Source organism: Catellatospora bangladeshensis (assembly GCF_016862575.1).
Taxonomy (GTDB): Bacteria; Actinomycetota; Actinomycetes; order Mycobacteriales; family Micromonosporaceae; genus Catellatospora; species Catellatospora bangladeshensis.
The window spans coordinates 1-57,671 of record NZ_BONF01000032.1 but is presented as its reverse complement, the minus strand read 5'-3'; the positions used below and the strand labels follow the sequence as shown (position 1 = coordinate 57,671).

At 72.4% G+C, this 57,671-nt stretch carries 52 protein-coding genes (1 of these 52 running past the window's edge); 41 read left to right on the top strand and 11 right to left on the bottom strand.

Annotation, left to right across the window (positions count from 1 at the left end):
* On the top strand, positions 1-1,307 hold the 3' portion of the coding sequence (locus tag Cba03nite_RS26195; protein ID WP_239126018.1) for a RelA/SpoT family protein. It extends 967 nt beyond the left edge of the window; the window shows 1,307 of its 2,274 coding nt (coding positions 968-2,274); its start codon lies beyond the left edge, outside the window; the stop codon is at positions 1,305-1,307.
* Positions 1,308-1,364: 57 nt separating this feature from the next.
* Here Cba03nite_RS26195 and Cba03nite_RS26190 read toward each other — a convergent pair whose 3' ends face one another.
* The 3 genes from Cba03nite_RS26190 to Cba03nite_RS26180 form a co-directional block, all read right to left on the bottom strand.
* Entirely contained in the window at positions 1,365-2,186 is an 822-nt protein-coding gene (locus Cba03nite_RS26190; protein WP_203751389.1) for a peptidylprolyl isomerase, read from the bottom strand.
* Positions 2,187-2,292: 106 nt separating this feature from the next.
* A complete protein-coding gene (locus Cba03nite_RS26185; protein WP_203751386.1) occupies positions 2,293-3,096 on the bottom strand; it encodes a peptidylprolyl isomerase in 804 nt (267 codons plus the stop codon).
* A gap of 26 nt (positions 3,097-3,122) precedes the next feature.
* The gene (locus Cba03nite_RS26180; protein WP_203751383.1) at positions 3,123-4,130 is read right to left on the bottom strand and encodes a peptidylprolyl isomerase; all 1,008 of its coding nucleotides are present in this window, start codon (positions 4,128-4,130) and stop codon (positions 3,123-3,125) included.
* A gap of 287 nt (positions 4,131-4,417) precedes the next feature.
* Between Cba03nite_RS26180 and Cba03nite_RS26175 the strand changes: the two genes are divergently transcribed.
* Genes Cba03nite_RS26175 through Cba03nite_RS26165 form a run of 3 tightly spaced genes read left to right on the top strand, consistent with a single transcriptional unit; the run spans position 4,418 to position 8,101 of the window.
* The gene (locus Cba03nite_RS26175; protein ID WP_203751381.1) at positions 4,418-5,113 is read left to right on the top strand and encodes an MBL fold metallo-hydrolase; all 696 of its coding nucleotides are present in this window, start codon (positions 4,418-4,420) and stop codon (positions 5,111-5,113) included.
* Between the two features lie 42 nt (positions 5,114-5,155).
* On the top strand, positions 5,156-6,490 hold the full coding sequence (gene hisS, locus Cba03nite_RS26170) for a histidine--tRNA ligase (protein WP_203751379.1): 1,335 nt from the start codon (positions 5,156-5,158) through the stop codon (positions 6,488-6,490).
* Positions 6,491-6,544: 54 nt separating this feature from the next.
* On the top strand, positions 6,545-8,101 hold the full coding sequence (locus Cba03nite_RS26165) for a glycoside hydrolase family 3 N-terminal domain-containing protein (RefSeq protein WP_203751377.1): 1,557 nt from the start codon (positions 6,545-6,547) through the stop codon (positions 8,099-8,101).
* Between the two features lie 128 nt (positions 8,102-8,229).
* On the opposite strand, the gene Cba03nite_RS26160 is transcribed toward Cba03nite_RS26165, so the two are convergent.
* Together Cba03nite_RS26160 and Cba03nite_RS26155 are read right to left on the bottom strand one after the other, a co-directional pair.
* Positions 8,230-9,567 carry a sensor histidine kinase gene (locus tag Cba03nite_RS26160; RefSeq protein WP_203751376.1) on the bottom strand — a complete coding sequence of 446 codons (1,338 nt, stop codon included), beginning with the start codon at positions 9,565-9,567 and terminating at the stop codon, positions 8,230-8,232.
* Entirely contained in the window at positions 9,564-10,259 is a 696-nt protein-coding gene (locus tag Cba03nite_RS26155) for a response regulator transcription factor (protein WP_203751375.1), read from the bottom strand. The genes Cba03nite_RS26160 and Cba03nite_RS26155 overlap by 4 nt, the downstream gene beginning before the upstream one ends.
* Positions 10,260-10,318: 59 nt before the next feature.
* Between Cba03nite_RS26155 and Cba03nite_RS26150 the strand changes: the two genes are divergently transcribed.
* From Cba03nite_RS26150 to Cba03nite_RS26135, 4 genes are all read left to right on the top strand, one after another.
* Entirely contained in the window at positions 10,319-10,888 is a 570-nt protein-coding gene (locus Cba03nite_RS26150) for a hypothetical protein (RefSeq protein ID WP_203751373.1), read from the top strand.
* A gap of 201 nt (positions 10,889-11,089) precedes the next feature.
* Entirely contained in the window at positions 11,090-12,883 is a 1,794-nt protein-coding gene (gene aspS, locus Cba03nite_RS26145) for an aspartate--tRNA ligase (RefSeq protein ID WP_203751371.1), read from the top strand.
* The gene (locus Cba03nite_RS26140) at positions 12,883-13,692 is read left to right on the top strand and encodes an SDR family oxidoreductase (RefSeq protein WP_203751369.1); all 810 of its coding nucleotides are present in this window, start codon (positions 12,883-12,885) and stop codon (positions 13,690-13,692) included. The genes aspS and Cba03nite_RS26140 overlap by 1 nt, the downstream gene beginning before the upstream one ends.
* A gap of 285 nt (positions 13,693-13,977) precedes the next feature.
* On the top strand, positions 13,978-14,700 hold the full coding sequence (locus Cba03nite_RS26135; RefSeq protein WP_203751367.1) for a M50 family metallopeptidase: 723 nt from the start codon (positions 13,978-13,980) through the stop codon (positions 14,698-14,700).
* Here Cba03nite_RS26135 and Cba03nite_RS26130 read toward each other — a convergent pair.
* On the bottom strand, positions 14,695-15,426 hold the full coding sequence (locus Cba03nite_RS26130) for a GNAT family N-acetyltransferase (RefSeq protein WP_203751364.1): 732 nt from the start codon (positions 15,424-15,426) through the stop codon (positions 14,695-14,697). The genes Cba03nite_RS26135 and Cba03nite_RS26130 overlap by 6 nt on opposite strands.
* A gap of 75 nt (positions 15,427-15,501) precedes the next feature.
* Here Cba03nite_RS26130 and Cba03nite_RS26125 point away from each other — a divergent pair, with 75 nt between their 5' ends.
* The 16 genes from Cba03nite_RS26125 (at position 15,502) to aroQ (ending at position 33,855) form a co-directional block, all read left to right on the top strand.
* The gene (locus Cba03nite_RS26125; protein ID WP_203751361.1) at positions 15,502-16,887 is read left to right on the top strand and encodes a replication-associated recombination protein A; all 1,386 of its coding nucleotides are present in this window, start codon (positions 15,502-15,504) and stop codon (positions 16,885-16,887) included.
* Positions 16,884-18,908 (top strand): hypothetical protein, encoded by a 2,025-nt coding sequence (locus Cba03nite_RS26120; RefSeq protein ID WP_203751359.1) that lies wholly within the window; start codon positions 16,884-16,886, stop codon positions 18,906-18,908. The genes Cba03nite_RS26125 and Cba03nite_RS26120 overlap by 4 nt, the downstream gene beginning before the upstream one ends.
* An 81-nt stretch (positions 18,909-18,989) precedes the next feature.
* A complete protein-coding gene (locus tag Cba03nite_RS26115) occupies positions 18,990-19,442 on the top strand; it encodes a DUF948 domain-containing protein (RefSeq protein ID WP_203751356.1) in 453 nt (150 codons plus the stop codon).
* A gap of 4 nt (positions 19,443-19,446) precedes the next feature.
* Positions 19,447-19,764, top strand: coding sequence for a hypothetical protein (locus Cba03nite_RS26110; protein ID WP_203751353.1), 318 nt, complete (start codon positions 19,447-19,449; stop codon positions 19,762-19,764).
* Complete coding sequence (gene alaS / locus Cba03nite_RS26105) at positions 19,761-22,439, top strand: alanine--tRNA ligase (RefSeq protein WP_203751350.1); 2,679 nt, start codon at positions 19,761-19,763, stop codon at positions 22,437-22,439. Before Cba03nite_RS26110 ends, alaS begins: the two co-directional genes overlap by 4 nt.
* A gap of 78 nt (positions 22,440-22,517) precedes the next feature.
* Positions 22,518-22,976: a Holliday junction resolvase RuvX gene (ruvX, locus tag Cba03nite_RS26100; protein ID WP_203751347.1), complete on the top strand. Its 459-nt coding sequence runs from the start codon at positions 22,518-22,520 to the stop codon at positions 22,974-22,976.
* Entirely contained in the window at positions 22,973-24,193 is a 1,221-nt protein-coding gene (gene mltG, locus Cba03nite_RS26095; protein WP_203751344.1) for an endolytic transglycosylase MltG, read from the top strand. Before ruvX ends, mltG (Cba03nite_RS26095) begins: the two co-directional genes overlap by 4 nt.
* 134 nt (positions 24,194-24,327) lie before the next feature.
* On the top strand, positions 24,328-25,572 hold the full coding sequence (gene mltG, locus Cba03nite_RS26090) for an endolytic transglycosylase MltG (protein ID WP_203751340.1): 1,245 nt from the start codon (positions 24,328-24,330) through the stop codon (positions 25,570-25,572).
* A complete protein-coding gene (locus Cba03nite_RS26085; protein WP_203751336.1) occupies positions 25,572-26,378 on the top strand; it encodes a shikimate dehydrogenase in 807 nt (268 codons plus the stop codon). Before mltG (Cba03nite_RS26090) ends, Cba03nite_RS26085 begins: the two co-directional genes overlap by 1 nt.
* 158 nt (positions 26,379-26,536) lie before the next feature.
* Positions 26,537-26,929: a hypothetical protein gene (locus Cba03nite_RS26080; protein ID WP_203751333.1), complete on the top strand. Its 393-nt coding sequence runs from the start codon at positions 26,537-26,539 to the stop codon at positions 26,927-26,929.
* Positions 26,930-27,130: 201 nt separating this feature from the next.
* Positions 27,131-28,237, top strand: a complete 1,107-nt coding sequence (locus Cba03nite_RS26075) for a glycerophosphodiester phosphodiesterase (protein WP_203751330.1) — start codon at positions 27,131-27,133, stop codon at positions 28,235-28,237.
* A 240-nt stretch (positions 28,238-28,477) separates the two neighbouring features.
* A complete protein-coding gene (locus Cba03nite_RS26070) occupies positions 28,478-30,559 on the top strand; it encodes a PQQ-dependent sugar dehydrogenase (RefSeq protein ID WP_203751327.1) in 2,082 nt (693 codons plus the stop codon).
* Between the two features lie 66 nt (positions 30,560-30,625).
* Positions 30,626-31,804 carry a chorismate synthase gene (aroC, locus tag Cba03nite_RS26065; protein ID WP_203751324.1) on the top strand — a complete coding sequence of 393 codons (1,179 nt, stop codon included), beginning with the start codon at positions 30,626-30,628 and terminating at the stop codon, positions 31,802-31,804.
* A 13-nt stretch (positions 31,805-31,817) separates the two neighbouring features.
* Entirely contained in the window at positions 31,818-32,324 is a 507-nt protein-coding gene (locus tag Cba03nite_RS26060) for a shikimate kinase (protein WP_239126011.1), read from the top strand.
* A 2-nt stretch (positions 32,325-32,326) separates the two neighbouring features.
* Positions 32,327-33,403 carry a 3-dehydroquinate synthase gene (aroB, locus tag Cba03nite_RS26055; RefSeq protein WP_203751309.1) on the top strand — a complete coding sequence of 359 codons (1,077 nt, stop codon included), beginning with the start codon at positions 32,327-32,329 and terminating at the stop codon, positions 33,401-33,403.
* A gap of 17 nt (positions 33,404-33,420) precedes the next feature.
* Positions 33,421-33,855: a type II 3-dehydroquinate dehydratase gene (gene aroQ / locus Cba03nite_RS26050; protein ID WP_203751306.1), complete on the top strand. Its 435-nt coding sequence runs from the start codon at positions 33,421-33,423 to the stop codon at positions 33,853-33,855.
* 187 nt (positions 33,856-34,042) lie between these two features.
* Here aroQ and Cba03nite_RS26045 read toward each other — a convergent pair whose 3' ends face one another.
* Both Cba03nite_RS26045 and Cba03nite_RS26040 read right to left on the bottom strand, forming a co-directional pair.
* Positions 34,043-34,657 carry a hypothetical protein gene (locus Cba03nite_RS26045; protein ID WP_203751303.1) on the bottom strand — a complete coding sequence of 205 codons (615 nt, stop codon included), beginning with the start codon at positions 34,655-34,657 and terminating at the stop codon, positions 34,043-34,045.
* A 27-nt stretch (positions 34,658-34,684) separates the two neighbouring features.
* A complete protein-coding gene (locus Cba03nite_RS26040; protein ID WP_239126017.1) occupies positions 34,685-35,824 on the bottom strand; it encodes a branched-chain amino acid ABC transporter substrate-binding protein in 1,140 nt (379 codons plus the stop codon).
* 63 nt (positions 35,825-35,887) lie between these two features.
* On the opposite strand from Cba03nite_RS26040, the gene Cba03nite_RS26035 reads away from it, so the two are divergent.
* Positions 35,888-36,406 carry a hypothetical protein gene (locus Cba03nite_RS26035; protein ID WP_203751297.1) on the top strand — a complete coding sequence of 173 codons (519 nt, stop codon included), beginning with the start codon at positions 35,888-35,890 and terminating at the stop codon, positions 36,404-36,406.
* Between the two features lie 149 nt (positions 36,407-36,555).
* Here the strand turns inward: Cba03nite_RS26035 and Cba03nite_RS26030 are convergent, their stop codons facing one another.
* Together Cba03nite_RS26030 and Cba03nite_RS26025 are read right to left on the bottom strand one after the other, a co-directional pair.
* Complete coding sequence (locus tag Cba03nite_RS26030; protein WP_203751294.1) at positions 36,556-37,818, bottom strand: sensor histidine kinase; 1,263 nt, start codon at positions 37,816-37,818, stop codon at positions 36,556-36,558.
* Between the two features lie 19 nt (positions 37,819-37,837).
* Positions 37,838-38,506, bottom strand: coding sequence for a response regulator transcription factor (locus tag Cba03nite_RS26025; protein ID WP_203751291.1), 669 nt, complete (start codon positions 38,504-38,506; stop codon positions 37,838-37,840).
* Between the two features lie 125 nt (positions 38,507-38,631).
* Between Cba03nite_RS26025 and efp the strand changes: the two genes are divergently transcribed.
* Positions 38,632-39,189, top strand: coding sequence for an elongation factor P (efp, locus tag Cba03nite_RS26020; RefSeq protein ID WP_203751288.1), 558 nt, complete (start codon positions 38,632-38,634; stop codon positions 39,187-39,189).
* A gap of 54 nt (positions 39,190-39,243) precedes the next feature.
* On the top strand, positions 39,244-39,657 hold the full coding sequence (gene nusB, locus Cba03nite_RS26015; RefSeq protein ID WP_203751591.1) for a transcription antitermination factor NusB: 414 nt from the start codon (positions 39,244-39,246) through the stop codon (positions 39,655-39,657).
* 72 nt (positions 39,658-39,729) lie between these two features.
* On the opposite strand, the gene bldD is transcribed toward nusB, so the two are convergent.
* Complete coding sequence (bldD, locus tag Cba03nite_RS26010) at positions 39,730-40,218, bottom strand: transcriptional regulator BldD (RefSeq protein ID WP_203689965.1); 489 nt, start codon at positions 40,216-40,218, stop codon at positions 39,730-39,732.
* 280 nt (positions 40,219-40,498) lie between these two features.
* On the opposite strand from bldD, the gene pyrR reads away from it, so the two are divergent.
* The 14 genes from pyrR (at position 40,499) to Cba03nite_RS25940 (ending at position 57,623) form a co-directional block, all read left to right on the top strand.
* Positions 40,499-41,107, top strand: coding sequence for a bifunctional pyr operon transcriptional regulator/uracil phosphoribosyltransferase PyrR (pyrR, locus tag Cba03nite_RS26005; protein WP_203751285.1), 609 nt, complete (start codon positions 40,499-40,501; stop codon positions 41,105-41,107).
* The gene (locus tag Cba03nite_RS26000) at positions 41,104-42,012 is read left to right on the top strand and encodes an aspartate carbamoyltransferase catalytic subunit (protein WP_203751282.1); all 909 of its coding nucleotides are present in this window, start codon (positions 41,104-41,106) and stop codon (positions 42,010-42,012) included. Before pyrR ends, Cba03nite_RS26000 begins: the two co-directional genes overlap by 4 nt.
* A gap of 26 nt (positions 42,013-42,038) precedes the next feature.
* Positions 42,039-43,316: a dihydroorotase gene (locus Cba03nite_RS25995; RefSeq protein WP_275411621.1), complete on the top strand. Its 1,278-nt coding sequence runs from the start codon at positions 42,039-42,041 to the stop codon at positions 43,314-43,316.
* Positions 43,313-44,416: a glutamine-hydrolyzing carbamoyl-phosphate synthase small subunit gene (carA, locus tag Cba03nite_RS25990; protein WP_203751276.1), complete on the top strand. Its 1,104-nt coding sequence runs from the start codon at positions 43,313-43,315 to the stop codon at positions 44,414-44,416. The genes Cba03nite_RS25995 and carA overlap by 4 nt, the downstream gene beginning before the upstream one ends.
* Position 44,417: 1 nt before the next feature.
* The gene (carB, locus tag Cba03nite_RS25985) at positions 44,418-47,756 is read left to right on the top strand and encodes a carbamoyl-phosphate synthase large subunit (RefSeq protein ID WP_203751274.1); all 3,339 of its coding nucleotides are present in this window, start codon (positions 44,418-44,420) and stop codon (positions 47,754-47,756) included.
* A 157-nt stretch (positions 47,757-47,913) separates the two neighbouring features.
* Positions 47,914-48,951 (top strand): quinone-dependent dihydroorotate dehydrogenase, encoded by a 1,038-nt coding sequence (locus tag Cba03nite_RS25980; protein WP_203751272.1) that lies wholly within the window; start codon positions 47,914-47,916, stop codon positions 48,949-48,951.
* Between the two features lie 74 nt (positions 48,952-49,025).
* Positions 49,026-50,300 (top strand): adenosylmethionine--8-amino-7-oxononanoate transaminase, encoded by a 1,275-nt coding sequence (locus Cba03nite_RS25975; RefSeq protein ID WP_203751270.1) that lies wholly within the window; start codon positions 49,026-49,028, stop codon positions 50,298-50,300.
* Between the two features lie 14 nt (positions 50,301-50,314).
* Positions 50,315-51,160, top strand: a complete 846-nt coding sequence (gene pyrF / locus Cba03nite_RS25970) for an orotidine-5'-phosphate decarboxylase (protein ID WP_203751268.1) — start codon at positions 50,315-50,317, stop codon at positions 51,158-51,160.
* 212 nt (positions 51,161-51,372) lie between these two features.
* Entirely contained in the window at positions 51,373-51,687 is a 315-nt protein-coding gene (gene mihF, locus Cba03nite_RS25965; protein WP_203751265.1) for an integration host factor, actinobacterial type, read from the top strand.
* A 382-nt stretch (positions 51,688-52,069) separates the two neighbouring features.
* Positions 52,070-52,684 carry a guanylate kinase gene (gene gmk, locus Cba03nite_RS25960; protein WP_203751262.1) on the top strand — a complete coding sequence of 205 codons (615 nt, stop codon included), beginning with the start codon at positions 52,070-52,072 and terminating at the stop codon, positions 52,682-52,684.
* Positions 52,685-52,719: 35 nt separating this feature from the next.
* Positions 52,720-52,986 (top strand): DNA-directed RNA polymerase subunit omega, encoded by a 267-nt coding sequence (gene rpoZ / locus Cba03nite_RS25955; protein ID WP_203751259.1) that lies wholly within the window; start codon positions 52,720-52,722, stop codon positions 52,984-52,986.
* Positions 52,987-52,997: 11 nt separating this feature from the next.
* Positions 52,998-54,191: a bifunctional phosphopantothenoylcysteine decarboxylase/phosphopantothenate--cysteine ligase CoaBC gene (gene coaBC, locus Cba03nite_RS25950; RefSeq protein ID WP_203751256.1), complete on the top strand. Its 1,194-nt coding sequence runs from the start codon at positions 52,998-53,000 to the stop codon at positions 54,189-54,191.
* Positions 54,192-54,326: 135 nt separating this feature from the next.
* Positions 54,327-55,517, top strand: a complete 1,191-nt coding sequence (metK, locus tag Cba03nite_RS25945) for a methionine adenosyltransferase (RefSeq protein ID WP_203751254.1) — start codon at positions 54,327-54,329, stop codon at positions 55,515-55,517.
* A 204-nt stretch (positions 55,518-55,721) separates the two neighbouring features.
* Complete coding sequence (locus tag Cba03nite_RS25940; RefSeq protein WP_203751589.1) at positions 55,722-57,623, top strand: primosomal protein N'; 1,902 nt, start codon at positions 55,722-55,724, stop codon at positions 57,621-57,623.
* The last annotated feature ends 48 nt before the right edge of the window (positions 57,624-57,671 follow it).

Genomic DNA, 57,671 nt, shown 5'->3' with positions numbered 1-57,671 from the left:
CGAAGATGAACTTCTACCAGTCGCTGCACACCACCGTGATCGGCCCCAACGGCAAGCCGGTGGAGATGCAGATCCGCACCCACGCGATGCACGGCACCGCGGAGTACGGCATCGCGGCGCACTGGAAGTACAAGGAGGGCGCCAAGAGCAGCAGCTCGACGGTGGTCAGCCCGTCCAGCCACATCGACGGCATGACCTGGCTGCGGCAGCTGCTGGACTGGCAGCGGGAGACGTCCGACCCGGGCGAGTTCCTGGACGCGCTGCGCCACGACCTGTCCAGCCAGGAGGTCTTCGTCTTCACGCCGAAGGGCGAGGTCATCGCGCTGCCCAACGGCTCGACGCCGGTGGACTTCGCGTACGCGGTGCACACCGAGGTGGGTCACCGCTGCATCGGCGCGCGGGTCAACAGCAAGCTGGTGCCGCTGGAGTCGGTGCTGTCCAACGGCGACGTGATCGAGATCTTCACGTCCAAGTCGGAGAGCGCCGGGCCGACCCAGGACTGGCTGGGCTTCGTCAAGAGCTCGCGGGCCCGCACGAAGATCCGGCAGTACTTCAACAAGGAGCGCCGCGACGAGGCCATCGACGCGGGCAAGGACTCCCTGGCCCGCGCCATGCGCCGGCAGGGCCTGCCGCTGCAGCGCCTGCTGACCGCGGGCGGCCTGCTCGCCATCGCCCGTGAGCTGCACCTGAGCGACATCACCTCGCTCTACGCGGCGGTCGGCGAGGGCCAGGTGTCGGCCCAGTCGGTGGTGCAGCGCCTGGTCGCCGGGTACGGCGGCGAGGAAGGCGCGATCGAGGACATCGCCGAGACCACCGTCCCGACCCGGCCCAGCCGGACCCGGGCGCCCGGTCACGATCCCGGTGTCGCGGTCAAGGGCGTGTCCAACGTCTGGATCAAGCTGGCGCGCTGCTGCACGCCGGTGCCAGGCGACCAGGTGTACGGCTTCATGACCCGCTCCGGCGGGATCAGCGTGCACCGCGAGGACTGCGTGAACACGCCGGACCTCAAGGCGCAGCCGGAGCGGCTGGTCGAGGTCACCTGGAAGCCCACCGCGGGCTCGATGTTCCTGGTCGCCATCCAGGTCGAGGCGCTGGACCGGCACAAGCTGCTGGCCGACATCACCCGGGCGCTGTCCGAGGAGCGGGTCAACATCCTGTCCGCGACGGTCACCACGACCCGCGACCGGATCGCGGTCAGCCGGTTCAGCTTCGAGATGGCCGACCCGAAGCACCTGGGCCACCTGCTCAACGCCGTGCGCGGCGTGGAGGGCGTGATGGACGCCTACCGCGTCACCTCCGGCGCCTGACCCGTAAGACGCGAAAGGGCCCGTCCACGGACTCCGTGGACGGGCCCTTTCGCGTGGTCAGGGAGTGACGGTCAGGGCGCTGACGACCACCGGGGTCTTCGGCGTGCCGTCGCCGGCGGCCGCTCCCGCCTGGTCCACGGCCCCCGCCGCGCCGATCGCCTGGACGACGTCCAGACCGGCGGTCACCTTGCCCAGCACGGTGTACGCGGGGTCGATCGGGGTGTCGCCCCAGACGATGAAGAACTGGCTGCCCGTGGTCTGCGGGTCCTGCGTCTTGGCCATCGCGAGGGTGCCCGCCGGGTAGGGCGGGGCGATGTGGGTCGGCAGGTTCTCCTCCGCGAAGCGGTAGGCCGGGCCGCCCATGCCGGTGCCGCTCGGATCGCCGCACTGCAGCACGTGAATGCCCTCGGTCACCAGGCGGTGGCACCTGGTGCCGTCGAAGTAGCCCTTCCCGGCCAGGTAGGTCAGGCTGGCCACGGCGCACGGGGCCTTGTCGGCGTACAGCTCGAACGTGACGGTGCCCTGGCCGAGGCGCAGCGTCGCCCGCGGCGTGCCCGTGGCCGGGACCTCGGACGGGGGCCGGCCGACGTCCTTGACGTGCGGGTTGCCGCCGGCATCGGGCAGCCAGCGGCACTGGGCGGTGCCCGCCTGCGGCTGCGCGGCGCCCACCGACGGCCGTCCTGCGGGCGGTGCCCCGGCCGGCTCCTCGGCACCGGACCCGGCCCGGATGACCAGGAAGACGGCGGCGAGCAGGATGCAGACCACCACCGCCGCGATGGCGGCGAGCACGGCGGCGATGAGCCACCCGCTGGTGCCCTTGGCCTGCGGGGCGGGGGAGGACTGCGGGGCCGGTTCGGGGGTCCAGGACGGGGTGGTCACGGCGACTCCTGTCAGTGCGGGGTGACCCGCAGCCTAGCGCTGATGGGCATGGATACGACGAGGGCGGGGCCAGTACGGCCCCGCCCTCGTGGTGTTCGGCGTCCGGTCAGCTCGCGGCCGGGGTCAGCGTCAGCGAGGTGATGGTGACGGGCGTCTTGGGCGCGATCTTGTCGGCCGCGTTGCCGTCCTTGGCCACCTTCTCGACGATGTCCAGGCCCTTGGTGATCTTGCCGAGCACCGTGTAGGACGAGTCGAGCTGGCTCTCGCCGTACACGATGAAGAACTGGCTGCCGGTGGTGCCGGGCTGCTGCTGCTTGGCCATGGCGATCGTGCCGGCCGGGTAGGCCTGCAGCGGGTCGGTCACGTTGGGCAGGTTCTCCTCGGCCATCTTGTACGTCGGGCCGCCCGCGCCGGTGGCGGACGGGTCGCCGCACTGCAGCACCTTGATGCCCTCGGTCACCAGGCGGTGGCACTTGGTGTTGTCGAAGAACTTCTTGCCGGCCAGGAAGGTCATGCTGGCCGCGGTGCACGGCGCCTTGGCCGTGTTGACCGTCGCCTCGATCGGGCCGAGGTTGGTGTTGATCGTCATGGTCTGGGTGCCCTTGGCGATCGCCTCGGTCGGCGGGGTGCCGACGTCCTTGAGGTTCGGGTTGGCCTTCGGGTCGTCCGGGGTCCAGGTGCACACGACACCGTCGGGCGCGGGCTGGCCGGCCGCCGTGGTGGTCTCGTCGTCGCCGCCCATGGCGGTGACCAGCCAGAACGCGCCACCGGCGACGAGCAGCAGCGCGAGGGCGGCGCCGATGACGGCACTGCGCTGCTTGCGCTTGCGGGCCTCTTCCAGCCGCTCGCCCATCTGGCGCTCGAGCCGCGCGCGGGCCGCGGCCCGCTGGCGCTGAATCGTGGAACTCACGGGTCTGTCCTCCTGCTAACTGCTGATCAACTCGCGGCCGAAGCCGACGCCGAGGGCTGGGCGGCCGGGGCGGAAGCCGACGGCTTGGGGGCCGGGGCGGATGCCGACGGCTTGGGAGCGGTGGCCGAACCAGACGGCGCCGGAGCCGGGGCCGACGGGCTGGCCGGCGTGCTGTTGTCGACCACGGTGAGGGTCTTGACGACGACGTCCTGCTTCGGCTTGACGTCCGCGCCGGCCTCGTTGGCGGTGGTGCCGGCCGCGGCGATCTTCTTGACCACGTCGAGGCCGGAGGTCACCTTGCCCACGATGGAGTAGTTCGTGGCGGTGGTGGAGTCCTGGTAGAAGATCACGAACTGGCTGCCGCTGATGTTGGGCAGCATCGCCACGGTGCCCGCGGGGTAGCGCACCGCGGCCGGGTTCGCGCTGGCGGCCGGGGTGGCCCCGGCGCTCGCGCTCGCGGCGGCGGTCGCCGAGGCGGCGGCGGACGGCTCGGTCGAGGGCGCGTCGGCCGGGGCGTTCTCGTTCCACCAGGAGTAGGCGGCGCCACCGGTGCCGGTGCCCGACGGGTCGCCGCAGGCCAGCGCGAAGCTGCCGTCGGCGTGGGTCAGCTCGTGGCACTTGGTGTCGTTGTAGAAGCCGCTGTCGGCCAGGTACTTCAGGCTGGCCGCGCCGCACGGGGCGTTGGTGCGGTCGAGCTCGGCCACGACGTTGCCGGTGCCGAAGGCGACGGTCATCGCGGAGGTGCCCGACTCCGGCATGCCGGTGGCGGCGGGCTTGCCCACGTCCTTCAGGTTCGCGTTGGCCGACGTGTCCAGCGGGTTCCAGGGGCACGTCTCGGCCACCGTCTCCGCGGGCTTCTCGTCGAACGCGCCGAGCGTCCACGCGCCGACCAGGCCGACGAGGGCGAGCGCGAGCAGGCCGCCGAAGACGGCCTTGAGCTGGCGCGAACGGCGCTCCTGGTCGGCCCGGCGGGCCAACTGCCGGTCGACCTTGGCGCGGGCCAGCTTGCGCTGTCGGGTATTGCTGGAAGCCACCCGAGCTCCTCCTGTCACCGTTGACCGCAGCGAAGCATGTCCGCTGTGTCACCTTTATCACGTTAAGGGGTGTGTGTCGCATCACGCGCCGTCGCCGACCGGGGTCCGGGCATGCGCGTGGGGCGCGCCACACGTCCGAGCGAGTGTACGGGTAAACGCTGAGAAACACGTATGCCCGTCTGCGTTCTGTGATGGATGATCGCCGCAGGGGCGCGCCGTGCCGTGGACGGCGCCGGTCCGGCCGCGCACTAGGCTGGGCGCTGAGGTCTGCGGAGAGGGGTTTTGTCGTGCTTGTGGTGGGCTTTCCGGCGCAGGCGTTCGGGACCAACTGCTACGTGGTCGCGAGCGCTCCCGGCGAGCAGTGCGTGGTGATCGACCCGGGCATCGGGGTGCTGGACCAGCTCGACGCGGTCCTCGCCGAGCACCGGCTGCACCCGGCCGCGGTCATGCTCAGCCACGGGCACCTGGACCACACGTTCTCCGTCGCGCCGGTCTGCGGCGCGCGCGGCATCACCGCCTGGATCCACCCCGCCGACCGCGAGCTGCTGGCCGACCCGGCCAAGGCGCTGTCGGTCGACCTGAGCGCGATGTTCGGCGGGCGGCTGCCGTACACCGAGCCCGACGACGTCGCGGAGCTGACCGACGGCGCCGTGCTGGAGCTGGCGGGCCTGCAGATCACGGTCGACCATGCGCCGGGCCATACCGGCGGGTCGGTGATGTTCCGGATGCCGGGCGCGGAGGACGAGCCGCTGTGCTTCTCCGGCGACGTGCTCTTCCGCGACAGCATCGGGCGCACCGACCTGCCGGGCGGCAGCATGGCGCGCATGACCGAGAGCCTGCGCGACAAGGTGCTGACCCTGGCCGACGAGACGGTCGTGCTGCCCGGCCACGGGCCCACGACGACCATCGGCCGCGAGCGCGCGCGCAACCCGTTCCTGCAGGACCTGCAGGCGGTGGCCGACGCGCCGCGCCGCGGCCTGTGACCGCAGACCTTTCTTCTCTTCTCCGCCTGAGGTGACTTCTTCATGAGCAAGCCCACGCCGCTGTCCGGCTTCCCGGAGTGGCTGCCCGCGCAGCGCATCGTCGAGCAGCGCTTCCTCGACCGCATCCGCCGCACCTTCGAGCTGCACGGCTTCGCGTCGCTGGAGACGCGCGCCGTCGAGCCCCTCGACCAGCTGCTGCGCAAGGGCGAGACCTCCAAGGAGGTGTACGTGCTGCGCCGGCTGCAGGCCGACGCGAACGACTCCTCGGACGCGAGCCTCGGCCTGCACTTCGACCTGACCGTGCCGTTCGCGCGCTTCGTGCTGGAGAACGCCGGCAGGCTGCACTTCCCGTTCCGGCGATACCAGATCCAGAAGGTGTGGCGGGGCGAGCGGCCGCAGGTGGGCCGCTACCGCGAGTTCCTCCAGGCCGACATCGACATCGTGGACCGCGACACTCTCTCCTCGCACTTCGAGGCCGAGCTGCCGCTGGTGATCGGCGACGCGCTGGCCGGGCTGCCGCTGCCGAAGGCGACGATCCTGGTCAACAACCGCAAGCTGCTGCAGGGCTTCTACCAGGGCCTCGACCTGGTGGATCCCGAGGCCGTGATGCGGGTGGTGGACAAGCTCGACAAGATCGGCCCGGCCGGGGTCACCGCGGAGCTGGCGCCGCTGGGGGTCACCGAGTCGGCGGCGAAGCTGGTGCTGGCGCTGGCTGAGATCTCCTCGGCGGACGCCTCCTTCGTGGACGAGGTCCGCAAGCTCGGCGTGAGCGACCCGCTGCTGGACGAGGGCCTGGCCGAGCTGGCCGCGGTCGTCGAGGCGGCGGGGGAGCACTCGCCGGGGCTGTGCCGGGCGGAGCTGAAGATCGCCCGCGGCCTGGACTACTACACCGGCACCGTGTACGAGATGCAGCTGGCCGGGCTGGAGCGCTTCGGCTCGTTCTGCTCCGGCGGCCGCTACGACAACCTGGCCAGCTCCGGCAGCGACCGGTTCCCCGGGGTCGGCCTGTCCATCGGCGTGAGCCGGCTGCTCGGCGTGCTGTTCGGGGAGAACGCGCTCACCGCGAGCCGCTCGGTGCCGACCGCGGTGCTGGTCGCGGTGGGCAACGAGGAGGAGCGCCGGGGCAGCGACCGCATCGCCGCGCAGCTGCGGGCCCGGGGCGTCGCGACCGAGGTGTCGCCAAGCGCGGCCAAGTTCGGCAAGCAGATCAAGTACGCCGACCGGCGCGGCATCCCGTACGTCTGGTTCCCGGGCGCCGAGGGCGCGGCCGACACGGTCAAGGACATCCGTTCGGGCGAACAGGTCGAGGCGTCCGCCGGAAACTGGACTCCTCCGGAGGTTGATCTCATCCCGGTGGTGGAGGGGACTTTTAATTAGGAAACTTAAGTAATAGTGTGGGGCTCTCGACTCTGAAACGGGGGCCGTACCCGCATGACCACGACAGACCACCGCACGTCCCCGGCGCTGGCCACCACCACGGCGCCGGGACAGCGGCCCCACCTGCACGATCGTGGTCTGCTCCGGCTGGCCGACGCGGTGCTCCAGCCCGGGTTCGTCGGCACCACGCCGCCGGACTGGCTGCGCCGCCGGCTCGCCGACGGCCTCGGCGGCGTGGTGCTGTTCGCCCGTAACATCGTCGACCCCGAGCAGGTCACCGCGCTGACCGCGGCGCTGGCGGCGGACAACCCGGACGTCATCATCGCCGTCGACGAGGAGTCCGGCGACGTCACCCGGCTCGACTTCGAGCACGGCAGCCGCCGCCCCGGCAACCACGCCCTCGGCGCCGTCGACGATCCCGCGCTCACCGAGGCCGTCGCCGCCGACATCGGCGCGCAGCTCGCCGCCGCCGGCATCACCCTCGACTACGCGCCCGCCGCCGACGTCAACAACAACCCCGCCAACCCGGTCATCGGCGTACGCTCGTTCGGCGCCGACCCGGCCCTGGTGTCCCGGCACACCGCCGCCTGGGTGCGCGGCCTGCAGTCGGCCGGTGTGGCCGCCTGCGCCAAGCACTTCCCCGGCCACGGCGACACCGGCGTCGACTCCCACCACGGCCTGCCCATCATCGAGGCCGACGCGGACCGCCTGGACGGCATCGAGCTGCCGCCGTTCACCGCCGCGATCGACGCCGGGGTGCGCGCCATGATGACCGCGCACCTGCTGGTGCCCGCCCTCGACCCCGAGCGCCCCGCCACCATGAGCCGCTCGGTCCTGATCGAGCTGCTGCGCGGCCGCCTCGGCTTCAAGGGCCTCGTGGTCACCGACGGCATCGAGATGGCCTCGGTGTCCCAGCGCTACGGCCTCGGCGGCGCGGCGGCCCTGGCCATCGCGGGCGGCGCCGACGCCATCTGCGTGGGCGGCGAGACCGCCGACGAGAACGCCGTCGAGCTGCTGCGCACCAGCATCGTCGACGCCGTCGTCAGCGGCGAGCTGCCCGAGGAGCGGCTGGCCGAGGCGGCCTCCCGGGTCGCCGCATTCGCCGCCGAGAGCGCCGCGCTGCGCAGTGCCCGCGCCGCCGCCGCCGACCGCTGGCACGCGGCCGGCCGCCCCGAGGTGGGGCTGGAGGCCGCCCGCCGCGCCCTGCGGGTGACCGGCGCCGACCGGCTGCCGCTGCGCGGCCCCGCGCACGTCGTCGAGTTCAGCACCGTCACCAACCTCGCCATCGAGGCGCGTACGCCGTGGGGCGTCGGCGCGCCGCTGCAGGAGCTGCGCCCCGACACCACGGTCGTCCGGCTCGACGAGCGCGCCGTCCTCGCCGACGTCCTCGCCGGCGCCGAGGGCCGCATCCCGGTCCTGGTCTGCCGCGACCCGCACCGCCACCCGTGGCTCGCCCAGCTGCTGGAGGCCGTCGTCGCCGCCCGCCCCGAGTCGATCGTCGTCGAGATGGGCGTCCGCCACGGCGACCCCCTCGGCGCGGTCCACCTCGCCACCTACGGCGCCGCCACCGTCTGCGGCCGCGCCGCCGCCGAAGCCCTCACCGGCGCCTAACCCGCCCCGCCCTGCCCTCAAGATCGCGTCGATCTTGCGCGAACTGTTAGGGATATGACCGCAATGTGCGTGTCGTACCCGCAGTTCACGCAAGATCGACGCGATCTTGGTCGGCGGTTCGGGGCGGGTCAGGTGGCGCGACCTCGGCGGAAGCGGAGGGCGGGGATGGGGATCGCGGGCTCTTCGGTGGGGGAGGCGGGGAGCGGGCTGAGGGTGACGGTGATGCGGGCGCCGCCCAGGTCGCCGCGGTCCACGGCTACGTCGCCGCCGGCCTGGCGGGCGAGCTGGCAGACGATGTCGAGGCCCAGGCCGGTGGAGCCGCCGCCGCTGACGCCGCGCCGCAGGGCCGCGTCGGGGTCGGGGATGCCGGGGCCGGCGTCCTCGACGACCATCGCCTGCGAGTTCACCGTCACCCGGAAGCCGGTGCCGTGCGGGGTGTGCCGGAAGATGTTGCCGATCAGCGCGTCGACCGCGCCGATGGCGTCGGTGCGGGGCACCGGCAGCCACACGGGGGTGTCCCCGGCGACGACCTGCCACGGGCGGCCGTGGTCCTCGGCGAGCACGGCCCAGAACGCGAGCCGGTCGGCGACGACGTCGACCAGGTCGGTCTCCTCGGCGGCGCGCTCGGCGGCGGACCGGCGGGCGCCCGCGATGATGGCGTCGATCTCGGCGTCGAGCGCCTCCACGGCCTGGCGCATGCGGTCGGCGGCCGGGCCCGGGGGCAGCGCGTCGCAGTCCAGCCGCAGCGCGGTCAGCGGGGTGCGCAGCCGGTGCGAGAGGTCGGCGGCGCGTTCGCGCTCGGCGTCGATGACCGAGTTGAGCCGGTCGGCCATGCTGTTGAACGCCTCGCCGACCTCGACCAGGTCGGGCGGCCCGGCGGGGATGACCCGCACGGTGAGGTCGCCGGAGCCGACCGCCTTGGATGCGCGGGCGAGCTGCCGGGTGGCCCCGACGACCCGCCAGCCGAGCCGGTCGGCCAGGCCCACCGACACCGCCACCAGCAGCGCGGCCAGCGCGCCCATGGACCACCAGGCGGTGGCCACGCCGCGGGACAGGTCGGACTCGGGCACGTACACCTCGACGACCGCGCTGCGGCCGCCGTCGAGCGCGGCGGGCTGGAGGTAGACCAGCCCGTCGTCGGCGGGGGCGGTGAGCGAGCCGCCGCGGTTGGCGGTCAGCGCGACGTCGTCGGCGGCGGCCCGGGGCGTGCCCAGGGTGACACCCTCGGGCAGGTACACGGCCAGCCGCTGGCGGGGCCCGTCGGCGGTGGCGGCCATGGCCCGGCTCAGCACCGCCGGGTCGGTGGACACGGCCAGCGCGGTGACCACGGCCGCGGCCTGCTGCCGGGCGTCGAGCAGCGCCCTGTCCTCGGCGATCTGCCGGGTGACCAGTGCCAGCGGCACGAGGAAGGCGAGCGCCACCATGGAGGTGACGGCCAGCGCGCCGCGGGCGAGGGTCGCCCTCACGACGGCGGCACCAGCATCACGCCGACGCCCCGGATGGTACGCAGCATGCGCGGCTGCGCCGCGGTCTCGCCGAGCTTGCGGCGCAGCCAGGACAGGTGCACGTCGAGGGTCTGGTCGGCGCCGACGAACGGCTGCTGCCACACCTCGGTGAACAGCTCCCGCCGGGTCACCACGCGGCCCACCCGGGCGGCGAGGTAGGCCAGCACGTCGTACTCCTTGCGGGTCAGGGTGAGCGGGGTGCCGTGCAGGGTGACCAGCCGGGTGCTCTCGTCCAGGCGGAGCGGTCCGATCTCGACGACGGTGTCGGGCGTCTCGCTGTGCGGGCGGCTGCGCCGCAGCACGGCCGCCACCCGGGCGGTCACGTGCGCGGCCGAGAACGGCTTGGTCATGTAGTCGTCGGCGCCCGAGTTCAGCAGGCGGATGGCGTCGTGCTCGCCGCGGCGGGCGGTGGCCACGATGACCGGCACGTCGCTGACCGCGCGCATCATGCGCAGCGCGTCGGCACCGTCCAGATCGGGCAGACCCAGGTCGAGGATGACCAGGTCGGGGCGTTCGCTGCGTTCGCTGGTCAGCGAGCGCAGTCCCTGCAGCGCGGTGCCGACGGTCTGCACGGCGTAGCCGGCGACGGTCAGCGCGTTGCCGAGGGCGTCGCGAATGGCGGGGTCGTCCTCCACGACGAGTACGAGGGGCATGGCTGGCACCGTATCGGAAGCTGTTAGATAGCGGGATGGGTTCGGGGTGGCCGGTTACGGTGAGGTCGGCGGCGTACGTCTGCGGCTGGGCCGCGGTGACGGCGCTGTCGGCGTCGATCGTGTGGGTGGGCCTGCGCCCGGTGCTGGCCGCGGCCGTGCCGGAGCCGGTGCCGCTGCGGGTCGAGGCGCTGACCGCGTCGCCGAGCCCGGTGGCCGCTCCGTCGCGGCCGGTGCCGTCGGTCTCGCCCGTGCCGTCGCCGGCCGGGGTGTCCTCGCCGGTGCGCTCGCCCGCCGGGGTGCGGACCTCGCCGTCCGGCAAGCCCGCGCCGAAGCCTTCGCAGGTCGCTCCGCAGCAGACCGTCGACGGCTGGCAGGTCTTCACCGAGTCCGACGGCTCCCGGTCCTACCTGCGCAGCTTCGCGACGGAGGGCGGCACGGCGGTGATCCGGATCGCCCACGAGCGGGTGTACCTGGTGTCGGCCACGCCGCGCGGCGACTACCTGGTGGCCACCTCCCAGCCGGGACCGGACCGGGTGGTGGTCCAGTTCCACAACAGCGCCCGGCAGATCATCGTCGACGCGATCTGGTGGGAGCAGCGGCCGTACGCCGAGGTGACGGTGGTGGAGTGACGCCCGCGGGATCCATGTGCACGAGCCTCGTGTCCCGTCCCGCCGGGGCGAAGCCCGCTAAGGGCATCTTCGGCGCTGTTTCAGGCTGATTTGAGGTTGGCCGCGCTCGCGGCAGGCCCGGCCCGGGCACGTGCGAGAATGACCAATGGCGCCGCGACCGAAGTCAGGGCGGCGCGTATACGCAGTCCGAGGAGAGACATCGTGATCCGTACCCACACCGCTGGCAGTCTGCGTGCCGAGCACGCCGGCCAGAGCGTCACCCTCGCCGGCTGGGTGGCCCGGCGACGTGATCACGGCGGGGTGACCTTCATCGACCTGCGCGACGCCTCGGGCATCGTGCAGATCGTGTTCCGCGACGAGGCCGAGGCGCACGCGCTGCGCAACGAGTACTGCGTCAAGGTCACCGGCACCGTCGGGCGGCGCCCGGCCGGTAACGAGAACCCGGAGCTGCCCACCGGCGAGATCGAGGTGACGGTCACCGACCTGGTCGTGCTGAGCGAGGCCGCGCCGCTGCCGTTCCCGATCGACGAGCACGTCACCGTCGGCGAGGAGGCGCGCCTGCGCCACCGCTACCTGGACCTGCGCCGGGCCAACCAGGCCAAGGCGATCCGGCTGCGCTCGCGGGCCAACGCCATCGCTCGCGAGGTGCTGGGCGCCCGCGACTTCCTGGAGATCGAGACCCCGACGCTGACCCGGTCCACGCCCGAGGGCGCCCGCGACTTCCTGGTGCCGGTCCGCCTGCAGCCCGGCGCGTGGTACGCGCTGCCGCAGTCGCCGCAGCTGTTCAAGCAGCTGCTGATGGTGGCGGGCATGGAGCGCTACTACCAGATCGCGCGCTGCTACCGCGACGAGGACTTCCGGGCCGACCGGCAGCCGGAGTTCACCCAGCTCGACATCGAGATGTCGTTCGTGACCCAGGACGACGTGATCGAGCTCGGCGAGGCCATCGTCGGCGCGCTGTGGCGCGAGCTGGCCGACTACGAGATCCCGGCCCCGATCCCGCGCATCACCTACCACGACGCGATGAACCGCTACGGCTCCGACAAGCCCGACCTGCGCTACGCGGTCGAGCTGACCGAGCTGACGGGCTACTTCCAGGGCACCGAGTTCCGGGTGTTCCAGGCCGAGTACGTCGGCGCGGTGGTCATGCCCGGCGGCGCCGCGCAGACCCGCAAGGAGCTGGACGGCTGGCAGGACTGGGCCAAGGCGCGCGGCGCCCGCGGCCTGGCCTACGTGGTGCTCGACGCGGAGACCGGCGAGGCCCGCGGCCCCGTCGCCAAGAACCTGTCCGAGGCGCACCTGGCCGGCCTGGCCGACGCCGTCGGCGCGAAGCCGGGCGACGCGGTGTTCTTCGCCGCCGGCACCCGCCGCCACTCGCAGGAGCTGCTCGGCGCGGCCCGCATCGAGATCGCCAAGCGGGCGAACCTGATCGACGAGTCGGCCTGGGCGTTCTGCTGGGTCGTGGACGCGCCCATGTTCGAGCCGGTCGACATCCCCGGCGAGGGCGTCGTCGAGGGCGCCTGGACGGCGGTGCACCACCCGTTCACCTCGCCCAACGAGGAGTGGATCGACAACTTCGAGTCCGCGCCGGACCGGGCGCTGGCGTACGCGTACGACATCGTCTGCAACGGCAACGAGATCGGCGGCGGATCGATCCGTATCCACCGCGGTGACGTGCAGAAGCGGGTCTTCACCCTGCTCGGCATCACCGACGAGGAGGCCAAGGACAAGTTCGGCTTCCTGCTCGACGCCTTCCAGTACGGCCCGCCGCCGCACGGCGGCATCGCGCTGGGCTGGGACCGGGTCTGCATGCTGCTGGCCGGCGTGGACTCGATCCGCGACGTCATCGCGTTCCCGAAGTCGGGCGGCGGCTTCGACCCGCTGACCGGCGCGCCCACCCCGATCACCAGCCAGCAGCGGCTGGAGGCGGGCGTGGACGCCAAGCCGAAGGCGCCCGGCGAGGACGCCGCGAAGGCCAAGGCGGCCGCGAAGTAATGCGCCTGCTGGTCACCGGGGGATCGGGGTACACCGGTGGCCGCCTGGTCGCTCTCGCCCGCACGGTGGGGCACGACGTGATCGGCACCAGCCACTCCGCTCAGGCGGAAGGGCTGGTGCCGCTCGACGTTCGGGACCGGGCGGCGGTCGACCTGCTGCTCGCCGAGCTGCGCCCGGACGCGGTCGTCAACACCGCGTACGCGCAGTCCGACTGGGCGGTCACCGCGCTCGGCGCGGCCTATGTCGCCGCGGCCGCGGCCCGCACCGGCGCGCGGCTGGTGCACGTGTCCTCTGACGCGATCTTCAAAGGCCGCCCCGCGCCCTACACCGAGGACGACCTGCCCGAGCCGGTGTACCCGTACGGCGCGGCCAAGGCGGCCGCAGAGACGGCGGTGATCGCCACGCATCCGGACGCCGTGATCGCGCGCACCTCGCTGATCATCGGCGACGACGGCTCCAAGCAGCACCAGCTCGCGCTGGACCTGGCCGCCGGGCGCGCGGACGGGGTGCTGTTCACCGACCACATCCGGCAGCCGATCGCGGTCGACGACCTCGCGGCCGCACTGCTGGAGCTGGCCGAGGGCGACTTCCGGGGCGTGCTCAACGTGGCCGGGCCGGAGGCCCTCAGCCGCCACGAGCTGGGCGTACGCGTCGCCGCCCAGCACGGCATCCCGGCCGACCGGGTGCCCGGCGGCTCGGCGATCGAGCGCGGCGTCATCTCACCCACCGAGGTCCGCCTCGACGTCTCCCTGGCCGCCACGGTCCTGAAGACCCGCCTGCGCGGCGTCACCGAGGTCCTCTCCCACTGACCGCCAAGCTTGAAGATCGGCGTCTCGTGTCGAAACCTGTGGCTGGACCGCACTTTCTGACACCAGATCGCGATCTTCCCTTCCCAGCCGCGGACACCACCGCTGCCGACCCCGACCTTCACCGTGGGGCCGAACCCGGGTCCGGCTCCGCAGTTTCGGGGAAACTGCGCCCTCGGCAACGCGCGAGCCTGCAGTTTCCCCGAAACTGCGCCCGAGGCCGGGTGGCGGCGGGGTGCGGCCGGGTGGGGGAGTCGGAGCGTGGTCGGGCGCGGGTAGGGTGCGCGCATGTCGTTCCCCCTCGGTGACGTTCTCGCTGCGCAGGAGCAGCCTCCGGCCGGCGTGGTGGCCGGTGCGGCGCTGATCGCGCTGGCGCTGGTCATGGTCCACCGGGTGTGGCGGGTGGTGCGCAACGCGATCACCATCGCGCACGAGGGCGGGCACGCGGCCGCCGCGGTGCTCACCGGGCGGCGGCTGCGCGGCATCCGGCTGCACTCCGACACGTCCGGCCTGACGATTATGAAGGGCAGGCCGACCGGTCTCGGCATGATCATCACGCTGCTGGCGGGCTACCTGACGCCCTCCCTGGTGGGACTGGGCGGAGTCGTGCTGCTGGACCGGGGGCACATCCGGCTGCTGCTGTGGATCTGCCTGCTGCTCCTGGTCGCGATGCTCGTCATGATCCGCAACTTCTACGGGCTGCTGCTCGTCATCGCCACCGGCGCGGCCGTGTTCGCCGTGTCCTGGTACGCCACCGCGCCGTGGCAGGCGCTGTTCGCGTACACCGGCGTGTGGTTCCTGCTGATCGGCGGGGTGCGCCCGGTGGTGGAGGTGCAGCTGCACCGGCGGCGGGGCAGCGGGATGCGCTCCGACCCCGATCAGCTCGCCGGGATCACCCCGCTGCCCGGCGGCTTCTGGGTCTTCGTCTTCCTGCTCTCGACCGCTGGCTCCGTGCTGGCCGCCGCCGTCCTGCTGGACCTCATCCCGGCCGGCGCGCTGCCCTGGTCATGACGGCAGGCGCACCGTGCTGCGGGCCATCGCCTCGGTGTAGCCGAGGCGCTGGTAGAGGCGGATCGCGCCGATGTTGTCCGACATCACACCCAGCGAGCTGATGCCGAACTCGGCCACCAGCAGGCGGGTCACCGCCGTGGTCAGCGCGGCGCCGTGACCGCGGCCCTGCGCGCCGGTGGCGACGGCGATGCCCGCCAGGAAGCCCACGCCGTTGCCGCTGCGGTCGCCCGCCACGGCCACGATCCGGCCCGCCTCCCGGATGCCGTACCACTGCCGCACGCGCGGGTCGCCGGGGCGGCTGGTGCTGTCGGGCAGCGCGTCGTCCAGGACCGCCGCGATGCCGTCGTGGTCGTCCGGGCCGAGCGCCTCGACTGCCTGCTCGCCCGGGTGGGCGGCGGGCGGGACGGTGGTCCACAGGAAGTCCCAGTCGTCGTGCACGTCCGGGCGCAGCGCGGCGGTGACGTCCTGGCCCGCCCGGGGCAGGTGCAGCCACACCCCGCCGTCGAGCAGGTCCTCGGCGGCGAGCCGGGCGAACAGCGCGACGGCGGCCCTCGCCTCGCCCAGCGACGCGGCGACCGGGCCCGCCGGCCCGCGCGAGGTCCAGACCAGCGCGCCGTCCTGGGCGTACGCCCGCACCCGCTCCCCGGCGGTGAGCCGCGCGTACGGGTGCTGCGCGGCCTTCGCCAGCAGGTCGTCGCGTCCGGTGAGGTCAGGGGTGAGCGGCATGGCGTCACCTTACCGCCCGGGTGCTGCGAAGATCGCCTGCGGCGTGCGTCGGCCGCTCCAGGTATCGTCTGCGGGATGCAGACCGACGGCCTCTTCTCCCTGGAGCCCGCGCCGGCCGATCGTGCCGCGGGCGCGCCCGGGTTCGAGACGCCGTCGGTGGACGCTCCGCTGGCCGTCCGCATGCGCCCCGCCGACCTCGACGAGCTGGTCGGCCAGGGCCACCTGCTCGCGCCCGGCGCCCCGCTGCGCCGCCTGGTCGCGGGCGGCGCGCCCATGTCGGTGATCCTGTGGGGGCCGCCCGGCTGCGGCAAGACCACGGTCGCCCACCTCGTGGCCGACGCCGACGACCGGCACTTCGTGGCCATGTCGGCGCTGACCGCCGGGGTCAAGGAGGTGCGCGAGGTGATCGACACCGCGCGCCGCCGCCGTCGCGCGGGCGGCGCGCCCACCGTGCTGTTCATCGACGAGGTGCACCGCTTCACCAAGACGCAGCAGGACTCGCTGCTGGCGGCGGTGGAGGACCGGACCGTGACGCTGCTCGCGGCCACCACCGAGAACCCGTACTTCTCGATCATCTCGCCGCTGCTGTCGCGCTGCGTGCTGCTGACGCTCAAGCCGCTGGACGACGACGCGGTGCGCACCCTGGTGCGGCGCGCGCTGACCGATGAGCGCGGCCTGGGCGGCTCCGTGACGCTGGGCGCCGAGGCCGAGGACCACCTGGTCCGGCTGGCCGGGGGTGACGTACGCAAGGCGCTGACCGCGCTGGAGGCGGCGGCGGGTTCGGCGCTGGCCGTGCACGAGGGCGACGGCGTGCCCGAGATCGACGTGGCCACGGCCGAGCGCGCGGTGGACACGGCGGCGCTGCGCTACGACCGGGCCGGTGACGCGCACTATGACGTGATCAGCGCGTTCATCAAGAGCATGCGCGGCTCGGACGTGGACGCCGCGCTGCACTACCTGGCCCGGATGCTGGTCGCCGGGGAGGACCCCCGCTTCATCGCGCGCCGCCTGATCATCTTCGCCAGCGAGGACGTCGGCATGGCCGATCCGGGCGCGCTGACCGCCGCCACCAACGCCTCGTACGCCGTGCAGCACGTCGGCCTGCCCGAGGCGCAGCTGAACCTGGCCCAGGCCGTGGTGCACTGCGCCACCGCGCCGAAGTCGAACGCGGTCACCACCGCCATCGGCGCGGCGATCGCCGACGTGCGGGCGGGCAAGGCCGGGCCGGTGCCCAAGCACCTGCGCGACGCCCACTACGCCGGGGCGCGGGGGCTGGGCCACGGCGCGGGCTACCGCTACCCGCACGACGATTCCCGAGGTGTGGTGGCTCAGCAGTACCCACCGGACGATCTCGTGGGCGTCGACTACTACCGTCCCACAGGGCACGGCAACGAGCGGCACATCGCCGAGCGGCTGCCCAAGCTGCGTACCGTCATCCGTAGCAAGGAGAGCTCATCATGAGTCGGGCTGATGCGACCGACGGCCGGGGCCGCAAGAAGGGCCGCACCGGCGGCGAGGCCGAGGAGGTCTCCCAGGAGGAGACCGGCTGGCTCGACGATCTGCGCAGCGCGAAGCAGTCCCGCGACCAGTTCGACGACGCCGACTTCACCGACGGCGGCAGCAGCCGCTGGAACAAGCTGAGCGCGCTGAACGACGATGCCAAGCCCGCGCGGCCCGGTGCCGCCCGGGACGCCGAGCCGCCCGCCCGCCGCCGCGCCGCCGACGAGCCCGCGGGCCGCCGTGCTGCCGAGGAGCCGCCGGGTCGCCGTGCCGCCGACGAGCCCGCGGGCCGCCGCCGCGTCGACGACGAGCCGACGGGTGGCTTCCGGCCGGATGACACGGCGGGTCGCCGCCGTGCCGAGGAGCCGCCCGCCGGGCGCCGCCGGGCCGACGACGAGCCGACCGGCGGTTTCCGCCGGGACGCTGCTGACGACACGGCGGGCCGCCGTCGTGCTGCCGAGGCGCCTGCGGGCCGTCGCGCTGCGGAGGAGCCCGCGGGCCGCCGCCGCGCCGACGACGAGCCGACGGGTGGGTTCCGGCCGGACGATACGGCGGGCCGCCGCCGCGCCGCTGAGGAGCCCGCCGGGCGCCGCCGCGCCGAGGAGCCGCCCGCGGTCCGGCGCGACCCTCGCGAGCCGGAGGACCCGCGCCGGGGCCGCCCCGAGCCGCCGCCGGTGCCGGTCATGGAGCCGCCCGCCGGGCGGGGCGCCGTGCCGCCGGGCCGCAAGCCCGGTGGTGAGCCGCCGGTCGTCCGGCGCCGTGAACTCGACCCGCCGCGCGGCCCGGGTGACGTGCCGCGCAGCGGCAACGCCCCGGGCGTGGACGGCATGCGCGGGCGTGGCCCGGCCGCGCCCGCCGGGATGCCGGGCTCGCCCGCGGTGCGCCCCCCGGCGCGCCCGGAAGCGCAGCGTGGCGGCTTCCCGGCCGCCCCGGCGGCCCCGCCCAACCGTGGCGGGGTGCCCATCCCGCCCGCCGGGCAGCCGCACGGCGGCCCCGGACCGGTCCCGCCCGGCCCGAACGCGGGACCGGGTGGCCTCGGCCCGAACGCCGGTCCCGGCGGCCCCGGAGCAGGCCCGCTGGGCCCGAACGCGGGTCCGGGGCTCAAGCCCGGCGGCCCGGCCGGTCCGGGTGCGGGTCCGGACGCCCGCCGCGCCGAGCGCCCGCCGGGCCGTCCCGAACCGGGCCGGGAGCCGATCGCGGTCCGCCCGCCCGACCCGAACGCGGTGGTGCCGCCGCCGGGGGAGCGCGGCGGCCGGGCCGGGCTGGCCGGTGGCATCGACGCGATCCGCGGCGCCCGCTCGGAGGTCCGCAAGCAGCTGCGCGAGCAGCAGCGGCTGCGCATGTGGACGCTGATCGCGCTGGTCGTGCTGGTGGTCGGCGCGCTGCCGTTCTGGTTCGTGCTGCGCGCGGCGACCCGGGACCCGGTGCTGACCACGCTGGACGCGCTCAACGTGCCGTCGTGGGCGGTGGTGTCCGGCAAGACCCAGGACAACATCTCCGGCAGCCGCTGGTGCCTGATGGAGTGCCGCTACCGCGAGCGCTCCATGGAGTCCGAGCGGGAGCCGAAGGAGACGGCGCAGGCGTTCCAGCAGGCGCTGACCAGCGCGGGCTGGGTGCGCTGGGACGTGCCGAGCTGCGCGCTGACCAGCGGCGGGGACGGGGAGTACTCCTGCTGGCGGCGCGACGAGTTCACGCTGGACCTGTGGGTTCGTCCGATCACCACGCCCGAGTGCAACCCGCTGCTGCGCAACCGGCCCACGGTCGGCCCGACCGAGGAGTCGGCCGTGGAGGCGTCGCCGTCGCCCGCCGAGGCGGGGACCGCGGACGACAAGTGCAAGGGCTCCGCGGTGACGATCAAGGTGCTGAACACGGTCGCCGACGAGCGGCTGCAGCACACCGGCGAGCCCGGCCCTGGTGAGGGCGGTACGGGCGACGAGGAGATCACTCCGGAGAGTCCTGCCCCGACACCGTCGGCGAGCTGAGGCCTAGCTGCTGCGAGCGCCGCCGGGGCGGGCGGTAGGGTCTGCACGTTGGGACAAAGTACGACGTGCGGAGGGCTTGGCATGTCTGGAGGCGAGATCGCGGCACTGATCGCGGCGGGTGCGTTCGCGATGCTGGTGCTGGTGCTGGCGGTGCCGATCCTGAAGCTGCGGCACACCGTGGACGCGGCCACCGTGACGTTGCGCCAGGTCAGCCAGCACACGGGGCCGATCCTGGACAAGGTCAACATCACCGTCGACAACGTCAACGATGCGCTGGGCCAGGCGCAGGTCACCCTGGACGGGGTGAACGTGCAGCTGGCCAAGGTCGACGTGATGACGCAGCACCTCGCGCACACCACGGCCAACGTGTCGAACCTGGTGAGCGTGGTGAGCGCGACCGCGGCCAGCCCGCTGGTCAAGGCGGCGGCGTTCACCTACGGCGTCCGGCGCGCCACTGCGGCCCGCAAGGAGGCCGATGAGGCAAAGTCGGTGCGTGACGAGCTCAAGGCGCGCAAGCGCACCCGGCGGGGCTGAGACCATGATCCGCAGACTGCTCTGGCTGGGCGTCGGCATCGGCATCGGCGTGGTGGTGGTCCGGGTGATCACCAAGCAGGCCCGCAAGCTCACCCCGGCCGGGCTGGCCGGGACCGCGCAGGAATCCATTGGTCACGCTGCGGGCTCTATGCGTAGTTTTGTGGATGACGTGCGCGACTTCACGGCCGAGCGGGAGGACGAGCTGCACGCCGCCTTCGAGGACGGCGTCTCGCTCGAACCCGTCGACCTGCCGTGGGCGCACGGGGTGGGCGGCAAGTTCTATCAGTTCAAGCAGCAGCAGGAAGGTGAGCAGCAGCGATGAGGACCGCGGAAGTCAAGCGACGGTTCCTGGCGCACTTCGAGGCGAACGGGCACGCCGTGGTCCCGAGCGCTCCACTGCCGGCCATCGACGATCCGAACCTGCTGTTCGTCAACGCCGGCATGGTGCAGTTCGTGCCCTACTTCCTGGGCCAGCAGACCCCGCCGTTCCGGCGCGCGGTCAGCGTGCAGAAGTGCATCCGCACCCCGGACATCGACGAGGTCGGCAAGACCTCGCGGCACGGCACGTTCTTCCAGATGAACGGCAACTTCTCGTTCGGCGACTACTTCAAGGAGGAGGCGATCCGCCTCTCCTGGGACCTGGTCACCAGGTCCGTCGCCGACGGCGGCTACGGCATCGACCCGGAGAAGATCTGGGCGACGGTGTACCTGGACGACGACGAGGCGATCTCGTACTGGCGGGCGGTCGGCCTGCCCGCGGAGCGCATCGTGCGCCGCGGCAAGGCGGACAACTTCTGGTCGATGGGCATCCCCGGCCCGTGCGGCCCGTGCTCGGAGATCTACGTGGACCGCGGCCCGGCGTACGGCCGGGAGGGCGGCCCGGAGGTCGACGAGGACCGCTACATGGAGATCTGGAACAACGTCTTCATGCAGTACGAGCGCGGCCCGGGTGTCGACAAGGAGAACTACCCGATCCTGGGCGAGCTGCCGGCGAAGAACATCGACACCGGCATGGGCCTGGAGCGCATGGCGTCGATCATGCAGGGCGTCGACAACCTCTACGAGATCGACGAGGTCCGCCCGCTGATCGACAAGGCGTGCGAGCTGACCGGCAAGCGCTACAACGTCGGCCACACCACCACCGCGGCGGAGTCGCACCCCGACGACGTGCGGCTGCGCGTCATCGCCGACCACGTGCGCACCTCGCTGATGCTGATCAGCGACGGCGTGACCCCGTCCAACGAGGGCCGCGGCTACGTGCTGCGCCGCATCATGCGCCGGGCGATCCGGGCGGTCCGGCTGCTCGGCTTCGAGGGCCCGGCGCTGCCGGAGCTGCTGCCGGTGGCGCGCGACTGCATGTCGCCGTCGTACCCGGAGCTGGCCACCGAGTTCGGCCGCATCTCGCAGTACGCGTACCAGGAGGAGGAGACGTTCCGGGCGACGCTGCGCGCGGGCACCACGATCCTCGACCTGGCCGTCGCCGACACGAAGAAGTCGGGCGGGCTGGAGCTGGCCGGTGACAAGGCGTTCCAGCTGCACGACACCTACGGCTTCCCGATCGACCTGACCCTGGAGATCGCGGCCGAGCAGGGCCTGTCCGTGGACACGGACGGATTCAAGCGGCTGATGGCCGAGCAGCGAAAGCGGGCCAAGGCGGACGCGCAGGCGCGCAAGACCGGCCACGCCGACCTGTCGGCGTACCGGGGCGCGCTGGACGCGGGCGGCGCGGTGGAGTTCACCGGCTACGCCGAGGTGGCGCGCGAGTCGAAGGTGCGCGCGCTGGTCGGCGGCGAGGGCCTGATCAAGTCGGCGGGCGAGGGCGAGCTGGTCGAGCTGGTGCTCGACGCGACCCCGTTCTACGCCGAGGGCGGCGGCCAGCTGCCCGACCTGGGCATCATCACGGTCGGCGGCGGGCGGGTCGAGGTGCTCGACGTGCAGCAGCCGCTGCCGGGCCTGATCGTGCACAAGGCGCGGGTGCTGGAGGGCGAGGTCCGCTCCGGCGAGACCGGCTACGCGCAGATCGACGTGGAGCGGCGCCGGGCGATCTCCCGCGCGCACACGGCGACCCACCTGGTGCACCAGACCATGCGCAACTTCCTCGGCGAGTCGGCGACCCAGGCGGGTTCGCTGAACGCGCCGGGCCGGCTGCGGTTCGACTTCAACACGCCCGGCGCGGTCCCGGCCAGCGTGCTGCACGACGTCGAGCAGCAGGTCAACGAGGTGCTGATGGGCGACCTGGAGGTGCGCGCGTTCGTCACCTCGCAGGCCGAGGCCAAGCGGCTGGGCGCGATGGCGCTGTTCGGCGAGAAGTACGGCGAGTTCGTGCGGGTCGTCGAGGTCGGCGACTACGCCCGCGAGCTGTGCGGCGGCACCCACGCGGCCCGCTCGGGCCAGCTGGGCCTGGTGAAGATCCTGTCGGAGGCCTCCATCGGCTCCGGCGTGCGCCGGGTCGACGCGCTGGTCGGCATGGACGCGTTCCGGCACCTGGCCAAGGAGCACCTGCTGGTGTCCCGCCTGGCCGAGCTGTACCGGGTGCCGCGCGAGGAGGTCGGCGACCGGGTCGAGCAGACCGTGGCGTCGCTGCGCGACGCGGAGCGCGAGCTGGAGAAGATGCGCGCGCAGCTGGTGCTCGGCGGGGCCGCGGCGCTGGCCGAGGGCGCGCTGGACCTGGGCGGCGTGGCGTACGTCGGCACCGAGGCGCCGGAGGGCGCGGCCGTCAACGACGTGCGCACCCTGGCGCAGGAGGTGCGCGGCCGCTTCCCGGCCGACCGCCCGGCCGTGGTCGCGGTGTCCGCGCGCGCCAACGGCAAGGCGTCGCTGATCGTCGCGATCAACGAGGCGGCCAAGGCGCGCGGCCTGTCCGCGCAGGACCTGGTCAAGGGCGCGCTGTCGGGCCGGGGTGGCGGCAACGCCGACCTGGCGCAGGGCGGCGGCGTCCCGGCCGACCAGGCGCAGCAGCTGCTGGGCGCGGTCCAGCACGCGGTGCAGGCACGCTGAACGCAGGCAAGACCGAGGCTCCCGCCCCGCTGCTCCGGCAGCAGGGCGGGAGCCTCGCTCATGTAGAGGAGAGAAGCGATGGGCTGGACGCGCGGAGTGCGGCTGGGTGTGGACGTGGGCACCGTGCGGATCGGAGTGTCGGTCTGCGATCCGGACGGGATTCTGGCCACTCCGCTGGTGACGGTGGCTCGCCAGGCCAAAACGGATGAATCTGACATACCAGCTGATATGTTGGAGATCGCGCGCCTGGTGGCCGACCATGGCACGGTGGAGGTGGTGGTGGGCCTGCCGCTCAACCTCGCCGGGGTGGAGGGGCCGGCCGCCAAGCACGCGCGGGCATACGCCGACAAGCTGGCCGCACTGATCGCGCCGGTGCCGGTGATGCTCACGGACGAGAGGATGTCCACCGTCGCGGCGACCCGCCGACTGTCCGATCGCGGAGTCAAGGGCAAGCGGCAGCGTGCCGTGGTCGACCAGGCGGCGGCGGTGGAGATCCTGCAGGGATGGCTCGACGCGCAGCGAAGGCGAGCAGGATGATCGACGAACTGGACCGCGCTTTCGACGACCACGACGACGGCGATCCCCGGCTGCAACCGCCGGGGGAGGCCGCGAGGCGGCGACGGCGGTTCGGTTGGTTCCGCTCGGTGCTGGCGATGTGCCTGGCGGTGGTGCTGCTGGGCGTGCTCGGCTTCGGCGCCTACCTGGTCTACGACAAGGTGGCCGGGGCGCTGGGCACGCCGGACTGGGAGACGTCGGCCGACGGCACGCCGGTCCAGGTGGAGATCAAGGCGGGGGACACCCAGGCCGCCATCGCGAAGACCCTCAAGATCGCCGGGGTGGTGGCCAGCGAGAAGGCGTTCGTCGAGGCGGGCGAGCGCAACCCGGACGCCCTGAAGATCCAGCCCGGCTACTACAAGCTGCGCACCCATCTGAGCGCGGACGACGCGGTGCTCATGCTGCTCGACGGCCGCAACCGCATCGTCAACGGGATCACCATCCCCGAGGGCATGAGCTCGTTCAAGGTGTACCGGCTGCTCTCGGCCAAGACCGGCATCCCGGAGGCCGACTTCAAGGCCGCGGCCAAGGACCCGCTCGCGCTGGGCATCCCCGACTGGTGGTTCAACCGGAGTGACGACAAGAAGGTCGCGCCGACTATCGAGGGCTTCCTGTTCCCCGACACGTACGAGTTCGCGCCGAACGCCACCGCCGACACGGTGCTGCGGACCATGGTCAACCGCTTCCTGACGGTCACCGGCAGCATGAGCTTCGCCGACAAGGTGCAGGCCGAGCTGGGCGGGATCACGCCGTACGAGGCGCTGATCGTGGGCTCGCTGGCGCAGGCCGAGGCGGGCAACGCCGACGACTTCGGCAAGGTCGCGCGGGTCGCCTACAACCGGGTCTACAAGCGCACGCCGGACCTGACCTGCGCCTGCTTCCAGTTCGACGTGACCGTCAACTACTCGCGGGAGCTGGCCGGCAAGGACCCGAAGCCGTCGAGCGGCCTGAGCCACGACGAGCTGACCGACCCGAAGAACCCGTACAACCGCAACGCCGAGGGCATGATCCCCACGCCGATCAACAACCCGGGCAAGGCCGCGCTGGAGGGGGCCATGGATCCGCCGAAGGGCGACTGGTACTACTTCGTCGCGGTCGACAAGGAGGGCCACTCGGCCTTCTCGGAGGACTTCGAGCAGTTCTGCAAGGACAACGAGACGGCCGTGAAGAACAAGGTCCTCAAGCAGAGCTCCTGCTGAGCCCGCTGGTCTTGATCGGATATGCCCGAATTGTGCTGGACGGCGGCTGAAAACCCGCCGTCCGCCCAGGGGTGCGAAAAACCCTTCACGTGTAACGTAGCCGCCGGACGCTGCCCGTACACGAGAGGGTCCCGATGACTGACGAGCTCTTCCTGCCGTTCGACGAGCACCCCGAACGCAGCCAGCGCCGTCGCCACGCGGTGGACGGCAACCGGGGTCGCAACGGGAAGAAGAAAAAGAAGAAGAAGCGCGGCCGCGGCCGCTCCTTCCTCGCGCTCTTCCTGACCTTGCTGCTGCTGGGCGGCCTGGCCGGCGGTGCCTACTTCGGCTACGACAAGCTCAAGTCGTTCTTCATTACTCCCGACTACACCACCGCCGCGTCCTCGGCCGAAGTGCAGGTTGAGATCAAGGACGGCTACCTCGGCAAGGAAATCGCCAAGGAGCTGAGGGCCAAGGACGTGATCAAGAGCGAGCAGGCCTTTGTTGAGGCCTCGGAGGCCAACCCGGCCGCTAAGAACATCCAACCCGGCGTCTACAAGCTGCGGATTCAGCTCAGCGCTGCCGACGCGATCAAGATGCTGCTGGACACCGCTAACCGGATCACCAATGGCATCACCATCACCGAGGGCCTGTCGACGTTCAAGATCTACAAGCTGCTCTCCGAGAAGCTGGAGATCCCGCTGGCCGAGTTTAAGGCCGCAGCGAAGGACCCGATCAAGCTCGGCGTGCCGGACTGGTGGTTCAAGCGTGAGGACGGCAAGAAGGAGAGTCGCTCGCTGGAGGGCTTCCTCTTCCCAGACACCTACGAGTTCCCGCCGAACGTCACCGCCGAGTCCGCGCTGAAGATGATGGTCGCGCGGTTCCTGGACGTCACCGGGAAGCTGAACTACGCCGACAAGGCCGCCGAGCTGAACATCTCGCCGTACCAGGCGCTGATCGTGGCCTCGCTGGCGCAGGCCGAGGCGGGCAACGCCGACGACCTGGGCAAGGTCGCGCGGGTCTCCTACAACCGGGTGTTCAGTGACAAGGCGGTCCAGGAGATCGGCACCTGCCGCTGCCTGCAGTTCGACGTGACGGTCAACTACTCGCGGGAGATCGCGGGCAAGGAGCCGAAGCCGTCCAGCGGGCTGAGCCAGGCCGAGCTGACCGATCCGAAGAACCCCTACAACCGCAACGCCAAGGGCCTGCCGCCGACCCCGATCAACAACCCGGGCCAGCATGCGCTGGAGGCGGCGGCCGACCCGCCGAAGGGCGACTGGCTGTACTTCGTGGCGATCGACAAGCAGGGCCACTCGGCCTTCTCCAGCACGCACAGCCAGTTCTGTCGTGACAACCAGACGGCCGTCAAGGCCGGCGTCCTGAAGCAGAGCTCCTGCTGATGCGCGCCGCGGTCCTCGGCAAGCCGGTCAGCCACTCGCTGTCCCCGGTCCTGCACAACGCCGGCTACGCGGCGGCGGGGCTGGCCGGCTGGTCGTACACCGCGATCGAGTGCGCCGAGGACGAGCTGCCCCCGCTGGTGGCTGGCCTCGGCCCGGAGTGGGCGGGGCTGTCGCTGACCATGCCGCTCAAGGAGGTCGGGCTGACCGTCGCGACGGCGGTCAGCCCGGTCGCCGCCGCCGTCGGCGCGGCCAACACCCTGGTCCACCAACCCGACGGCACGTGGCGCGCGGACAACACCGACGTGCCCGGCATGGTCGCCGCGCTGGGCGAGGCCGGGATCAGCGGTGCGGCACGGGTCGCCGTGCTCGGCGCGGGCGGCACCGCGCGGGCTGCGGTCGCCACGGCGGCGCTGCTCGGCGCGGAGTCACTGACCGTGTACGCCCGCCGCCCCGAGGCGATCGACGAACTGCGCGCGGTCGCCGCAGCGATGGGCGTGCCGCTGACCGGCGCGGGCTGGGCGGTGGCCGAGGAGTGCGCCACCGCCGACGTGGTGATCTCGACCGTGCCCAAGGGCGTCGCGGACACCTTGCAGGTGCCGTGGCGGCCGAAGACGGTGCTGTTCGACGCGCTCTACCACCCATGGCCTACCCCGCTCGCCGCTTCGGCACAGCGGGCCGGGTGCCCCATCGTGTCCGGGTTGGATCTTCTGCTGAATCAGGCGCTCGGCCAGTTCGAGCAGTTCACCGGGGTTGCCGCGCCTGTCGAGGCGATGCGCGGCGCATTGCGGGAGGCCCGGCGCGGTTAGCCTGTTCGGGTCAGGGTGGATGCACGTGTGGGAGCTTCTGGCCCCGTTTGACCTGGTTGGTATCTGGCTGTGACGATATTCACATGCGTGCATATAGCGTTAGGGTCTTCGATAAGCATAGATTGTTGCGATCTTATTTGGACCTTGACGGGGAGGATGTGAAGATCGTGCGCATACGATTCACTGGGGGCCTGAAACGCGGTTCGGCAGCGGTGCTGGCGTCGCTGGCAGTTCTGCTGGGTACCGCATCGCCCGCGCTCGCCGCAGAACACAGCGCCTGCATCGTCCAGCCGCTGTTCCGGTCGTGCGAGACCGACGACATTCCGGCGCACAGCTCGCAGCACTGGGTTACCTTCGCGGCTACTGCAGTGAGCGACGACGCCGCCTACAAGGTGATCGATTCGGGGAACGGCGTGGTGGTCGCGTCGGGAACGATCAAGCGCGACGCGGTAGTCGAGCGAACCATCTACGGTTTGTACGGCAGGTACTACTTGCGCCTTTACAACGCGCGCCCGCATTCATACGGGACGATCCAGAACTACACAATCTAGGTCGCCGTCGCGACCTGACCCTGCGTGTCCGACTGTCAGACCTTGGCAGATGGGGCGTGCTGGTGAACCGAGGGCAGCCCCTGCGGCGGTTGGGTGCGGTGGCGTCGCGCTAAATTTGCCGCGATGTCACCGCGCGGTCGAGGGCCGGCCGTCCATGGCGGCTGGACTTCTCCACGTAACACCGACGTGGAGGAGCAGACGATGGACCGACGTGACCTGTTCGTGGCCGGGGCGCTGGGCGCCGCGGTGGCGGCCCCGGCCCTGATCGGGGTGCCCGCCTGGGCGACTTCCGCCGACCGCGATGATGACCGGGTGCATGACCGTGACCGCCCGCTGGTGATCGGGCACCGCGGGGCCAGCGGCTACCGGCCCGAGCACACCCTGGCCTCGTACGAGCTGGCCGCCCGGATGGGCGCCGACTTCATCGAGCCGGACCTCGTGACCACCCGGGACGGGGTGCTGGTCGCCCGGCACGAGAACGAGATCTCCGGCACCACCGACGTGGCCGCCCGGACCGAGTTCGCGTCCCGTCGCGTCACCAAGACGATCGACGGGGTCGCGGTGACCGGCTGGTTCACCGAGGATTTCACCCTCGCCGAGCTGAAGACGCTGCGCGCGGTGGAGCGGCTGCCCGCCGTCCGCCAGCGCAACACGGTTTACAACGGCCTGTTCGAGGTGCCCACGTTCGAGGAGGTGCTGCGCCTGCGCGAGCGGCTGTCCAAGGAGCTGCGCCGGGAGATCGGCGTCTACCCGGAGACCAAGCACCCGACCTACTTCGACGGCATCGGGCTGCCGCTGGAGCGGCCGCTGGTGGCGGCGCTGCGCAAGCACGGGCTGGACCGCCGGGACGCGCCGGTGTTCGTGCAGTCGTTCGAGGCGGCCAACCTGCGCGAGCTGCGTACGGTGCACCGGGTCAAGGCGCCGCTGGTGTTCCTGGCCGGCGCGGGCAGCCCGTTCGGCGACCCGAAGCCGTACGCGGAGTACCTGGCCCCGGCCGGGCTGCGCGAGCTGGCCCGCTTCACCGACGGCATCGGGCCGGAGAAGGGCCTGGTCATCCCGCGTGCCGCCGACGGCTCGCTGGGCACGCCCACCGCGCTGATCGCCGACGCGCACGCGCAGGGGCTCAAGGTGCACCCGTACACCTTCCGGGCGGAGAACCAGTTCCTGCCGGTGAACCTGCGCAACGGCGCAGTGCCCGCCGAGTACGGCCGCATCCTCGACGAGCTGGCGGCCTACCTGGCGGCCGGGGTGGACGGCTTCTTCACCGACAACCCCGACCTCGGCGTCCTCGCCCGCACCCTGGCCTGACCTTCGCCACCGTCAGGCCCGCCCTGAGCGGCGTCCAGTTTCGGGGAGATTGCCGGCTCCTGCCGCCTTGCTCGTGCACTTTCCCCGAAACTGACGGCGGTTCGCCGAACGAACCCCGCCAGGCGCTCGCGTTTCGGAAGCTGTGCAGTATGACAGGTTTGAGCGTGTTAGGGGCTTAGATTCCGTTTTACGCGGGTAGCCTGGCGCGGTCGTTTCGTCGTGCGGAGCCGGGGGCCGGTCATGAACGCTCGCAGGGTCACGGTCGCCGTGGAGGCGGTGCTGACCGCCGTGGTCGTGGCGGTGGCGGGGCTGGTCTCGTTCGCGGGCCCGGCCTCCTCCCACGCCCCGTCGGTCGCGCCGCTGCCGCCGCTGATCAGCGAGCCGTCGGTGGACGGCCAGCTGCTCAACGGCGCCGACGTGCACATGGAGGCGCAGCCGTTCGCCGACCCGGACGTGCACGACACGCACGCGTGCAGCGACTGGGAGATCTGGTCGGTCGCGCCCGCCCCGGTGGAGCGGGTCTGGTCCGGCCAGTGCGTGCACGGCGCCACCCGGCTGCACGCGCACCTCGGCAACGGGCACTTCGAGGGCTCGCTGGCCGGGCAGGCGGAGCTGCCGCCGGGGCGTGACTTCGAGGTGCGGGCCCGGTTCCGCTCCTCCTCGGCCGATCCGGCGACGCAGTGGAGCCCGTACGCCACCCGCACCTTCCGCACCGACGTGCAGCTCGCGCCGCTGCCGGGCGCGCCGCAGTGGCGCACCCTGCAGGACGGGTACGTGGTCGAGGAGGTCGCGTCCGGGTTCGCGCTGCCGGTCGGTATCGCGATGGCGGCGCGGCACCCGGCCGACCCGGCCGCGCCGCGCTTCTACGTAAACGAGCTGTACGGGCAGATCAAGGTGGTCCGGGGCGACTTCAGCGTCACGACGTACGCCAAGGACCTGCTGAACTTCGACCCGACCGACAAGTTCCCCGGGGACGGGGAGTTCGGGCTGGGCGGCATCACGGTCGAGCCGGAGTCGGGCGACCTGTTCGCCGCCCTGGTCTACAAGGCCGGGAGCCGGTTCTTCCCGAAGGTGGTGCGGCTGACCAGCTCCGACGACGGTCTCACCGCGACGAAGGTGACCACGGTGCTGGACATGAAGGGCGAGGACATGGTCGCCTCGCACCAGATCTCCAACCTCACCATCGGGCCGGACGGCAGGCTGTACGTGCACGTCGCCGACGCGTTCGAGCCGAAGACGGCCAAGGACAAGAACTCGTTCCGGGGCAAGGTGCTGCGGCTCAACCTGGACGGCAGCGCGCCGCAGGACAACCCGTTCTACGACGCCGACGACGGCATCAAGGCCAGGGACTACGTCTTCGCGCTCGGCTTCCGCAACCCGTTCGGCGGTGCCTGGCGGGCCGCCGACGGCCAGCACTACTCGGTGGAGAACGGCCCGTCCATGGACCGGTTCGCGCGGGTCACCCGGGGGACCGACTTCGGCTGGTACGTCGGCGACAGCGCGATGAAGAACAAGGCGCTCTACAACTGGAGCGTGGCGCACGCCCCGGTCGGCATCACGTTCGTGCAGGAGGAGAACGGGCAGGGCGCCGGGTTCCCGAAGGAGGTGTACGGCAACGCGTACATCTCGGAGAGCGGGCCGACGTACGCGTCCGGGCCGCAGGTGCGCGGCAAGCGCATCGTGATGTTCGCCTTCGACGCGAAGGGCAAGGTCACCGGCCCGAAGACGCTGGTCGAGTACAACGGCAACGGCAAGTCCACCATCGCGGGACTGGCCGCCGGCACCGACGGGCTCTACTTCAGCGCGCTCTACCCCGACGACGCCAAGGACGGGCCGTACGCGCCGAAGGCCAAGCTCTACCGGGTCCGCTACGCCGACAAGGCCGGTGCCGCGCCCAAGGCCGCCAAGGTGGACAAGAAGCTGTGCACGGACGACGAGCTGAAGGTGTCGGCGTCACCGGCGAAGGCGGCGGTGGACCGCAAGAGCCCGCTGAACATCACGCTCAAGGTACAGAACACGGCCAAGCGCTCGTGCGTCCGCGACCTCGGCGCCGACCTGCAGGAGCTGCAGCTGCTGCGCGACGGGGAGAAGGTGTGGTCGTCCGACGACTGCGGCCCGCTGCACGGCAACCAGGTGGTGCGCCTCGGCCCCGGCGACTCCCGCAGCTACACCGTCACCTGGAACGGCAAGCAGAGCAACACCTGCGAGAAGAAGGGCGGACGGCGGGTGCCCGACGGGTCGTCGCCGGCCGTGGGGGCGTACGAGATCGTCGCCCGGGTCGGCAGCGACCGCAGCGAACCCGTCCCGCTCCGGATCAAGTGATCCCGACTGGTGGCACGCGCGGGCCTGCGAGGAGTGGCGGGCCCGCGCCGTGACAGACTGGTGATCGTGTTGCGTTGGCTGACCGCAGGGGAGTCGCACGGGCAGGCGCTGGTCGCCGTGCTCGACGGCGTGCCCGCCGGAATCGAGATCACCAGTGACGAGATCGGCCTCGAGCTGGCCCGCCGCCGCCTCGGCTACGGCCGCGGCGCGCGCATGGCCTTCGAGCAGGACGTGGTGACGATCCTCGGCGGCGTACGGCACGGCCGCACGCTGGGCAGCCCGGTCGCCATCCAGGTCGGCAACTCCGAGTGGCCCAAGTGGGAGACGGTCATGTCGGCCGACCCGGTGGACCCGGAGCTGCTGGCCAAGCAGGCCCGCAACGCGCCGCTGACCCGACCCCGCCCCGGCCACGCCGATCTGGCGGGCATGCAGAAGTACGGTCACGACGACGCCCGGCCGATCCTGGAGCGCGCCAGCGCCCGGGAGACCGCGGCCCGCGTCGCCGTCGGCACCGTGGCCCGGTCGCTGCTGCGCCAGGCGCTCGGCATCGAAATCCTGTCGCACGTCATCGAGCTGGGCTCGGTCGCGGCCAAGCCCGGCCTGGTGCCGGTGCCCGGCGACACCGAGCGCATCGACGCCGACCCGCTGCGCTGCCTGGACCCGCAGGCCAGCGAGCGCATGGTCGCCGAGGTCGACGCCGCCAAGCGCGACGCCGACACCCTCGGCGGCATCGTCGAGGTGCTCGCCTACGGCGTGCCGCCGGGCCTGGGCACGCACACCCAGTGGGACCGCAAGCTCGACGCCCGCATCGCCACCGCGCTGATGTCCATCCAGGCCATCAAGGGTGTCGAGATCGGCGACGCGTTCACCCAGGCGCGCTCGCGCGGCTCGGTGGCGCACGACGAGATCGTGCCCACGCCCGACGGCGTGAAGCGGGTCACCGACCGGGCCGGCGGCCTGGAGGGCGGCATCACCTCCGGCGAGCCGCTGCGGGTACGCGCCGCGATGAAGCCGATCTCCTCGCTGAACCGGGCCCTGTCCACCGTGGACGTCACCACGGGCGAGGTCGCCACCGCCATCAACCAGCGCTCCGACGTGTGCGCGGTGCCCGCCGCGGCGATCGTCGCCGAGGCGATGATGGCGCTGGTGCTGGCCGAGGCGGCCGTCGAGAAGTTCGGCGGCGACTCGGTGCCCGAGATCCGGCGCAACGTCGCCGGCTACCTGGACAACCTGCTGATCCGCTGAGGAGGAGACGACCGTGAGCAGGCCGTTGTGCGTGCTGGTGGGCGCGCCCGGGGCGGGCAAGTCCACCGTGGGCCAGCTGCTGGCGCAGGCGTACGGGGTGCCGTTCCGCGACACCGACGCCGACGTCGAGGCGGCGGCGGGCAAGCCGATCTCGGAGATCTTCATCGACGAGGGCGAGCAGCACTTCCGGGCGATGGAGTCGGCCGCCGTCGCGGCCGCGCTCGCCGAGCACGAGGGCGTGCTGGCGCTGGGCGGCGGCGCGATCCTCGCCGAGGCCAACCGGGACCTGCTGGCCGGGCACACCGTGGTCTACCTCAGCGTCGAGCTGTCCGACGCGGTGGCCCGCACGGGCCTGAGCCAGGGCCGCCCGCTGCTGGCCCTCAACCCGCGCGCCACCCTGCGCTTCCTGCTCGACCAGCGCCGGCCGCTGTACGAGCAGGTCGCCACGTTCACCGTGGCCACCGACGGGCGCACCCCGGAGGAGATCACCGCCGAACTCGTCGAGCTGCTGAAGGGCTGACCGTGCCGGACCTGACCCGGATCCCCGTCGGCGGCGAGCGGCCGTACGACGTCTTCGTCGGCCCCGGCGTGCTGGCCGAACTGCCCACCGTCACCAAGGGCGCCGACCGGGCCGCGGTGCTCTACGCCCCGCCCGTACGCGGCTACGCCGAGCAGGCCGCCGCGCTGCTGACCGGTTCCGGCACCGAAGTGGTCATGGTCGAGGTGCCTGACGCCGAAGCCGGCAAGAGCATCGCGGTCGCCGAGCGCTGCTGGGACGAGCTGGGCAGGGCGTCCTTCACGCGTAACGACGTCGTGGTCGGTGTGGGCGGCGGCGCCGCGACCGACCTGGCCGGCTTCGTCGCCGCCTGCTGGCTGCGCGGGGTGCGCTGGGTCCCGGTCTCCACCAGCATCAACGGCATGGTCGACGCGGCCGTCGGCGGCAAGACAGGGGTGAACACCGCCGCCGGCAAGAACCTGGTCGGCGCGTTCCACCCGCCCGCCGGGGTGCTGTGCGCCACCGACGCGCTGGCCACCCTGCCCCGCGAGCAGCTGCTCGCCGGGATGGCCGAGGTGGTCAAGGGCGGCTTCATCGCCGACCCGATGATCCTCGATCTGATCGAGCGCGACCCGGCGGCTGCCGTGGACCCGGCCGGGCCGGTGCTGCGCGAGCTGATCGAACGCAAGATCGCGGTGAAGGCCCGGGTGGTCGGCGAGGACCTGCGCGAGGCCGGGCTGCGCGAGATCCTCAACTACGGTCACACGCTCGGCCACGCCATCGAGCGCCGCGAGCAGTACCGCTGGTCGCACGGGCACGCGGTCAGCGTCGGGCTCGTCTACGCCGCGCGGCTCAGCGTGCTCACCGGCCGCCTGGACGAGGCCACCGAGGCGCGGCACGCGGCCATCCTGAGCTCGCTCGGGCTGCCCGTCTCCTACCCGGCCGACGCCTGGGACGAGCTGCGCGCCACCATGTCCGTGGACAAGAAGGCCCGCGGCCGGGCGCTGCGCTTCGTGCTGCTGGACGGCCTGGCCCAGCCGGTCACCGTGCCCGTGGACGACGAGGCGCTGCTCGCCGCGGCCTACCGGTCCGTCGCCGCCTGACCCGTTAGGACGCATGCATGAAGGTCTACGTGCTCAACGGCGTCAACCTGGGCCGCCTCGGCACCCGCCAGGTCGACGTGTACGGCGCCACCACGTACGCCACGCTCGTCGAGCTGTGCGAGAAGACCGGCTCACAGCTCGGGCTGGACGTCGAGTGCCGGCAGACGGACGCCGAGGCCGAGCTGGTCGGCTGGCTGCACCAGGCCGCCGACGAGCGCGCGGCGGTGGTGCTCAACCCCGGCGCCTGGAGCCACTACTCCTACGCCGTGCGCGACGCGTGCGCGATGCTCAACGGCCCGCTGGTCGAGGTGCACATCTCCAACATCCACGCCCGCGAGGAGTTCCGGCACCACTCGGTGGTCTCCGCCGTGGCCACCGGCGTCATCGCCGGCCTCGGCGTCGACGGCTACCGCCTCGCCCTGGAGCACGTCTTCCACCTGCTGGACCGCTGACCGCCGCCGGACACGGCATACCGTCGCATCGCCTTTGCTCTGCACACAAATACGCACCCGACGCCGGTGGTCCGGTGCGTATTTGTGTGCAGAGCAAAGCGGCCGGAACTGTGGTAGGCATCCTGGGCGTGCGCGGCGGGGCACGCCGGAGGGTGGCGTGTAGCCTGGCCCCGCCGCGCACCCTGACTCAGCGCACGCCGGTGGCTTCGCTGAGCAGCTGATGGACCTGCGGCCCGGCCACACGCACCACCTGGGTGCCCTCGCGCGGGCCCTCGGTGACCGCCTCCAAGCCGAGCCGGGCCGCGGCGGCGACCAGGGCCTGCGCCGCGGCCTGTGACCCGGCGCGCACCGTCAGCCGGCCGGGCCTGGCCTCGACCCCGCCGGTGAGCAGCGCCATCCGCCACAGGCCGAGTGCCGCCTGGCGGGCGTCGGCAGCGGCGGGCGTCGCCGCGAGCAGCCGGGTCCGGCTGCGCCAGGCACCGGTCAGCGCCCGGGTGATCCGGTTGTACGACCCGGCCGGCACCTCGACGCGCAGCCCGTCGCGCTCCGTGTGCACCACGTTCGCCCAGGTCAGCGTCGAGAGCAGGCTGGCCAGGCGGGTGGCCGCGGGGGCCGAGGAGGTATGCGCGACAGCCGCGGTGCCGGGCCGGTGCCAGCCGGACGGGCGCAGCTCCTGCCAGGCGAACGCGGCTTCGAGCAGGGGATAGGCGCCCAGCGGGGCCTGGGCGAGCGCGCGCTGCAGCGGGTCGGCGCCGGCCGGCGCGGCTTGCCGCGGGAGGTCCGCGATCAGGGTCGCTGACATGGGACGTGCTCCTCTCAGGCAGATGATCTAGGTACGTGGGATCTCGCGGTCGGCGACGACCATGCCGTCGGTCACCCGGTAGGCCCACAGCACGACAGCGGTGTCGACGAGCTCGCCCTGGGGTGTGAACTGCAGCCGCCCGGTGACCCCGTCGTGCGCATACGCGTCGACGAAGGCCTCCATGTCGCGGCGGGTGGCCCGGCCGGCCTCGAACCCGGCCAGGAAGATCGAGGCGGCGTCGTACGCCTCGGCGCTGTAGGTGCCCGCGTCCCGGCCGAACTCGGCGCGATAGCTGCCGGGGAAGTCCCGGGCGGCGCGCTCGGGCGGCAGGCAGGGGCAGGTGATGACGGCGCCCTCGGCGGCGCGCTTGCCGGCCGCGCGCACGAAGCCCGCGTCCTTGACGCCGTCGCCGGCCACGAACGCGGCCGTCACGCCCGCCTCGCGCATCGCCTTGAGCAGCGTGCCCGCGCCGGAGTAGTAGCCGCCGTAGAAGACCACGTCGGCCCCGGCGGAGCGGATCTGGCTCACCACCGAGGAGAAGTCGACCTGGCGCGGCGGCACCGAGGCGCGCTGCACCACCTTGCCGCTGAGCGTGGCGGCGACCTCGTCGGCCAGCCCTCGCCCGTACGCGCCGGTGTCGTCGACGACGAACGCCTTGCGTGCGCCGAGCACGGTGTCGATGTAGCGGGCCGCGGCGGGGCCTTGCGAGGCGTCGTTGCCGAGCAGCCGGTGGAACGTGGACCAGCCGCGCTGGGACAGGTTGGTGCGGGTCGCCGACACCGTGACGACGGGTACGCCGCCCTGGTCGAGCAGTGGCCCGGCGGCCTCGGCCTCACCGGAGAAGGCCGGGCCGATCACGCCCATGATCTTCGGGTCGGCGACGATGTTCTGCACCAGCGCCGGGGCCTGCTTGGGATCGCCCTGCGAGTCGAAGGCCACCAGCTCCGCCGGGCAGTCCGGGTGGCGCTTGCGGTACTGCGCGAACGCCAGCTCGGCGCCCGAGCGGATGTTGCCGCCGAGATCGGCCGAGTCGCCGGTGAGCGGGCCGATCACCGCGACCTTCATGCCGCACACCTGCGGGGTCGCGAGCGGGGTCGCGGCCGCGTCACAGCCGGCGGTCGCCAGCGCCACCAGCGCCAGAACCGCCGTCAGCCGTGCGTACGGCACTCGCAACAGACTTACTCCTCGCGTAGGGTGCGCCTATCCTGCCCGGATGAGCGTGAGGATTAGATGAGTAACCCGGTGGAAACCGCCCGGCGACCCGCACCCGTGGTGCTGGCCGCCGTGTTTCTGCTGGTCACGACCCTACTGGGTGGCTGCGGCAGCGACCAGGAGCCGCCGCGTACGGCCCCCCTCAGCCCCGCCGGCCGCCCCTCGCAGCCCCAGGCCGCCCTCTACGGCATCAGCTCCGACACCCTCGGCTGGGTCGTGATCGACGCCCAGGGCTACGTCCTCTACCGCAGCGAGCGCGACTCGGCCCGCCCGTCCCGCTCCGCCTGCACCGGCGCCTGCACCGTCCAGTGGCTCCCCGTCCCCGCCGCCGACCCCATCCGCGTCGAGGGCATCGACCGCCAGCTCGTCGGCACCGTCCTCCGCCCCGACGGCACCAGACAACTCACCCTGGCCGGCTGGCCCCTCTACGGCTACGCCGGCGACCGCATGCCCGGCGACACCAACGGCCACGCCAAAGACGGCCACTGGTTCGCCGTAACCCCCATCGGCACCCGCGCCGGCCCCACCCCCAGCTGACCCCGCCCCCGCCCCTCTCTCTCCCGCCGATCTTGCGTGAACTGCGGGTGCGACACGCATAAACCGGGCAAAAGGGCAACACTTCGCGCAAGATCGACGCGATCTTGGCGCGGACCGCGGACCGCGGACCGCGGAGCCGCGGGGGTGGGTCAGGGGAGGGTGAGGGTGGCTTCGGTGCCGCCGCCTTCGGCGGGGGTGAGGCGGAGAGCGCCGCCGTGGAGGTCGGCCACCCAGCGGGCGATGGCCAGGCCCAGGCCGGTGCCGGTGGGGGAGCCGGGGCGGAAGCGCTCGCCGTCGGCGGGCAGGCCGGGGGCGGGGCCGGGGCCGTCGTCGCGGACCACGACCAGGCCGGGGGCGACGGTCAGGGTGATGGCGGCGGGGGCTTCGGCGTCGCGGCCGTGCTGGACGGCGTTGTGGATCAGGTTGCGCAGGGCGATGCGGACCAGGGTGGGGTCGCCCAGGGTGACGGTGGGCTCGGTGTGCAGCGTGGCGGTGTGCGGGGGCTGCACGGTCTCGGTCAGCACCTCCTCGGCGAGCTGGTCCAGCCGGAAGCGCTGGCGCTCCAGGTGGCGCAGGCCGGCGACCAGGCGGGCGCGGGTGAGCAGCGCGGCGACGGCGTCGGTGAGCCGGTCGGTGGCCTTGATGACCCGGCGCAGCGCGTCCGGCTGCGCCTTCGGGTCGGCCAGCGCGCCCTCGGACACGGCCCGGATCACCGTCAGCGGGGTACGCAGTTCGTGCGCGGCGTCGGCGACGAAGCGCTCCTGCTGGGTGAGCGCGTCGGCGATGGGCTGGGTGCCGCGGCGGGCCAGCAGGTAGCCGCCGAGGCAGGTCATCGCGGTGAACGCGGTGCCGCCGACGATCAGCGCCACGGCCAGCCGCCGGTGCGCGGCCTCACCCGGGCCGGGGTCGGCGACCGCGACCACGGTGCCCGCGATCACGCCGGTGTCGGCGTGCCGGAAGGGCACGGCCAGCAGGTGCACGATCTCCTGCCGCTCGTCGCGGATCGCCTCGCTGACCTCGCCGCCCGCCGCGTGCACCGTGCGGGCCGGGCCGAGCAGCGTCGGCGGCGGGATGACGGCCAGCCGGGCGGGATGCGCGAAGACCAGGGAGACGTCGGTGCGGTTGGCCTCGTACACGTACACCGCGGTGGAGCCCTGGGCCACCGCGTTGTCGTAGAGCTTGTCCAGCAGCAGCGCCCCGGAGTCGTAGTAGAGCAGCGCGACCGCGGTGCTGGCGGTGCGGTGGAGGTCGGCGGTGACCGCCTCGGCCCGCTGCCGCTCGTCCACCACCAGGGCCACCGCGCCCATCCCGGCCAGGCCGAGGATGTTGAGCGCGAGCAGCAGCGCGGTGAGCCGCAGCCGCAGCCCGGCCAGCCGCTCGGCCGTCTGCAGCTGCCGGGTGCTCCGCTTCACGCCGCCTCCCCGCGCGCGCTCATCGTCCCGCCAGGTCGATGCGGTAGCCGGAACCGCGCACCGTGGTGATCAGCGGCGGGTCGCCGAGCTTGCGGCGCAGCTGCCCGACGACCACGTCGACCACGTTCGAGGCGGGGTCGGCCAGCTCGTCCCAGCAGTGTTCGAGCAGGTCGGAGCGGCTGACCACGGCGGGGCGGCGGACCAGGAGCATCTCCAGCACGGAGAACTCCTTCGGGGTGAGGGTGAGCAGGATGCCGTCGCGGCGCACCTCGCGCCGGGCGGTGTCGACCTCGACGTCTCCGGCGCGCAGCACGGCCGGCACGGTGCTGCCGCGGCGGCGGCACAGCGCGCGTACCCGCAGCACCAGCTCGGCGGCGACGAACGGCTTGACCACGTAGTCGTCGGCCCCGGCCTCGAACCCGGCCACCCGGTCGGTGACGTCGTCGAGGGCGGTCAGCATCAGCGCGGGCACGGCCAGCCCGGCGGCACGGCGGCGGCGCAGCTGCCCGGCGGAGTCACCCTCCGGGAGGATGCGGTCGAGCACCAGGCAGTCATAGTCGTTGACGCTGATGGAGACGTCGGCCTGGCTCCAGTCGGCGGCCTGGTCGACGGCGAAACCGACCGCACGCAGGGCGGTCACCACCACGCCCCGCACCTCGGGATCGTCCTCCACGACCAGCACCCGCACGGCGGCGAGGCTAACAGCACACCCGTAATCCGGGCCACCCACGCGGCGGCGCCGAGATCACGGGCCGGTAAAGTAGTCGGGTCTGTTCTTTGTCAAGTATCTGATCATGTAACGGGAGCCTGGCTGTGGCCACCACGAACGACCTCAAGAACGGCATGGTGCTCAACCTCGACAGGGAGCTCTGGGCCGTCGTCGAGTTCCAGCACGTAAAGCCCGGCAAGGGTCCGGCGTTCGTGCGGACGACGCTCAAGCACGTGCTCACGGGCAAGGTGGTCGACAAGACCTTCAACGCCGGCACCAAGGTCGAGACCGCCAACGTCGACAAGCGCCAGATGCAGTACCTCTACGCCGACGGCGAGGACTTCGTCTTCATGGACCTGGACACCTACGACCAGATCCACGTCAACGGCGAGACCGTCGGCGACAACGTGAACTACCTGCTCCCCGAGGCCGAGGTGATCGTCGCCACGCACGAGGGCGTGCCGCTGTACGTCGAGCTGCCGACCAGCGTCATCGTGCAGGTCAAGTACACCGAGCCGGGCCTGCAGGGCGACCGCTCGACCGGTGGCAACAAGCCGGCCGAGATCGAGACCGGCGCGACCGTCCAGGTGCCGCTGTTCATCACCACGGGTGAGAAGATCAAGGTCGACACCCGCGACGGCCGTTACCTGGGCCGGGCCTGATGGGCCTCGGGCCCGTCCGGAGGATCGCACGTGGCTGAGGGACCCAAGTCGCAGATGCCGGCCCGGCGCCGGGCGCGCAAGCGCGCGCTCGACGTGCTCTACGAGGCCGATCTGCGCGACCTGCCGGTGCGCACCGTGCTGGCGGCGTACCTGGAGCGGCTGCCGACCCCGCGACCGGAGCACCTGCCCTACGCGGTGTCGCTGGTCGAGGGGGTGAGCGAGCACCTGGACGAGATCGACGAGATGATCGCCACGTTCGCCGAGGGCTGGACCATCGACCGGATGCCGGTGGTGGACCGCAACCTCGCCCGCATCGCCGTGTACGAGCTGCTGCACGTCCCCGACGTGGACGACCCGGTGGCCATCACGGAGGCGGTCGAGCTGGCGAAGGAGATGTCGACCGACGACTCGCCCCGCTTCCTGAACGGCCTGCTGGGCCGGATCGCCGACTACGCCCCCCGGCACTGAGCACCGAACCGAGCTGCGAAAGCGGCCCTTCCCCAGGTGGGGAAGGGCCGCTTTCGTCGGTGCGGGAGTGTGTCAGCTGGCGAAGAAGGCGCGCGGGTCGGCCACGAGCACTCCGTGGTCGGCCAGGCGCTCGATCAGCTCGCTCGGCGTGCAGTCGTAGAAGACGGCCAGCGCCTGCAGGTCGACGGCGCGGATGGAGAGCACCCGGCCGTTGTAGTCGCCGCGCTGCTGCTGGATGGCGCGGGCGTAGCGGGCCACCGAGGCGAGGTCCTCCTTGGCGCCGTCGTACAGGCGCTCCAGGTCCAGAACGATCTTGCTGGTGGCTTCCTGGCGCGGCGCGGGGCCGTCGGGCAGCAGCTCGCCGACGGGCACGCGGTAGAAATCGGCCAGCTCGGCCAGTCGGGACACCGTGACGGCACGGTCGCCTCGCTCGTACGAGCCGACGACCACGGCCTTCCAACGCCCGTTCGACTTCTCCTCCACGCCCTGCAGGGACAGGCCCTGCTGCTGGCGGATGGAGCGCAGTCGCGCACCGAGGGACTTGGCGTAATCAGACGGCATTCCGACACTCCCAGCTATGGGCCGGGGCGGGTTCCCCGACGATCGCTACGCAGCGTGACGGTACGGCGCTAACGACACGCGGTCAAGTGCTCGTTGACCACAAGTTGAGACAACCTCATCCGACCGGCTTGATCAACTGAACTGATCCGCCAGGTGCAATGGTATGACCTGCGGATTGACTAGCCCCCGTACGTATCGCCGCCTGTCTCACTGCTAAGTTTAATGCTGACCTTGACATCCTTTAACGACCCGTCCCGTGAGGCGGGGAAGGAGGTCTGCCTTGGCGCGCCCAACGACAGACGAGTCGTCCGCACCAGCGCAGCAGCCGGCCGCACCGGCTCCCACGAAGATCGTTCTCTCCGCCGCGGACGTCTCCCGCGTGGTGGACCGCATCGCGCACCAGATCCTGGAGAAGACCTCCGGCGCCGCCGACGTGGTCCTGCTCGGCATCGCCACCCGCGGGGTGCCGATCGCCCACCGGCTGGCCGAGCGCATCCGGGCCTTCGAGGGCCGCGACATCCCGGTCGGCACGCTCGACATCACCCTCTACCGCGACGACCTGCGCAGCAGTTCCGTGCGCGCGGTCGGCCGCACCGAGGAGCCCGCGGGCGGGGTCGACGGCCGCAAGGTCGTCCTGGTCGACGATGTGCTCTTCTCCGGCCGCACCATCCGGGCCGCCCTCGACGCGCTCAGCGACCTCGGCCGCCCGGCCGCGGTGCAGCTGGCCGTACTGGTCGACCGCGGCCACCGGCAGCTGCCGATCCGGGCCGACTACGTCGGCAAGAACATCCCCACCGCCCTGTCCGAGCAGGTCAAAGTGAAGCTGACCGAGATCGACGGGGCCGACGAGGTGGTCCTCATCAACGCGGGGAAGGGTGACGCCCGATGAAGCACCTGCTGTCGACGGCCGACCTGGACGCGGCCACCGCGATCGAGATCCTGGACACCGCCGCCGAGATGGCCAGCGTGTCCGGCCGTGAGATCAAGAAGCTGCCCACGCTGCGCGGGCGGACCGTGGTCAACCTCTTCTACGAGGACTCCACCCGGACCCGGATCTCGTTCGAGGCCGCCGCCAAGCGGCTGAGCGCCGACGTGATCAACTTTTCGGCCAAGGGCTCCAGCGTGGAGAAGGGCGAGAGCCTCAAGGACACCGCCTGGACGCTGCAGGCCATGGGCGCCGACGCGGTGGTCATCCGGCACCCCGCCTCCGGCGCGCCGCACCGCCTCGCGAACTGGGTCACCGGCAGCGTGCTCAACGCGGGCGACGGCACCCACGAGCACCCCACCCAGGCGCTGCTCGACGCGTACACCATGCGCTCGCGGATGGGCCGGCTCGACGGCCTGCACGTGGCGATCGTCGGCGACGTGCTGCACAGCCGGGTGGCCCGCTCCAACGTGCTGCTGCTTAACACGCTCGGCGCCAAGGTCACCCTGGTCGGCCCGCCGACGCTGATCCCGACCGACCTGAACACCTCGGTCCAGCTCAACTACGACCTCGACGCGGTGCTGCCGCAGGCCGACGTGGTGATGATGCTGCGCGTGCAGCGCGAGCGGATGACCGACTCGTACTTCCCCTCGGCGCGGGAGTACTCCCGCCGCTACGGCCTGGACGGCGCGCGCCTGCGGCGGATGCCGTCGCACGCGATCGTCATGCACCCCGGCCCGATGAACCGGGGCATGGAGATCACCCCCGAGGTGGCCGACTCACCCCGCTCCACCATCGTCGAGCAGGTCACCAACGGCGTCAGCGTGCGCATGGCCTGCCTTTACCTCCTCCTCGGGGGAGCCCGATGACCCAGTCCGCAGCTCGGAGGACGTTCGTGACCGACATTCTGATCAAGGGCGCGCGGGTGCTCGGCGGCGAGCCGGCCGACCTGCTGCTGCGCGACGGCCGCATCGCCGAGGTGGGCACCGGGCTGACCGCCGAGGGCGCCGAGGTGGTCGACGCCACCGGCCTGGTCGCCCTGCCCGGCCTGGTCGACCTGCACACCCACCTGCGCGAGCCCGGCCGGGAGGACGCCGAGACGGTGTACACCGGCTCCCGCGCCGCCGCGCTGGGCGGCTACACCGCGGTCTGCGCGATGGCCAACACCTCCCCGGTCGCCGACACGGCGGGCGTGGTCGAGCAGGTCTACCGGCTGGGCCAGGAGGCCGGGCTGGTCGACGTGCAGCCCATCGGCGCGGTCACCGTCGGCCTGGCCGGCGAGCGGCTGGCCGAGCTGGGCGCGATGGCCGACTCGGCCGCCCGGGTGCGGATCTTCTCCGACGACGGCTTCTGCGTGGCCGACCCGCGGCTGATGCGCCGCGCGCTGGAGTACGTCAAGGCGTTCGACGGCGTCATCGCCCAGCACGCCGAGGAGCCCCGGCTCACCCAGGGCGCGCAGATGCACGAGGGCGACGTCTCGGCGAAGCTCGGGCTGACCGGCTGGCCCGCCGTGGCCGAGGAGTCGATCATCGCGCGGGACGTGCTGCTCGCCGAGCACGTGGGCGCCCGCCTGCACGTGTGCCACGTCTCGACCGCGGGCAGCGTCGACATCATCCGCGCCGCCAAGGCCCGGGGGGTACGCGTCACCGCCGAGGTCACGCCGCACCACCTGCTGCTGACCCACGAGAAGGCCGAGTCGTACGACCCGGTATACAAGGTGAACCCGCCGCTGCGCACGAACACCGACGTCCAGGCGCTGCGCGAGGGCCTGCGCGACGGCACGATCGACATCGTGGCCACCGACCACGCCCCGCACGCCGCGGAGGACAAGGAGTGCGAGTGGGCGCACGCCCGCCCCGGCATGCTGGGCCTGGAGACCGCGCTGCCCATCGTGCTCGACGTGCTCGGTGAGCAGTGGGACCTGATCGCCGAGCGCATGTCCCGCGCCCCGGCCCGCATCGCCGGGCTCGACGGGCACGGCAACGACCTGGTCGCGGGCGCGCCCGCGAACCTCACGCTGATCGACCCCACGACGCGGTGGACGGTCGAGCCGACCGGGCTGGCCAGTCTCAGCCACAACACGCCGTACGCCGGGATGACCGTGCCCGGCCGGATCGTCGCGACCTTCCTGCGGGGCGTGCCGACGGTGCTCGACGGAAAGGTGCAGAAGTGACCGAAGCAATCCTGGTCCTGGAGGACGGCCGCGTGTTCCGCGGCGAGGCCTACGGGGCCGTCGGCGAGACCTTCGGCGAGGCGGTCTTCACCACCGGCATGACCGGCTACCAGGAGACCCTCACCGACCCGTCGTACCACCGCCAGGTCGTGGTGCAGACCGCGCCGCACATCGGCAACACCGGCGTCAACGACGAGGACGACGAGTCCGACCGCATCTGGGTGTCCGGCTACGTCGTGCGCGACCCGGCCCGGACGCCGTCCAACTGGCGCGCCACCGAGGACCTCGGCACCCGGCTGGCCCGCCACGGCGTGGTCGGCATCAGCGGCGTCGACACCCGCGCGCTCACCCGGCACCTGCGCGAACGCGGCGCCATGCGCGTCGGCGTGTCCAGCGTCGAGGCCGACCCGCAGGCACTGCTGGCCCGGGTGCTGGAGCAGCCGCAGATGGTCGGCGCGGACCTGTCCGCGCAGGTGAGCACGCCGCAGGCGTACACCGTCGGGGCGGAGGGAGCGCATCGGTTCACCGTGGCCGCGCTGGACCTCGGCATCAAGCGCAACGTGCCGCGGCGGCTGGCCGCCCGCGGGGTGACCACCCACGTGCTGCCCGCCTCCTCGACGTTCGAGGACCTGATGGCGGTCAAGCCGGACGCGGTGTTCTTCTCGCCCGGCCCCGGCGACCCCGCCACCGCCGACCACCCGGTGGCGCTCGCGCAGGAGGTCATGCGCAACCGCATCCCGCTGTTCGGCATCTGTTTCGGCAGCCAGATCCTGGGCCGCGCGCTCGGCTTCGGCACGTACAAGCTGGGCTACGGCCACCGCGGCATCAACCAGCCGGTGATGGACCGCCTCACCGGCAAGGTCGAGGTCACCTCGCACAACCACGGCTTCGCCGTCGACGCCCCGCTGGAGGGGACCGTCGACACCGAGTTCGGCCGGGTGCAGGTGTCGCACGTCTGCCTCAACGACAACGTGGTGGAGGGCCTGCGCGCGCTGGACGTGCCCGCCTTCACCGTGCAGTACCACCCGGAGGCGGCAGCGGGGCCGCACGACGCCGACTACCTGTTCGACCGGTTCGCCGAGCTGATCGGAGACAAGTGAGATGCCGAAGCGTTCCGATCTGAAGCACGTGATGGTGATCGGGTCCGGCCCGATCGTCATCGGCCAGGCCTGCGAGTTCGACTACTCCGGCACCCAGGCGTGCCGGGTGCTGCGCAGTGAGGGCCTGCGGGTCAGCCTGGTCAACTCGAACCCGGCCACGATCATGACGGACCCCGAGTTCGCCGACGCCACCTACGTCGAGCCGATCACGCCGGAGTTCGTGGAGAAGGTCATCGCGGCCGAGCGCCCCGACGCGCTGCTGCCCACCCTGGGCGGCCAGACCGCGCTGAACACGGCCGTCGCGCTGCACGAGTCGGGTGTGCTGGAGAAGTACGGCGTGGAGCTGATCGGCGCCGACATCGACGCCATCCGCCGCGGCGAGGACCGGCAGCTGTTCAAGGACATCGTGGCCCAGGCCGGGGCCAAGCTCGGGCTCACCGGGGACCTGGTGCCGCGCAGCCGGGTCTGCCACTCCATGGACGAGGTGCGCGACACCGTCGCCGAGCTGGGCCTGCCGGTCGTCATCCGGCCCTCGTTCACCATGGGCGGCCTCGGCTCGGGCATGGCGCACACCCCGGAGCAGCTCGACCTCATCGCGGGCAGCGGCCTGGCCGCCTCGCCGGTGACCGAGGTGCTCATCGAGGAGAGCGTGCTCGGCTGGAAGGAGTACGAGCTGGAGCTGATGCGCGACAAGCACGACAACGTGGTCGTCATCTGCTCCATCGAGAACATCGACCCGATGGGCGTGCACACCGGCGACTCGGTGACCGTGGCCCCCGCCATGACCCTCACCGACCGTGAGTACCAGGACATGCGCGACCTGGGCATCGCGGTGCTGCGCGAGGTCGGCGTGGACACCGGCGGCTGCAACATCCAGTTCGCGATCCAGCCGGACACCGGCCGCATCGTGGTCATCGAGATGAACCCGCGCGTGTCCCGCTCCAGCGCGCTGGCCTCCAAGGCCACCGGCTTCCCGATCGCGAAGATCGCCGCGAAGCTGGCCATCGGGTACACCCTCGACGAGATCCCCAACGACATCACCCTCAAGACGCCCGCCGCGTTCGAGCCGTCGCTCGACTACGTCGTGGTCAAGATCCCGCGGTTCGCGTTCGAGAAGTTCCCCGGCGCCGACCCGGAGCTGACCACCACCATGAAGTCGGTGGGCGAGGCGATGAGCCTGGGCCGCAACTTCCCCGAGGCGCTGAACAAGGCGATGCGCTCGATGGAGACCAAGGCGGCCGGCTTCTGGACCGCGCCGGACCGCTTCGGCTCGGCCGAGGAGGCCCTGGAGGCCCTGCGCATCCCGCACGACGGCCGCCTGTATGCGGTCGAGGAGGCGCTGCGCCACGGCGCCACGGTCGCGCAGGTGCACGAGGCGTCCGGCGGCATCGACCCGTGGTTCGTGGACCAGATCCTGGGCCTGGTCGAGCTGCGCGCCGAGATCCTCGCCGCGCCGGTGGTGGACCTGCCGCTGCTGCGCAAGGCGAAGCGGGCGGGCCTGTCCGACCGGCAGCTCGCCGCGCTGCGCCCGGAGTTCGCGGGCGAGGACGGGGTGCGCACGCTGCGCCACCGCCTGGGCGTGCGGCCGGTGTACAAGACCGTCGACACCTGCGCGGCCGAGTTCGCCGCGACGACGCCGTACCACTACTCCTCGTACGACGAGGAGACCGAGGTGGCGCCGAGCGACCGGCCCAAGGTGCTGATCCTGGGCTCCGGCCCGAACCGGATCGGCCAGGGCATCGAGTTCGACTACTCGTGCGTGCACGCGGTGATGGCGCTCAAGGGCCGGTACGAGACCGTCATGGTCAACTGCAACCCGGAGACGGTGTCCACGGACTACGACACCGCCGACCGGCTCTACTTCGAGCCGCTCACCTTCGAGGACGTGCTGGAGGTGGTGCACGCCGAGCACAGCTCCGGGGTGGCCGCGGGCGGCCCCGGCGTGGTCGGCGTGATCGTGCAGCTGGGCGGGCAGACCCCGCTGGGCCTGGCGCAGCGGCTCAAGAACGCGGGCGTGCCGATCGTGGGCACCTCGCCCGAGTCGATCCACCTCGCCGAGGAGCGGGGCGCGTTCGGCCGGGTGCTGGCCGAGGCGGGGCTGCGCGCCCCGGCGCACGGCACCGCGACCAGCTTCGCCGACGCGAAGAAGATCGCCGACGAGGTCGGCTACCCGGTGCTGGTACGCCCGTCGTACGTGCTCGGCGGCCGCGGCATGGAGATCGTCTACGACGACGCCACGCTGCGCGACTACATCGGCCGGGCCACCGACATCTCGCCGGAGCACCCGGTGCTGGTGGACCGGTTCCTCGACGACGCCATCGAGATCGACGTGGACGCGCTCTGCGACGAGCACGGCGACGTGTACCTCGGCGGCGTGATGGAGCACATCGAGGAGGCCGGCATCCACTCCGGCGACTCGGCCTGCGCGCTGCCGCCGATCACCCTGGGCGGGCGCCACCTCGACGTGGTGCGCGAGTACACCGAGGCGATCGCCCGTGGCGTGGGCGTGCGCGGCCTGCTCAACGTGCAGTACGCGCTCAAGGACGACATGCTCTACGTGCTGGAGGCCAACCCGCGCGCTTCGCGCACCGTGCCGTTCGTCTCCAAGGCGACCGCGGTGCCGCTGGCCAAGGCGGCGGCCCGGATCATGCTCGGTGCCACGGTCGCCGAGCTGCGCGCCGAGGGCATGCTGCTCGCCGAGGGCGACGGCGGCGTGCTGCCGGAGAACGCCCCCGTCGCGGTCAAGGAGGCGGTGCTGCCGTTCAAGCGCTTCCGCACCCGGGCCGGCAAGGGCGTGGACACCCTGCTGTCGCCGGAGATGAAGTCCACCGGCGAGGTCATGGGCATCGACACCGCGTTCGGGCACTCGTTCGCCAAGTCGCAGGCGGCCGCGTACGGCACCCTGCCGACCAGCGGCAAGATCTTCGTCTCGGTCGCCAACCGCGACAAGCGGGGCATGATCTTCCCGGTGAAGCGCCTGGCCGACCTCGGCTTCGAGATCGTGGCCACGGTCGGCACCGGCGAGGTGCTGCGCCGCCACGGCATCGTCTGCGAGGTGGTCGGCAAGCACAGCGAGGACGCCGAGCGCGACGCGGTCAGCCTGATCGCCTCCGGCGAGGTGAAGATGGTCATCAACACCCCGCAGGGCTCCGGCGCCAAGGCCCGCTCCGACGGCTACGAGATCCGCAGCGCCGCCGTCTCCGCCGACATCCCCTGCTGCACCACCGTCCCCGGCGCCGCGGCAGCCGTGATGGGCATCGAAGCCCTGATCCGCGGCGACATGACGGTAAGGCCGTTGCAACACCTCCACGCCGTGATCCGCCCGGAGCTGTCCGCGTGACCCGCCCCTCTCCCGCGTCGATCTTGCGCGAACTGCGCTCTCCCGCGTCGATCTTGCGCGAACTGTGGGGGCGACACGCCCATACCCCTCAAAAGGGCAACAGTTCGCGCAAGATCAACGCGATCTTGGGTGGCCACCGCCCGGGGACGGTGGCGGCGTGACGGTGTTCGAGAGGGTGGTCAGGCCCCGGCTTTTCAAGATCGGGGGCGGGGACGCGGAGCGGGCGCACGAGTGGACCTTGGAGCGGCTCGCGGGGCTGGCTCGGCGGCCCGCCGTGCTGGGTCTGCTGAAGCGGCGTTACGCGGTCGACAAGCCCGTCGACGTGTTCGGGGTGCGGTTTCCGAACGCGGTCGGGCTGGCGGCCGGGATGGACAAGAACGGGGTCGCGCTGAAGGCGTGGCCGGCGCTCGGGTTCGGGTTCGTCGAGGTCGGCACGGTGACCGCGCTCGGCCAGCCGGGTAATGAGAAGCCCCGGCTGTTCCGGCTGCCGGACAGCAACGCGATCATCAACCGGATGGGGTTCAACAACGAGGGCGCGCAGGCGCTGGCGGGGCGGCTGGCCGCGCTGGGGCCGATCGGGGTGCCGCTCGGGATCTCGCTGGGCAAGTCGAAGGTGACGCCGCTGGAGGAGGCCGTCGCGGACTACCGAGCGTCATATGACGCGCTGAAGTCCTACGGCGACTACTTCGCGGTCAACGTCTCCTCACCGAACACGCCCGGCCTGCGCAGCCTCCAGGACCGCGACCAGCTCGACGCGATCCTGGCCGCCCTGACGGAGACCGACGGCGAGCCGCGTAAGCCGGTGCTGGTGAAGATCGCGCCGGATCTCACCGACCACGCCATCGCCGAGCTGCTCGAAGTGTGCGTGGCGCGCGGAGTGGCCGGTCTGATCGCGACCAACACCACGCTGTCGCGGGACGGCGTCGCGGCGGCCGACCAGGGCACGGCGGGGCAGGCGGGCGGGCTGTCCGGCGCGCCGCTGACCGAGCGAGCGCACAAGGTCGTCTCGTTCGTACACGGCGAGAGCGGCGGGCGGCTGCCGATCATCGGCGTGGGCGGGCTGATGAGCGCCGACGATGCGGCCCGCATGTTCGACGCGGGCGCGAGCCTGGTCCAGCTCTACACCGGATTCATCTATCACGGACCGGCGCTGGTGCGCGCCGCGGCGCTGCGCGGCCCGGAGCGCCGTCGGTGACAGACGAGGTTAAGAAGGGCACCTTCTACAACGCGGAGCGTTGTGAAGGTGCCCTTCCTTTCGGGAGGGACCTTTTGGAGCAGGACGAGCTGCTGGCGCTGGACCGGGCGCACGTGTGGCACCCCTACGGGCCGATGCCGGGGCGGCAGGAGCCGCTGGTGGTGGCGAGCGCGAGCGGGGTGCGGCTGCGGCTGGCCGACGGGCGCGAGCTGGTCGACGGGATGTCGAGCTGGTGGGCGGCGATCCACGGCTACCGGCACCCGGTGCTGGACGCGGCGGTGACCGGCCAGCTCGGCCGGATGAGCCACGTCATGTTCGGCGGGCTCACCCACGAGCCCGCGGTGCGGCTGGCCAGGACGCTGGTGGACATCACGCCGGACGGGCTGGAGCACGTGTTCCTGGCCGACTCGGGCTCGGTGAGCGTCGAGGTCGCCGTCAAGATGTGCCTGCAGTACCAGGTGTCGCGGGGGCGGCCCGGCAAGCGGCGGCTGGCCACCTGGCGCGGCGGATACCACGGGGACACGTTCCATCCGATGAGCGTGTGCGACCCGGAGGGCGGCATGCACAGCCTCTGGGGCGACGTCCTGCCCCGGCAGGTGTTCGCGCCGGTGCCGCCCGCCGAGTACGACGAGTCCTATGTGAGCGTGCTGAAGGAGGCCCTCGCGGCGCACGCGCACGAGCTGGCCGCGGTCATCGTCGAGCCGGTGGTGCAGGGCGCCGGGGGGATGCGCTTTCACGACCCGCGCTACCTGCGGGTGCTGCGCGAGCTGTGCGACGAGCACGACGTGCTGCTGGTGTTCGACGAGATCGCCACCGGCTTCGGGCGCACCGGCGAGCTGTTCGCGGCCGACCACGCCGGGGTGACCCCGGACGTGATGTGCCTCGGGAAGGCGCTGACCGGCGGATATCTGACACTCGCGGCGGCGCTGTGCACGGCGGAGGTGGCCCGGGGCATCTCGCAGGGCGCGGTGCCGGTGCTCGCGCACGGGCCCACGTTCATGGGCAACCCGCTGGCCTGCGCGGTGGCGAGCGCCAGCATCGAGCTGCTGCTCGCGGGGGACTGGCGGGCCCGCGTACGCCACATCGAGGGCCTGCTGCGCGCGGGGCTGGCGCCGCTGCGGGAGCTGCCGGGGGTCGCCGACGTGCGGGTCCTGGGCGCGATCGGCGTGGTGCAGCTCGACCGGGAGGTCGACATGGCGGCGGCGACGGCCGCCGCGACGGGGGCGGGCGTGTGGCTGCGCCCGTTCCGGGACCTGATCTACACGATGCCGCCGTTCGTCAGCTCCGACGAGGACGTGGCGGCCATCACGAGCGCGATGGGCGCGGCGGCCGCCGCGTGTACGAGATGAGTGAGGGAGTGTTCATGGAGCCGTTCGGGGCGCGTCTGGCGCGGGCGATGGACGAGCGCGGGCCGCTGTGCGTCGGGATCGACCCGCACGCCTCGCTGTTGCGAGCGTGGGGGCTGTCCGACGACGCGGACGGGGTGGCGTCGTTCTGCGCCACGGTGGTCGGGGCACTGGCCGATCGGGTGGCTGTTTTCAAACCGCAGTCCGCCTTTTTCGAGCGGTTCGGGGCTCGCGGAGCGGCGATTCTTGAGTCAACTATCCGACAGTTGCGCGAGGCCGGAGCCCTTGTGCTTCTCGACGTGAAGCGCGGCGACATCGGTTCGACGGCGGCCGCGTACGCCGACGCGTACCTGAACCCATCGAGACCCATGTATGTGGACGCGATCACCGCGAGCCCGTTCCTGGGGCTCGGCTCGCTCGCCCCGATGTTCGACACGGCGGCTGAGCACGGCGGAGGCGTCTTCGTTCTGGCGCTCACGTCCAACCCGGAGGGTCCGTCCGTGCAGCACGCTCGGGGCATAGACGGCCGTAGCGTCGCGCAAACGATCATCGACGAGATTTCCCAGCTCAACAAGGGTGTCGAGCCGATCGGAAGCCTCGGTCTCGTGGTCGGGGCGACCATCGGCGAGACCGGTCACGACATGTCGGCGCTCAACGGCCCGATCCTCGTTCCGGGCCTCGGCGCCCAGGGCGGGACCGCGGACGATCTTCGCCGGATCTTCCCCGGGAACCTCGCCGCGGTGCTGCCGTCGTCGTCGCGCGAGGTGCTCGGCGCGGGCCCCGATGCCACGTCACTGCGCGCGGCGGCATCCCGGACGCTCGATGCCTGTCGGGACGCATTGGGACGTCCGGGCCGGTCGTGACCTTTTCGTGATCATGCGCGGTGACGTTGCCGAAAACGCCGTTGACCGCTAGGTTTCCCCGCGCTGGGCTGATCTGCTCTCGTGACCCGCAAGTCACGTGAGTTTCACCAGCAACGGGTGCGCCGAGGTTACCCACCGTCCGCGGTGGGGAAGGCGGTGCACCACACGTCGGCAAACCCGCCGGCGTGAGGAAGAGGACCTGAGGAGAACTGGTGCCGCTCCCGTCACTGACCCCAGAGCAGCGCGCTGCCGCGCTGGAGAAGGCCGCGGAGGTCCGCAAGGCTCGGGCTGAGCTCAAGGAGCAGCTCAAGCAGGGCAAGACCACCCTGGCCGCCGTGCTCGACCGCGCCGAGGCCGACGACGTCGTTGGCAAGCTGAAGGTGTCGGCCGTGCTGCAGGCGCTCCCCGGTATCGGCAAGATCCGGGCCACGCAGATCATGGAGAAGCTGAAGATCGCCGACTCGCGCCGCCTGCGCGGGCTGGGCGACCAGCAGCGCAAGGCGCTGCTGGCCGAGTTCGCGGCCTGATCAGGCCCGGATCGTCAGCACTCCCCGGAACATGGCTCGTCCCGGCGCGCCGCCACTATCGCGGCGCGCCAAGGTACTCGCCACGTTCCGCGCCGCGGGCGGCAACGTCCGCGGCGAACGGGCGGCGGTGTGCCGAGGCTCCACCGCATGCCCACCGGATCGGGTCGTGCACCCGGCGTGAGTGAGACTCACGCCAACGGGTGAGAGGCCCGCTCCGCAGATCGTCGCCCAGCGGCGCCGTCGAAACGACGGCGCCGCTGGTTCGTTTCTGAGGGCAGGAACACCCCATCCGGGCCGGAACCCCCTGTTAAGTCTTGGTGACGTAGTGCGCAAACAGGGGCCCGGCTGCCACCTCCGCTTCCCGATTGGGTAGAACTTGAGAATGGAAGACGACGTACCGCTCGCCGCCAGAGCGGCCGCGCCCGCCCGCCTCACCGTGCTCTCCGGTCCCTCAGGTGTCGGCAAGGATGCCGTCATCGAGGTGATCCGCAAGCGTTCTCCCTGGGTATGGCTTTCCGTCTCGGTCACCACCCGCAAGAAGCGCGACTACGAGATCGATGGCAAGCACTACACGTTCGTCAACCGCACCGAGTTCGAGCGCCTCGTCGACGGCGGCATGCTGCTGGAGTGGGCCGAGTTCGCGGGCAACCTCTACGGCACCCCGCGCGCCGCGGTGGAGGGCCGCCTCGCCGTGGGCATCCCGGCGCTGCTGAAGATCGACCTGCAGGGCGCCCGCCAGGTCCGCCAGGCCATGCCGGACTCGCAGCTGGTCTTCCTGGCCCCGCCCAGCCGCGAGGAGCTGCGCCGCCGGCTCATCGGCCGCGGCACCGAGGACCCGGACACCATCCGCCGCCGGCTGGCCCACGCCGACGAGGAACTGGCCGCCGAGTCCGAGTTCGACGTGACTGTCGTGAACGACTACCTCGAGCGCGCTGCGGACGAGTTGGTAGGATTGCTCGGTTCGCCTGCGCTCGCCGCCGCACGCCCGCATATCTGAGCGCACGCACACTCTCTTAGACAAGGACTGGACACGTGGCTGGAACCGTCGCCCAACCCGAAGGCATCACCAACCCGCCGATCGACGAGCTGCTGGAGAAGACCTCGTCGAAGTACGCGCTGGTGATCTTCGCGGCCAAGCGTGCCCGGCAGATCAACGCCTACTACAGCCAGCTCGGCGAGGGCCTGCTGGAGTACGTCGGCCCGCTGGTGGAGACCACGCCGCAGGAGAAGGCGCTGTCCATCTCCATGCGCGAGATCAACGCCGGGCTGCTCACCGCCGAGCCGACCAACGAGGCCTGAGCCTTCCCGACATGGCCCGCGTCGTACTGGGGGTAGGCGGCGGCATCGCCGCCTACAAGGCCTGCGAGCTGCTGCGGCTGCTCACCGAGTCCGGCCACTCGGTGCGCGTGGTGCCCACGGCGTCCGCGCTGCGCTTCGTGGGCGCACCCACCTGGGAGGCGCTTTCCGGGCAGCCGGCCGCCACCGAGGTGTGGTCCGACGTGCCGCAGGTCCCGCACGTCAAGCTCGGGCAGACCGCCGACCTGGTGCTGGTCGTGCCCGCCACCGCGGACCTGCTGGCCAAGGCCGCCCACGGCATGGCCGACGACCTGCTGACCAACACGCTGCTCACCGCCCGCTGCCCGGTCGTGTTCGCGCCGGCCATGCATACCGAGATGTGGGAGCACCCGGCCACCGCCGACAACGTGGCGACGCTGCGCCGCCGCGGCGCGCTGGTGATCGAGCCCGCGGTCGGCCGGCTCACCGGCAAGGACACCGGCAAGGGCCGCCTGCCCGACCCGGAGCAGATCTTCGAGATCGCGCTGCGGGTGCTGGCGCGCGGCGTCAGCCCGGTCGCCGACCTGGCCGGCCGCCACGTGGTGGTCACCGCCGGGGGCACCCGCGAGCCGCTCGACCCGGTGCGCTTCCTGGGCAACCGCTCCTCCGGCAAGCAGGGGTACGCCTTCGCGCGCACCGCGCTGGCCCGCGGCGCCCGGGTGACCCTGGTCGCCGCGAACGTGTCGCTGCCCACGCCCGCCGGGGCGGACCTGATCCGGGTCGGCACCACGGCCGAGCTGCGGGACGCCGTCGTCGGCGCGGCGAAGGAGGCCGACGCCGTGATCATGGCGGCCGCCCCGGCCGACTTCCGCCCGGCCGCGTACGCCACCCAGAAGATCAAGAAGACCGACGACGGCGCGACCCCGGTCATCGAGCTGACCACGAACCCGGACATCGCCGCCGAGCTGGGCGCGGCCAAGCGGCCGGGGCAGGTGCTGGTGGCGTTCGCCGCGGAGACCCATGACGCGCTGGAGCATGCCCGCGGCAAGCTGGTGCGCAAGCGGGCCGACCTGATCGTGGTCAACGAGGTGGGCGAGGACAAGGTCTTCGGGTCCGACCGCAACGAGGCGGTGGTGCTCGGCGCGGACGGCTCGGCGCGCGAGCTCGGCCCGCAGAGCAAGGACGAGCTCGCCGACGCGGTCTGGGACCAGGTCGTCGCGCTGCTGTGATCACCGTCCCGTCCAGCGGACATCCGGCCGGGCCTGCGGCGGCAAGACCTACTTTCTGACTAGACTTTCGCCAAGGCGGTGGTGGGCCGTACCGTCCATTCATCGTCATCCAAGTCGCTGTATGGGAGAAATCGAGTGGCACGTCGCCTGTTCACCTCGGAGTCGGTCACCGAGGGTCACCCGGACAAGATCGCTGACCAGATCAGCGACGGCATCCTGGACGCGCTGCTCCGTCAGGACCCGCGCAGCCGCGTCGCGGTCGAGACGCTGATCACCACGGGCCAGGTGCACGTGGCGGGCGAGGTCACGACCTCCGCGTACGCCGACATCCCGGAGATCGTGCGCAACACGATCCTGTCGATCGGCTACGACTCCTCCAAGAAGGGCTTCGACGGCGCCTCCTGCGGCGTCAGCGTGTCCATCGGCTCGCAGTCGCCCGACATCGCCCAGGGCGTGGACAGTGCGCTGGAGCAGCGCTCCGGCGAGGGCGCCGACGGCCTCGACGCGCAGGGCGCCGGCGACCAGGGCATGATGTTCGGCTTCGCCTGCTCGGAGACGCCCGAGCTGATGCCGCTGCCGATCGCGCTCGCGCACCGCCTGGCCCGCCGCCTTACCGCGGCCCGCAAGGACGGCGCCATCCCGTACCTGCGCCCCGACGGCAAGACCCAGGTCACCATCGAGTACGACGGCTTCAAGCCGGTCCGCCTCGACACCGTGGTCGTCTCCTCCCAGCACGCGCCCGACATCTCGCTGGAGTCGCTGCTCACGCCGGACGTGCGCGAGCACGTCATCGCGCCCGAGCTGGACGGCCTCGGCCTGGACACCGAGGGCTACCGGCTGCTGGTCAACCCGACCGGCCGCTTCGAGATCGGCGGCCCGATGGGCGACGCCGGCCTCACCGGCCGCAAGATCATCGTCGACACCTACGGCGGCTACGCCCGCCACGGCGGCGGCGCGTTCTCCGGCAAGGACCCGTCGAAGGTCGACCGCTCGGCGGCGTACGCCATGCGCTGGGTCGCCAAGAACGTCGTCGCGGCCGGGCTCGCCGAGCGCTGCGAGGTGCAGGTGGCGTACGCCATCGGCAAGGCGAAGCCGGTCAGCCTGTTCGTGGAGACCTTCGGCACGGAGAACTACCCTGTCGAGCGCATCGAGAAGGCCATCAACGAGGTCTTCGACCTGCGCCCCGCGGCCATCATCCGCGACCTGGACCTGCTGCGCCCGATCTACCAGCAGACCGCGGCGTACGGTCACTTCGGCCGCGAGCTGCCCGACCTGACCTGGGAGCGCACCGACCGCGTCGCCGACCTCAAGTCCGCCATCGGCTGACCCCCGGCCTGAAAGGAAGGGCACCTTCTTATCGCTTTGCGATGTAGAAGGTGCCCTTCTTGACGTCCGACCGCGGCGGATCCCGCGCGGCGGGACCGGTGGGCGACGGCGGCGTCGGACCGCTCTGCTAAGACTCTTGGCGTGACAGCGCGTGCGAAGCAGGACCGGGAGCCGGCCGGGAGCCTGGCCGTCGCGCGGGTCTGCGTGGACGTGCCGTTGCCCCACCTGGACCGCACCTTCGACTACCGGGTGCCGGCCGACCTCGACGGCAAGGCCCGCCCCGGCACCCGGGTCAAGGTCCGCTTCAGCGGCCAGCTCGTCGACGGCTGGCTGCTCGAACGGGTCGAGGAGACCGCGCACGAGGGCAGGCTCGCCTGGCTGGAGAAGGTCGTCTCGGCCGAGCCGGTGCTCGACCCGCAGGTGGTGCGCGCGGCCCGCGAGGTCGCCGACCGGTACGCGGGCAGCCTCGCCGACGTGCTGCGCCTGGCCGTGCCGCCTCGCCAGGCGAAGGTGGAGGCCGAACCGGGCGTGCCCTCCCCAGACGGCGTGCCGGACGCGCCGCCGTCCGACGGCTGGCGCCGCTACCCTGCGGGCGAGCCGTTCCTGCGCGCGCTGGCCGAAGGGCGCTCACCACGGGCGGTCTGGTCGGCGCTGCCCGGGGAGCAGTGGCCCGCCCGGATCGCGGAGGCCGTGGCCGCGACGCTGCACAGCGGCCGGGGCGCGGTGGTGGTCGTGGCTGACGCGCGGGACCTGGAGCGCCTGGACGCGGCCCTGACCGCGCTGCTCGGCCCGGACCGGCACGTCGCGCTTTCGGCGGCGCTCGGCCCGAGCGAGCGCTACCGGCGCTTCCTGCGCGCCCGGCGCGGGCAGGCGGCGGCCGTGGTCGGCACCCGCTCGGCGGCGCTGGCGCCGGTGGCGGAGCTGGGCCTGGTCGCGCTCTGGGACGACGGCGACGACCTGCACGCCGAGCCGCGCTCGCCGTACCCGCACGTCCGGCAGATCCTGCTGACCCGCGCCCAGCAGACGGGTGCGGCGGTGCTGGTGGGCGGCTTCGCGCGCACGGCGGAGGCGCAGCTGCTGCTGGCCACCGGCTGGGCCAAGGAGGTGGCGGCGCACCGGGACCAGGTGCGCCGGGCCGCGCCCGCGGTGCTGCCCGCCGACGACAGCCAGCTGGCCCGGGACCCGGCGGCGGCGTCGGCCCGGCTGCCCAGCGTGGCCTGGCAGGCGGCGCGGGAGGCGCTGGCCGCGAACGCGCCGGTGCTGGTCCAGGTGCCCCGGCGGGGGTACGTGCCGGCGGTCTCCTGCCAGGACTGCCGCGAGCGCGCCCGGTGCACACGCTGCTCCGGGCCGCTGGCGCTGGGCGGCTCGGGCAGCGTGGCGGCGTGCCGCTGGTGCGCCCGGCCCGCCGCGGGCTGGACCTGCCCGGCCTGCGGCGGCAGGCGGCTGCGCGCGGCGGTGACGGGCGTCCGGCGTACCGCGGAGGAGCTGGGCCGGGCCCTGCCGGGAGTGCCGGTGCGCACCTCGGGCAAGGACGCGGTGCTGGCCACGGTGCCCGCGGAGGCGGCCCTGGTGCTGTCCACGCCGGGCGCGGAGCCGGTGGCGGAGGGCGGCTACGGCGCGGTCCTGCTGCTGGACTCGTGGGCGCTGCTGACCCGGGCCGATCTGCGGGCCACCGAGGAGGCCGCGCGGCGCTGGTTCAACGCGGCGGCGCTGGCCCGGCCGGGGGAGCGGGGCGGCAAGGTGGTGGTGGTCGCCGACGGCGGGCTGGCCACGGTGCAGGCGCTGGTGCGCTGGGACCCGGCCTGGCTGGCCGAGCGGGAGCTGGGCGAGCGCCGCGAGCTGGGCTTCCCGCCCGCCGCGCGGCTGGCGTCGCTGACCGGCCCGGCGGCGGCGGTGAGCGAGTTCCTCGACGTGGCGCGCCTGCCCGACGGGGTGCAGGTGCTCGGCCCCCTGCCGGTCGGCGAGGACGAGGAGCGCATGCTGCTGCGCACCGCCCGCGGCGGCGGCCTCGCGCTGGCCAAGGCCCTCCACGACGCGGCCGGTGTCCGCAGCCTCCGCAAGGCCGCCCACCCCGTCCGCATCCAGCTCGACCCCCACGAACTCTGACCCCCGCGCCCCTAGATCATCCGACTTGCCCGGCACATGGGTGTATCC

What these genes read in the sequence shown, in the direction of transcription:
- hisS (WP_203751379.1), top strand. Translation starts at nt 5,156, where the DNA reads ATGAGCAAGCCCACGCCGCTGTCCGGCTTCCCGGAGTGGCTGCCCGCG.
- Cba03nite_RS26165 (WP_203751377.1), top strand. Translation starts at nt 6,545, where the DNA reads ATGACCACGACAGACCACCGCACGTCCCCGGCGCTGGCCACCACCACG.
- Cba03nite_RS26155 (WP_203751375.1), bottom strand. Translation starts at nt 10,259, where the DNA reads ATGCCCCTCGTACTCGTCGTGGAGGACGACCCCGCCATTCGCGACGCC.
- Cba03nite_RS26140 (WP_203751369.1), top strand. Translation starts at nt 12,883, where the DNA reads ATGCGCCTGCTGGTCACCGGGGGATCGGGGTACACCGGTGGCCGCCTG.
- Cba03nite_RS26135 (WP_203751367.1), top strand. Translation starts at nt 13,978, where the DNA reads ATGTCGTTCCCCCTCGGTGACGTTCTCGCTGCGCAGGAGCAGCCTCCG.
- Cba03nite_RS26130 (WP_203751364.1), bottom strand. Translation starts at nt 15,426, where the DNA reads ATGCCGCTCACCCCTGACCTCACCGGACGCGACGACCTGCTGGCGAAG.
- Cba03nite_RS26125 (WP_203751361.1), top strand. Translation starts at nt 15,502, where the DNA reads ATGCAGACCGACGGCCTCTTCTCCCTGGAGCCCGCGCCGGCCGATCGT.
- Cba03nite_RS26120 (WP_203751359.1), top strand. Translation starts at nt 16,884, where the DNA reads ATGAGTCGGGCTGATGCGACCGACGGCCGGGGCCGCAAGAAGGGCCGC.
- Cba03nite_RS26115 (WP_203751356.1), top strand. Translation starts at nt 18,990, where the DNA reads ATGTCTGGAGGCGAGATCGCGGCACTGATCGCGGCGGGTGCGTTCGCG.
- Cba03nite_RS26110 (WP_203751353.1), top strand. Translation starts at nt 19,447, where the DNA reads ATGATCCGCAGACTGCTCTGGCTGGGCGTCGGCATCGGCATCGGCGTG.
- alaS (WP_203751350.1), top strand. Translation starts at nt 19,761, where the DNA reads ATGAGGACCGCGGAAGTCAAGCGACGGTTCCTGGCGCACTTCGAGGCG.
- ruvX (WP_203751347.1), top strand. Translation starts at nt 22,518, where the DNA reads ATGGGCTGGACGCGCGGAGTGCGGCTGGGTGTGGACGTGGGCACCGTG.
- mltG (WP_203751344.1), top strand. Translation starts at nt 22,973, where the DNA reads ATGATCGACGAACTGGACCGCGCTTTCGACGACCACGACGACGGCGAT.
- mltG (WP_203751340.1), top strand. Translation starts at nt 24,328, where the DNA reads ATGACTGACGAGCTCTTCCTGCCGTTCGACGAGCACCCCGAACGCAGC.
- Cba03nite_RS26085 (WP_203751336.1), top strand. Translation starts at nt 25,572, where the DNA reads ATGCGCGCCGCGGTCCTCGGCAAGCCGGTCAGCCACTCGCTGTCCCCG.
- Cba03nite_RS26075 (WP_203751330.1), top strand. Translation starts at nt 27,131, where the DNA reads ATGGACCGACGTGACCTGTTCGTGGCCGGGGCGCTGGGCGCCGCGGTG.
- Cba03nite_RS26070 (WP_203751327.1), top strand. Translation starts at nt 28,478, where the DNA reads ATGAACGCTCGCAGGGTCACGGTCGCCGTGGAGGCGGTGCTGACCGCC.
- aroQ (WP_203751306.1), top strand. Translation starts at nt 33,421, where the DNA reads ATGAAGGTCTACGTGCTCAACGGCGTCAACCTGGGCCGCCTCGGCACC.
- Cba03nite_RS26045 (WP_203751303.1), bottom strand. Translation starts at nt 34,657, where the DNA reads ATGTCAGCGACCCTGATCGCGGACCTCCCGCGGCAAGCCGCGCCGGCC.
- Cba03nite_RS26035 (WP_203751297.1), top strand. Translation starts at nt 35,888, where the DNA reads ATGAGTAACCCGGTGGAAACCGCCCGGCGACCCGCACCCGTGGTGCTG.
- nusB (WP_203751591.1), top strand. Translation starts at nt 39,244, where the DNA reads ATGCCGGCCCGGCGCCGGGCGCGCAAGCGCGCGCTCGACGTGCTCTAC.
- bldD (WP_203689965.1), bottom strand. Translation starts at nt 40,218, where the DNA reads ATGCCGTCTGATTACGCCAAGTCCCTCGGTGCGCGACTGCGCTCCATC.
- Cba03nite_RS26000 (WP_203751282.1), top strand. Translation starts at nt 41,104, where the DNA reads ATGAAGCACCTGCTGTCGACGGCCGACCTGGACGCGGCCACCGCGATC.
- carB (WP_203751274.1), top strand. Translation starts at nt 44,418, where the DNA reads ATGCCGAAGCGTTCCGATCTGAAGCACGTGATGGTGATCGGGTCCGGC.
- pyrF (WP_203751268.1), top strand. Translation starts at nt 50,315, where the DNA reads ATGGAGCCGTTCGGGGCGCGTCTGGCGCGGGCGATGGACGAGCGCGGG.
- gmk (WP_203751262.1), top strand. Translation starts at nt 52,070, where the DNA reads ATGGAAGACGACGTACCGCTCGCCGCCAGAGCGGCCGCGCCCGCCCGC.
- coaBC (WP_203751256.1), top strand. Translation starts at nt 52,998, where the DNA reads ATGGCCCGCGTCGTACTGGGGGTAGGCGGCGGCATCGCCGCCTACAAG.